The organism is Limisphaerales bacterium (genome assembly GCA_014382585.1).
Lineage (GTDB): Bacteria > Verrucomicrobiota > Verrucomicrobiia > Limisphaerales > UBA1100 > JACNJL01.
In genome coordinates, this window is the sequence record JACNJL010000015.1 from 1 (window position 1) to 57,671 (window position 57,671).

General features: G+C 58.2%; 43 protein-coding genes and 2 tRNA genes (1 of these 45 running past the window's edge). 24 read left to right on the forward strand and 21 right to left on the reverse strand.

Annotated features, from left to right (window positions below; all coding sequences use genetic code 11):
- Nucleotides 1–81 precede the first annotated feature (81 nt).
- Entirely contained in the window at nucleotides 82–987 is a 906-nt protein-coding gene (locus tag H8E27_00470) for a hypothetical protein (GenBank protein ID MBC8324095.1), read from the reverse strand.
- Nucleotides 988–1,085: 98 nt separating this feature from the next.
- Between H8E27_00470 and H8E27_00475 the strand changes: the two genes are divergently transcribed.
- Nucleotides 1,086–1,175, forward strand: a tRNA-Ser gene (locus H8E27_00475).
- Between the two features lie 398 nt (nucleotides 1,176–1,573).
- Here H8E27_00475 and H8E27_00480 read toward each other — a convergent pair.
- The gene (locus tag H8E27_00480; GenBank protein MBC8324096.1) at nucleotides 1,574–1,903 is read right to left on the reverse strand and encodes a hypothetical protein; all 330 of its coding nucleotides are present in this window, start codon (nucleotides 1,901–1,903) and stop codon (nucleotides 1,574–1,576) included.
- Nucleotides 1,904–2,066: 163 nt separating this feature from the next.
- Between H8E27_00480 and H8E27_00485 the strand changes: the two genes are divergently transcribed.
- From H8E27_00485 to H8E27_00495, 3 genes are all read left to right on the forward strand, one after another.
- On the forward strand, nucleotides 2,067–3,284 hold the full coding sequence (locus H8E27_00485; protein MBC8324097.1) for a hypothetical protein: 1,218 nt from the start codon (nucleotides 2,067–2,069) through the stop codon (nucleotides 3,282–3,284).
- A 52-nt stretch (nucleotides 3,285–3,336) separates the two neighbouring features.
- Entirely contained in the window at nucleotides 3,337–4,857 is a 1,521-nt protein-coding gene (locus tag H8E27_00490) for a YifB family Mg chelatase-like AAA ATPase (GenBank protein ID MBC8324098.1), read from the forward strand.
- A gap of 104 nt (nucleotides 4,858–4,961) precedes the next feature.
- On the forward strand, nucleotides 4,962–5,594 hold the full coding sequence (locus tag H8E27_00495; GenBank protein MBC8324099.1) for a hypothetical protein: 633 nt from the start codon (nucleotides 4,962–4,964) through the stop codon (nucleotides 5,592–5,594).
- A 74-nt stretch (nucleotides 5,595–5,668) separates the two neighbouring features.
- Here H8E27_00495 and ald read toward each other — a convergent pair whose 3' ends face one another.
- From ald to H8E27_00515, 4 genes are all read right to left on the reverse strand, one after another.
- Nucleotides 5,669–6,769, reverse strand: a complete 1,101-nt coding sequence (ald, locus tag H8E27_00500) for an alanine dehydrogenase (protein ID MBC8324100.1) — start codon at nucleotides 6,767–6,769, stop codon at nucleotides 5,669–5,671.
- Nucleotides 6,770–6,817: 48 nt separating this feature from the next.
- A complete protein-coding gene (locus H8E27_00505; protein ID MBC8324101.1) occupies nucleotides 6,818–7,822 on the reverse strand; it encodes a phosphatase PAP2 family protein in 1,005 nt (334 codons plus the stop codon).
- 102 nt (nucleotides 7,823–7,924) lie between these two features.
- Nucleotides 7,925–8,638, reverse strand: coding sequence for a ribonuclease H-like domain-containing protein (locus H8E27_00510; GenBank protein MBC8324102.1), 714 nt, complete (start codon nucleotides 8,636–8,638; stop codon nucleotides 7,925–7,927).
- A 100-nt stretch (nucleotides 8,639–8,738) separates the two neighbouring features.
- Nucleotides 8,739–9,089, reverse strand: a complete 351-nt coding sequence (locus H8E27_00515; protein ID MBC8324103.1) for a hypothetical protein — start codon at nucleotides 9,087–9,089, stop codon at nucleotides 8,739–8,741.
- 216 nt (nucleotides 9,090–9,305) lie between these two features.
- Between H8E27_00515 and mutS the strand changes: the two genes are divergently transcribed.
- On the forward strand, nucleotides 9,306–11,828 hold the full coding sequence (gene mutS, locus H8E27_00520) for a DNA mismatch repair protein MutS (protein MBC8324104.1): 2,523 nt from the start codon (nucleotides 9,306–9,308) through the stop codon (nucleotides 11,826–11,828).
- Nucleotides 11,829–11,864: 36 nt separating this feature from the next.
- Here the strand turns inward: mutS and H8E27_00525 are convergent, their stop codons facing one another.
- The 3 genes from H8E27_00525 to prmC all read right to left on the reverse strand — a co-directional run bounded on the left by H8E27_00525 (nucleotide 11,865) and on the right by prmC (nucleotide 14,686).
- A complete protein-coding gene (locus tag H8E27_00525; GenBank protein MBC8324105.1) occupies nucleotides 11,865–12,485 on the reverse strand; it encodes a hypothetical protein in 621 nt (206 codons plus the stop codon).
- Nucleotides 12,486–12,546: 61 nt separating this feature from the next.
- Nucleotides 12,547–13,803, reverse strand: coding sequence for a UDP-N-acetylglucosamine 1-carboxyvinyltransferase (murA, locus tag H8E27_00530; protein MBC8324106.1), 1,257 nt, complete (start codon nucleotides 13,801–13,803; stop codon nucleotides 12,547–12,549).
- A 28-nt stretch (nucleotides 13,804–13,831) separates the two neighbouring features.
- Complete coding sequence (prmC, locus tag H8E27_00535; GenBank protein ID MBC8324107.1) at nucleotides 13,832–14,686, reverse strand: peptide chain release factor N(5)-glutamine methyltransferase; 855 nt, start codon at nucleotides 14,684–14,686, stop codon at nucleotides 13,832–13,834.
- 99 nt (nucleotides 14,687–14,785) lie between these two features.
- On the opposite strand from prmC, the gene H8E27_00540 reads away from it, so the two are divergent.
- Together H8E27_00540 and H8E27_00545 are read left to right on the forward strand one after the other, a co-directional pair.
- Nucleotides 14,786–15,499 (forward strand): LysM peptidoglycan-binding domain-containing protein, encoded by a 714-nt coding sequence (locus H8E27_00540; protein ID MBC8324108.1) that lies wholly within the window; start codon nucleotides 14,786–14,788, stop codon nucleotides 15,497–15,499.
- Nucleotides 15,500–16,084 (forward strand): hypothetical protein, encoded by a 585-nt coding sequence (locus H8E27_00545; GenBank protein ID MBC8324109.1) that lies wholly within the window; start codon nucleotides 15,500–15,502, stop codon nucleotides 16,082–16,084.
- A 14-nt stretch (nucleotides 16,085–16,098) separates the two neighbouring features.
- Here H8E27_00545 and H8E27_00550 read toward each other — a convergent pair whose 3' ends face one another.
- Nucleotides 16,099–17,220, reverse strand: a complete 1,122-nt coding sequence (locus H8E27_00550; GenBank protein ID MBC8324110.1) for a cysteine desulfurase — start codon at nucleotides 17,218–17,220, stop codon at nucleotides 16,099–16,101.
- A gap of 89 nt (nucleotides 17,221–17,309) precedes the next feature.
- Between H8E27_00550 and H8E27_00555 the strand changes: the two genes are divergently transcribed.
- The 6 genes from H8E27_00555 to H8E27_00580 all read left to right on the forward strand — a co-directional run bounded on the left by H8E27_00555 (nucleotide 17,310) and on the right by H8E27_00580 (nucleotide 23,146).
- Nucleotides 17,310–17,774 (forward strand): glycine cleavage system protein H, encoded by a 465-nt coding sequence (locus tag H8E27_00555; GenBank protein MBC8324111.1) that lies wholly within the window; start codon nucleotides 17,310–17,312, stop codon nucleotides 17,772–17,774.
- 17 nt (nucleotides 17,775–17,791) lie between these two features.
- The gene (locus H8E27_00560; protein ID MBC8324112.1) at nucleotides 17,792–18,889 is read left to right on the forward strand and encodes a cobalamin biosynthesis protein P47K; all 1,098 of its coding nucleotides are present in this window, start codon (nucleotides 17,792–17,794) and stop codon (nucleotides 18,887–18,889) included.
- A 47-nt stretch (nucleotides 18,890–18,936) separates the two neighbouring features.
- The gene (locus tag H8E27_00565; protein ID MBC8324113.1) at nucleotides 18,937–19,332 is read left to right on the forward strand and encodes a hypothetical protein; all 396 of its coding nucleotides are present in this window, start codon (nucleotides 18,937–18,939) and stop codon (nucleotides 19,330–19,332) included.
- A 2-nt stretch (nucleotides 19,333–19,334) separates the two neighbouring features.
- On the forward strand, nucleotides 19,335–20,195 hold the full coding sequence (locus H8E27_00570; GenBank protein MBC8324114.1) for a ferredoxin family protein: 861 nt from the start codon (nucleotides 19,335–19,337) through the stop codon (nucleotides 20,193–20,195).
- Between the two features lie 90 nt (nucleotides 20,196–20,285).
- Entirely contained in the window at nucleotides 20,286–22,040 is a 1,755-nt protein-coding gene (locus H8E27_00575) for a polyprenyl synthetase family protein (GenBank protein ID MBC8324115.1), read from the forward strand.
- 212 nt (nucleotides 22,041–22,252) lie between these two features.
- A complete protein-coding gene (locus H8E27_00580) occupies nucleotides 22,253–23,146 on the forward strand; it encodes a hypothetical protein (GenBank protein MBC8324116.1) in 894 nt (297 codons plus the stop codon).
- An 81-nt stretch (nucleotides 23,147–23,227) separates the two neighbouring features.
- Here H8E27_00580 and H8E27_00585 read toward each other — a convergent pair whose 3' ends face one another.
- Nucleotides 23,228–24,694 (reverse strand): sodium/solute symporter, encoded by a 1,467-nt coding sequence (locus H8E27_00585; protein MBC8324117.1) that lies wholly within the window; start codon nucleotides 24,692–24,694, stop codon nucleotides 23,228–23,230.
- 142 nt (nucleotides 24,695–24,836) lie between these two features.
- Between H8E27_00585 and H8E27_00590 the strand changes: the two genes are divergently transcribed.
- Both H8E27_00590 and H8E27_00595 read left to right on the forward strand, forming a co-directional pair.
- Nucleotides 24,837–26,252 (forward strand): Gfo/Idh/MocA family oxidoreductase, encoded by a 1,416-nt coding sequence (locus H8E27_00590; GenBank protein MBC8324118.1) that lies wholly within the window; start codon nucleotides 24,837–24,839, stop codon nucleotides 26,250–26,252.
- A 104-nt stretch (nucleotides 26,253–26,356) separates the two neighbouring features.
- Complete coding sequence (locus H8E27_00595) at nucleotides 26,357–27,226, forward strand: FAD:protein FMN transferase (protein ID MBC8324119.1); 870 nt, start codon at nucleotides 26,357–26,359, stop codon at nucleotides 27,224–27,226.
- A gap of 61 nt (nucleotides 27,227–27,287) precedes the next feature.
- Here the strand turns inward: H8E27_00595 and H8E27_00600 are convergent, their stop codons facing one another.
- Complete coding sequence (locus H8E27_00600; GenBank protein MBC8324120.1) at nucleotides 27,288–29,309, reverse strand: ATP-dependent helicase; 2,022 nt, start codon at nucleotides 29,307–29,309, stop codon at nucleotides 27,288–27,290.
- A 270-nt stretch (nucleotides 29,310–29,579) separates the two neighbouring features.
- On the opposite strand from H8E27_00600, the gene H8E27_00605 reads away from it, so the two are divergent.
- Nucleotides 29,580–29,927: a hypothetical protein gene (locus tag H8E27_00605; GenBank protein MBC8324121.1), complete on the forward strand. Its 348-nt coding sequence runs from the start codon at nucleotides 29,580–29,582 to the stop codon at nucleotides 29,925–29,927.
- A gap of 134 nt (nucleotides 29,928–30,061) precedes the next feature.
- Nucleotides 30,062–31,819, forward strand: coding sequence for an ABC transporter ATP-binding protein (locus tag H8E27_00610; protein MBC8324122.1), 1,758 nt, complete (start codon nucleotides 30,062–30,064; stop codon nucleotides 31,817–31,819).
- A gap of 90 nt (nucleotides 31,820–31,909) precedes the next feature.
- On the opposite strand, the gene H8E27_00615 is transcribed toward H8E27_00610, so the two are convergent.
- Complete coding sequence (locus tag H8E27_00615) at nucleotides 31,910–34,021, reverse strand: AMP-binding protein (GenBank protein ID MBC8324123.1); 2,112 nt, start codon at nucleotides 34,019–34,021, stop codon at nucleotides 31,910–31,912.
- Between the two features lie 198 nt (nucleotides 34,022–34,219).
- Between H8E27_00615 and H8E27_00620 the strand changes: the two genes are divergently transcribed.
- Genes H8E27_00620 through nagA form a run of 6 tightly spaced genes read left to right on the forward strand, consistent with a single transcriptional unit; the run spans nucleotide 34,220 to nucleotide 43,013 of the window.
- Complete coding sequence (locus tag H8E27_00620) at nucleotides 34,220–35,386, forward strand: SPFH domain-containing protein (protein ID MBC8324124.1); 1,167 nt, start codon at nucleotides 34,220–34,222, stop codon at nucleotides 35,384–35,386.
- A 7-nt stretch (nucleotides 35,387–35,393) separates the two neighbouring features.
- Nucleotides 35,394–36,668 carry a DUF4339 domain-containing protein gene (locus H8E27_00625; protein ID MBC8324125.1) on the forward strand — a complete coding sequence of 425 codons (1,275 nt, stop codon included), beginning with the start codon at nucleotides 35,394–35,396 and terminating at the stop codon, nucleotides 36,666–36,668.
- Nucleotides 36,668–37,999, forward strand: coding sequence for an amino acid permease (locus H8E27_00630; GenBank protein ID MBC8324126.1), 1,332 nt, complete (start codon nucleotides 36,668–36,670; stop codon nucleotides 37,997–37,999). The genes H8E27_00625 and H8E27_00630 overlap by 1 nt, the downstream gene beginning before the upstream one ends.
- 31 nt (nucleotides 38,000–38,030) lie before the next feature.
- Entirely contained in the window at nucleotides 38,031–40,406 is a 2,376-nt protein-coding gene (locus tag H8E27_00635) for a DUF1549 domain-containing protein (GenBank protein MBC8324127.1), read from the forward strand.
- A gap of 6 nt (nucleotides 40,407–40,412) precedes the next feature.
- Nucleotides 40,413–41,807, forward strand: a complete 1,395-nt coding sequence (locus tag H8E27_00640) for a DUF1501 domain-containing protein (protein MBC8324128.1) — start codon at nucleotides 40,413–40,415, stop codon at nucleotides 41,805–41,807.
- Nucleotides 41,808–41,846: 39 nt separating this feature from the next.
- The gene (nagA, locus tag H8E27_00645) at nucleotides 41,847–43,013 is read left to right on the forward strand and encodes an N-acetylglucosamine-6-phosphate deacetylase (protein ID MBC8324129.1); all 1,167 of its coding nucleotides are present in this window, start codon (nucleotides 41,847–41,849) and stop codon (nucleotides 43,011–43,013) included.
- Nucleotides 43,014–43,030: 17 nt separating this feature from the next.
- On the opposite strand, the gene H8E27_00650 is transcribed toward nagA, so the two are convergent.
- From H8E27_00650 to H8E27_00680, 7 genes are all read right to left on the reverse strand, one after another.
- Nucleotides 43,031–43,107 (reverse strand) — tRNA-Arg (locus tag H8E27_00650).
- Between the two features lie 38 nt (nucleotides 43,108–43,145).
- Entirely contained in the window at nucleotides 43,146–44,345 is a 1,200-nt protein-coding gene (locus H8E27_00655; protein MBC8324130.1) for a PQQ-like beta-propeller repeat protein, read from the reverse strand.
- Between the two features lie 410 nt (nucleotides 44,346–44,755).
- On the reverse strand, nucleotides 44,756–45,025 hold the full coding sequence (locus tag H8E27_00660) for a hypothetical protein (protein ID MBC8324131.1): 270 nt from the start codon (nucleotides 45,023–45,025) through the stop codon (nucleotides 44,756–44,758).
- 275 nt (nucleotides 45,026–45,300) lie between these two features.
- Nucleotides 45,301–49,497, reverse strand: coding sequence for a hypothetical protein (locus tag H8E27_00665; protein ID MBC8324132.1), 4,197 nt, complete (start codon nucleotides 49,495–49,497; stop codon nucleotides 45,301–45,303).
- A gap of 38 nt (nucleotides 49,498–49,535) precedes the next feature.
- Nucleotides 49,536–52,604, reverse strand: coding sequence for a hypothetical protein (locus H8E27_00670; protein MBC8324133.1), 3,069 nt, complete (start codon nucleotides 52,602–52,604; stop codon nucleotides 49,536–49,538).
- A 34-nt stretch (nucleotides 52,605–52,638) separates the two neighbouring features.
- Complete coding sequence (locus tag H8E27_00675) at nucleotides 52,639–54,057, reverse strand: DUF1501 domain-containing protein (GenBank protein ID MBC8324134.1); 1,419 nt, start codon at nucleotides 54,055–54,057, stop codon at nucleotides 52,639–52,641.
- Nucleotides 54,058–54,069: 12 nt separating this feature from the next.
- A complete protein-coding gene (locus tag H8E27_00680; GenBank protein MBC8324135.1) occupies nucleotides 54,070–56,769 on the reverse strand; it encodes a DUF1549 domain-containing protein in 2,700 nt (899 codons plus the stop codon).
- A 360-nt stretch (nucleotides 56,770–57,129) separates the two neighbouring features.
- Between H8E27_00680 and H8E27_00685 the strand changes: the two genes are divergently transcribed.
- Nucleotides 57,130–57,321 (forward strand): hypothetical protein, encoded by a 192-nt coding sequence (locus H8E27_00685; protein MBC8324136.1) that lies wholly within the window; start codon nucleotides 57,130–57,132, stop codon nucleotides 57,319–57,321.
- Between the two features lie 77 nt (nucleotides 57,322–57,398).
- Here the strand turns inward: H8E27_00685 and H8E27_00690 are convergent, their stop codons facing one another.
- Nucleotides 57,399–57,671 carry the final stretch of a DUF1501 domain-containing protein gene (locus H8E27_00690; protein MBC8324137.1) on the reverse strand. The gene runs 1,086 nt beyond the window's last position, so 273 of the gene's 1,359 nt are visible here — the last part of the coding sequence; its start codon lies beyond the right edge, outside the window; its stop codon occupies nucleotides 57,399–57,401.

A 57,671-nucleotide genomic window follows, 5' to 3' on the forward strand; every position in this document is an offset into this window, starting at 1 on the left:
TTCGCAATGCGAAGGTCTGGAGTTCGACTCTCCATGGCTCCACCATTTTCATTTCCTAATTCTTGCCGATGGAAAGGCCGTTCACCTCACTCCTTCCACCGGGGGAAGGGGGCGATAGGTTTTGGCATCGGGATCAAGGAGGAGCACTTTGAATGCCCAGTCTTTGCCGGGCTCAAGGATTTGGGTGTAGGCAGAGACATTCGCATTGGGGATGACCTGGCCAGTGGCATCAAGCAGAGCGAAGTTAACTTTCACGGCGAGGTATCGGTATTGGGAAATATTTTTGATGGTTCCGGTGATGTATTGAGCTCCGTTATTTTTATCGGTTGTGAGGCGATGACTTTTAAGGAGGAGATCGGGGTCTTTCAGTTTGGCGGCAGCAGGCGCATTGGTGCCTGATTGCGCGGCGGCCGCTTCGGCAGGGGTCAGCTCTTTGCGCAGCCCGACTTTGACGAGGACTGCATGGCGGGTACGCTCGCGCAGCCCAAAAGGTTTGCCAGTGGTAGTCCATTGCAAAATGATGACGAGTAGTTCGCAGGCAATAATGATGCCGGCCACGAGTCGGAATATGGCGGAGCCGTCCCAGTTGCTGACGGTGGGTCGACGGTGGCCGCATTCAACGCAGACCTTCTCATCTTCGTTAAGCCGGGTGCCGCAATTGACGCAGGCATTGGGATCTTCCGGTTCGGCAGCGGGAATAGGGTCGATGGGTCCGGCGGATTGGGATGTGAGCTGTGTATCTACGGGTGCGGCGGCGGCAAAGGGATCGGGCTCCGCGCGGCCACGAACTGGCGGGGAAACGCTGCCACGGCCACCACTGGATTTCATAGGAGGCGGGGCTTGGGGGGAGGCAGGTTTGGGCTGGTGCAGCTCGGTGCCTTGGCCGCAATGAGGGCACGCCACGGTGGTCCCCTCATAATCGGTAGGGTATTCCAGATGCTCACCGCAGGATTGGCAGGAGCATTTATACATGCCGGGGGCACTCATTTGCCCGGCCATTGAAACGTGCTGCGGGGAGGCGAAGCAAGGCCGAATCGCCAGAAAATCTTGCCGTGCGCCCGCACCTCCGCCACAGTGCGCGTCCCGGAGGGGTGGCTGAGTGGTCGAAGGCACACGCTTGGAAAGCGTGCGTAGGTTTACCCCTACCGCGGGTTCGAATCCCGCCCCCTCCGCCACCATTTACAATTCCTTTTCAACCACACCGGTTTGGGCAATGTCAACAACCCGTGAAGAGCCGGTGCATACGAAATAATAACTCCAGCTTGGCTGAGGGAGAATTTGTGATAATTTCTTCTGCGTTGAGCGGCTCTTCGGAGCCCCTCGGTCAGCCAGTTGACCACTTCAGAAGAAAGCAGTCCTTCGGGGCAGTGGGAATCTGAAAACCTGAAAGTCAGGCCTTCGGGCCAGTCAGGAAGGGGTCAGCCGGCAGGTGCCCTACCAAGGGCATTGACCTTCGAGTGAAAGCCCGCAAGGGACGGATCGAAAAGGATTGGTAGCCGCCCGGCGATTGAACTTCGGTTGAATCCAAGGGCGGCTTTTTTGTGCCGTTTTTTTGTGCCGCTTTCTTGAAAAATTAATTCTGCCAAACCGCGTACCCTTCCGCCCGCAATTCCTCTGCCAGCGAAATCTCTTTTGCCGCTGCCGTCTCGTAGCTCATCGGGTTATAGCATTCATAAAGCTCCGGCAACAAATGCAGCCCGTATTTTTTCACGTACCCGCTGGCTTTGTAACCGCGTTTGTGATTTTCAAACCGCACCTCCGGATCCAACCCCGTCATCCCCACGTAAAAGCAGGACAGGTAAGGATCAAAATTCGGATTCGCAGCGCAAAATTTTTTCTCCTTCAAGACCGCCTCATCCAGCTCAACCACGTAAACGCTATGATGTTTCTTGGCCATTGGCATTTAGCAAAAAATTTTCAGCAATGTGTACAGGTTCACTGAAAAACTCATTCGCGCAACTATACCGCCGCAGACGATGGGCACGAAGATAATCCGTGATCGACAGCATCCCCGCCACCAATGACTTTTCTTTGACAGAGACCATGGGGTGGCGTTTGGTTTCTGCATGAAATGCATTCGGATTTTGTTGACCGGTTTTATTTTTTCAACCGCCGCAATAGCGCAGCCGTTTGAGCGGACGTTTTCATTTGATTCGGGTTATTTTCGGAAACTCAATTCGGATCGCGCGTGGGAGCATTTCGGGCGGGAGTGGGTGGACTTGAATGCGTACGCGCTTGAACAGCTGGATATGACCGGGCGTTGGGGAGTTTCACGTGAAGGCGAGTTTTTGATCGGCAGCACGCTGGGCCTTTACACGATGAATGTGTACAAGGTCAGCCATCACGAGTTCGGCCACGGCTCGCGCTTGGAGGCGTTGGGGTATCGCACCAAATATCGCAGCGGCGCGACCGGCAGCACCACGCGATCGCCGTGGCAATTTTTTGGGCGGCGTTTTCTCGATCCCTTCAACGATGCGTACGCGGTGTACAGCACGAGTGATCGCGAGTTCACCTCGCCCGTGCGGCGCTTTGTGAATGCCGATGGCACGCTGACCAATGACGGCAAAATCCTCATCACCACCGGCGGCCTCAATAACTCGATGGCGTTTGCCGGCAGCCTTGGCGAGCGCCTGCGCGAACGCGGCGCGGCGCATTACAGCGAGTGGCTGCCGTACACAATGGCGCGATTGGACGCCACATTTTACGGACGCGGCAGTGGCGACCTCAGCGATCTCGAAACGTATTACTCCAACAAAGGCGTCAGCATTTCAAAAACCGATATGCGCGCGGCCAATCTCGTGGGCTTCGCGCTTAGCGCATCCACGTGGAGCTATTTGATCGGCGCGGGCGAATACGCCGAGGGCGGCGATGCGTGGGTGAAAAGTTACTCGTACAACGGCTTCGCGCTGCCGGACGTTGAAAATTATCTCACCACGCGCGGCATGTCGTGGAAGCTCAGCAGCGGGTATCGATGGGATGCCAACACGTATTTCCCATTCGCCGCCGAAGCCGTCCTCACCGGCGCGGGCCAGCAGGAATACACGATGGGCGTGCGACATCGCAACGGGTTGTCGGATGATTCATCGGTAGACGCCAGCTTGCGGCTCGGGCGCGGCGTGGGGCTTGGGCTGGGCTTCACTCAACGCATTTCCGAGCAGTGGTCGCTCTCCCTCGGCTGGGATCATTTCAACGGACGCAATCTGCACGGCGAACGCAATGCGGTGAGTTTTGAGGACGGCGAAACTTCAGATGAAATCTGGGCACGCTTGTCGTTTATTTTTTGAAGTCCTTTATATTTTAATTCACAAATACCAGAGCAAGGCGTATCCTGCGCCGATGCTCTCCAAGGTTTATGCGGCTGCGTTGCGTGGTGTGGAAGCGGTGCCGGTAGAGGTGGAAGTGAGCGTGGGGCCGGGCGAACAAAAAGTCGTGGTCGTCGGTTTGCCGGATGCGGCGGTGCGGGAATCGGTGGAGCGCGTTTCTGCGGCGCTCACCAGCTCGGGCTTTCATTTGCCGCCGGGCAAAACGACCATCAATCTCGCCCCCGCTGATCTGCGCAAGGAAGGGCCGAGTTTTGATTTGGCAATCGGGATCGCATGGCTGATGGCGAGCGAGCAATCGAGCATCGGCGACGCGGCAGACTACGCGATCATCGGCGAGCTGGCGCTCACCGGAAAAGTGCGGCGCGTGAAAGGCGTGTTGCCCGTGGCACTCAGCGCGCGGGCGGAAGGCCGGCGCGGTTTGTTGGTGCCGCCGGATAACGCGGCCGAGGCGGCGGTCGTTGAAGGGCTCGAAGTCATCCCCGTGAATAATCTGCGCGAGGCGGCGAGCTTCATCGCCGGCACCGCGCCCATCACGCCAACGCACGTGGACACGCAGGCATTGTTCGAACATCAAGCCAATGGCGAGTACGACCTCAGTGAAGTGAAGGGGCAGGAAACCGTGAAGCGCGCGCTGGAAATCGCTGCCGCGGGCGGGCACAATTTGATTCTCATCGGCCCGCCGGGCACGGGCAAAAGCATGATCGCCAAGCGGCTCGGCACCATCCTGCCGCCGCTCACTTTGGACGAAGCGCTCGAGACCACGCGCATCCACAGCGTCGCCGGATTGCTGGAGGCCAAGCAGGCGCTCGTCACGCAGCGGCCTTTCCGCGCGCCGCATCACACCGCGAGCGATGCGGGATTGCTCGGCGGCAACATCAACCCATCGCCCGGCGAAATTTCGTTGGCCCATCACGGCGTTTTGTTTTTGGACGAACTGCCGGAATTCCGCCGCAGCGTTTTGGAGACGATGCGGCAGCCATTGGAGGACGGCCACGTCACCATCAGCCGCGCCGCGGGCACGATGACGTTTCCCTCCGAATTTATGCTCGTCGCCGCGATGAACCCCACACCCGACGGCAAGATGCCCGCCGAAAGCCGCAGCAGCCCGCGCGAGATACAAAATTATCTCGGCCGCATTTCAGGCCCGCTGCTCGATCGCATTGATTTGCACGTGGAAGTGCCACCGGTGAAGTTTCGCGAAATGGATTCGCAATCCGGTGGCGAATCCAGCGCGACCATCCGCGAGCGCGTGCTCGAAGCCCGCCGCGCCCAATACCGCCGCTGGCGCGGCAAACCCAACTGCAACGCCCGGATGCAACCGCGCGACCTCCAAACACACTGCGCGCTCGACGATCCCACCCGCGATCTCCTCCGCGCCGCAATGGAAGAGCTCGACCTCAGCGCCCGCGCCTACGACCGCATCCTAAAAGTCGCACGCACGCTCGCCGACCTCGCCGGCACGAAGACGATCGGCGCTGAGCACGTTTCCGAAGCGATCCAATATCGCAGCCTCGACCGCCAAATTTGGACGTGAAATGGAGCCGGGGCCGGTGGCCCGGGCTACATTGACTCAGTCGATGGTCGGCCTCTTCGTTTCAATTAACGCTTTTGGTGGCGCGGTGTTACCTTTTCCACACAATGAATCTCGCAAACGTCCTCGGAACCATCGCGTTGGCCGCCGGCCTTTCGGGCTGTACGGGTCTTCAGCAATCGCAAACTTATTCGCCGCGCGAGGGCGATTTGGTTTTTCAGGCGCTGTCGTTGGAGGTGGATTTGGTGGTGGCCATCGAAGGGGTCACGGAATCGAATTACTCGCACGTGGGTGTGCTGCACAAACGCGCCGGGGCATGGACGGTGATCGAGGCCACGGGCGCGGGGGTGATTTATTCGCCGTTTGAAAAATGGAAATCGGTGAGCCGCGAGGGGCGGTGGGCGGTGTATCGCCTGAAGGCGACACATCAAAAGCATTTGCCAAATTTTTTGGCGAACCTCCATCCGCACGCGGGGAAGCCGTACGATTTTAAATACGAATTGGGGCAGGGAAATCTTTATTGCTCGGAACTGGTTTTTCACGCGTGGGAAAAAACGACCGGGCAAAAAATAGGCAAGCTGATCGCGCTGGGAGATTTGAATTGGAAACCTTATTTGGCGACCATTGAAAAATACAACGGCGGGCCAATGCCGCCGAATCAGAAAATAATCAGCCCAATCGAGCTTTCACGGGCAACGCAACTGGAGCGTGTTTACAATCACGGGCTCGACGATGAATGACTCCTCTGAAAACCGACCGGACGGGCGATCCTTGGTTGGTGGCCGTTCAGTAGCACCCGGCCCGTTGGCCCGAGCTACAACACCACTTCGGCGCACTCCATCCCGTGCGCTTCGGCGACGGCGGGGCAGGTGACTCGGCCGTTCATCACGTTGATGCCGCCGGGCAATTCGGGACGGGCGACGGCGGCTTCGGCAAGGCCTCGAGTAGCGATGAGATCCACATAGGGAAAGGTGACGTTGGTGAGCGCTTGCGTGGCGGTGCGGGCGTATGCGCCGGGCATATTCGCAACGCAATAATGGATGACACCTTCTTCGGTGTACACGGGGTCGTTGTGGGTGGTGGGCCGGCTGCTCTCGGCGCAGCCGCCCTGATCAATGGCGATATCGACCACCACACTGCCCGGCCGCATTGCGCGGAGCATTTCGCGCGTGATGAGCTTGGGCGCCTTGGCGCCGGGCACGAGCACGGCGCCGATAAGCAGATCCACGTGGGGAAGCAGTTCCATCAAATGCGCGTGGTCGGAATAAAGCGTATGGGCGGTATGCAACGTGATGTCCAGAAAACGCATCCGCTCGACGTCCACCTCGAGGATCGTGACATCCGCGCCAAGGCCGGTGGCCATTCGGGCGGCGTTGACGCCGCTGACGCCACCACCGAGCACCACTACTTTGCCCGGCAACACGCCCGGCACACCGCCGAGCAATGTGCCGCTGCCGGTAAAATGTTTGGCAAGATAATAGCCGCCGACGATGACGGACATGCGCCCGGCGATTTCGCTCATCGGCTCGAGCAACGGCAGGCGGCCATTGACTTCGATGGTTTCGTAGGCGATGGCGGTGCACTTGCTCGCGACAAGCGCCTGAGTCAGTTCCGGCACAGGGGCGAGGTGGAGATAGGTGAACAGGATTTGATCTTCGCGCAGCAGCCGGGTTTCCTCGGGCTGCGGTTCTTTGACTTTTACAATCAAATCCGCTTCGGCGTAGACGGCTTCGTGCGTGTCGCAAATTTCCGCGCCGGCCTGCGCGTAGTCGGAATCGGGATATCCGCTGCCCGCTCCCGCGCCGGATTCGACTACCACGCGATGGCCGCGTTGGGTGAGTTGGTACGCAGCAGAAGGCAGCAACCCGACACGGTGCTCTTCAGCCTTCACTTCACGGGGGACGCCGATAATCATTGGCGTAAGCTAACGGCAAAACGCACGGTGTCCAATGACGAATGTGTCCTAAAGTGATTCCTGTGAATCGTGCGAATCTGATGATGCGGTCGCGATCACAGTCCGTTTGCCGTGCGCGGCGCATTCGGCTTCCACATCGGCGCAGAGTTGGCTTTGGGAATACCACCGCGTCAGCCACAGACAACCGAGCGCCAGCGCGATGCCAGCCACCAAATCGATGCCGTAATGGTAGCGCAGAAACACCGTGGAAATCCACAACCCAACCACCGGCGCGAGCACCCACCAAAAATGGTTGCGCCGATGTTCCCAATCAAAGAGCAGCAAATACAGCGAAGCCGCCATATGAATGCTCGGAAAAACATCCACTCCATTCGTCCGCTGCGCGATGACGCTGCCGCCCACGTTGGTGAGCCAGCCGCCGGTGCGCGCGCCCATTTCCGCCACCGGCCCCGCCGCCGGCAGCAGCATATAGCCCACATAACCCAGCGCGTACAACGTGCAAAAGCCCACGAGACACACGCGGAATTTGTTCAGATTGGTGATAAAATAAAACAGCAACCCGCCCACGAGGTAGTAAAAGAAAAACAGGTAACATCCCATAAACAAATCCGTCACCCACGCCGCCGGCTGGGACGCCATCAGCGCACGCGGCAAGTCACCGAACAGCGCCACATCCCATTGACTCAACACGGCATCTTGATGCCAGGCAAGGTCGAGCCCGTGCGGGTTGTGCATCAACGGCACGGCGGTGGTCAGAGAAAAATATGAAAACGCGCTGACCGTCAAGGTGAACAGCATCCGCACGCGCCATCGATAAGGCGAAGGCCGCGCTTGGGTCCACGCCACAACCATCACCAACGAGAGAAGGTAGAACCCGTAGATGAATGTGCTGGAATGGGTGAAGCCAACTACTGCGCCGAGGCGCAACCACGCCGCACCAAGGAACAGTGCGAACACCACCTCGTGCGGCAGCACGTGCCAACGGTTTGGCAGTTTGACCGACCATTGCTGCGAGCCCACCCACTCGTTTTGTTTGTCGTGTGACGTAGCCATAGCACCACCGAAATTGGAACGGCTGGTTCGCCATCAATAGACCACAACTACACTCGAACCTCAAGCGAAACTTTCGCAAGCCAAACTTTATTCAAACGGGGGTTATCGGATTCCAGCCAGTCGTTCGGTCCAAATTTCATACAGCCGCGTGGTGGCCACCACGTCGCGCACGCAATATTCGGCAATGTCGCGGTAGCGGCCTTCGGCCATCAGATCGTTGACGTCCATCCCCGTGACGCCTTCGGCTTTGGGTGAATCGATACCGAATGCTTTGCAGTAAAAATCGAGGTTGAAGCGCCGCGCCGCACCCGTCCAGCCGCTCACATTGTAAAAGGTAAATTGCTCGGCGAGATCGCAATGCGGTTCCACTTGGAAACGGTAGCCCAGCCAATCCTTGCGCGAGATGGGCACGTTGAGCACGGCGGAGCGGAGGTAAAGAAAAGGCACATCAAAGGAGCGGCCGTTGAAGGTGCAAATCTTGTCATACTTGGCGGCGAGTTTCCAAAATTGATCGAGCAACTCTGATTCATCCATACACGCCACGTACTCCACCGGTCCTTCGCTCGGCTCCTCGAAGTCATCGGAAAGGTAAAGCACCTTGCCCCGGCCACTGTCCGCGTTCATCAGGCAAATGCAAACGCACTGAGCAGTGAAAGGCCAAAGATTGAATTGCTGGCCGATTTCCTCACGTTTTAGGGCTTTTTCGGCCTCATCACGCAGGCGTTCGGCGGGGCGAAAGAGATATTCAAGGCGGCCCTCATCCAATTCTTCGCGAGGCAGGGCAGAGGTTTCGATATCAAAAACAAGGCAGGACATACGGACAAGGTGAGACAGCCCCGCTGATTTGGCAATGCACAAAAAAAGATGGCGGACTCGCGTCCGCCATCGTGTGGAAATAGTTCTCGGTCGAAGGAGACTACTTCTTTTTAGCTTTTTTCTTAGCCGCCTTTTTCTTCGCTGGCTTTTTCTTAGCCGCCTTCTTCTTGGCCGGTTTTTTCTTAGCGGCCTTCTTCGCTGGCTTTTTCTTAGCCGCCTTCTTCTTGGCCGGTTTTTTCTTAGCGGCCTTCTTCGCTGGCTTTTTCTTAGCCGCCTTCTTCTTGGCCGGTTTTTTCTTAGCGGCCTTCTTCGCTGGCTTTTTCTTAGCCGCTTTTTTCTTAGCTGGCTTTTTCTTTTTGGCAGCTTTCTTCTTCGCCGGCTTCTTCTTTGCTGCCTTGTTCTTGGCAACTGTTTTCTTCACTGCTTTTTTCTTAGCTTTTTTCTTGGCCATGAAGTTTACCTCCTTCAGTGGTTATTGTAGGGAACCGCAAGCGATTCGGCTTTTCGTATACAATAGTTTCACCCTATTTGCATAGCATTTTTTTCAACAGATTGGAAAAAGTATTCACACGTTACGCACTGCACGCGCGCTAAAAAATTTCCCTTCGCCTATTTTTTTTTTTCAGTTAGCGTCAACGCGATGGCCGCGAAAACAAAACAGACGCCAATGATGGCGCAATACCATCGCTTGAAAAGCGATCTGCCTGAAGGCGCGGTGTTGTTGTTTCGGCTTGGAGATTTTTATGAAATGTTTTTCGACGACGCGAAAGTGTGCGCGGAAATTTTAAATATCACGCTCACCCAACGCGGCGCCACGCCGATGTGCGGCATCCCTCATCACGCGGCAGATAATTACATCGGCAAACTCCTCGCCGCCGGTCGCAAAGTGGCGATGTGCGAACAGACGGAAGAGGCGGTTCCCGGCAAGTTGGTGAACCGCGAGGTGACACAAATTCTTAGCCCCGGAACGCACTTCGACGAGAAGATGCTCACGGCCGGGCGAAACAACTTTCTTGCCGCGCTCAGTCGTGAAGGCAAAGCCTTCGGGTTAGCGGTCATCGACCTGACCACCGGCGATTTTAAGGCCACGGAAATGGCCGGCACCGCCGCAGTTCAAGCAGAGCTGGAACGCCTGAAACCCTCGGAAATCGTGCATCCAGCGGGCGATTCGAGCCTCGCTGCCGCCATCGCCGTCAGCCGCGCGGTGGTGAATGAACACGAGGGTTGGGTCTTCGCCAGCGACTCGGCGGAGTACACGTTGCGCGATCATTTTGGCGTGCAATCGCTCGACGGATTTGGCCTCAAAAATCGCCCCGCCGCCACGGGTGCGGCCGGGGGCGCGTTGCATTATTTAGTGAACACGCTGCGCCGCGATGTGGCGCATTTGCGGCAGTTGAATTTTTATGAGGACCACGACTTTCTCACGCTCGATGCCACCACGCTTCGCAACCTGGAAATTCTCGAACCGCTCACACGCGATGCGCCAAGTGTCGCGTGTCTTTATCACGCCATCAACCAAACCGTAACGCCGATGGGTGCGCGGCGTTTGCGCGATTGGCTGACACAACCGCTCGCCAATGCAGACGCCATCCACGCGCGACAGCTCGCGGTGCAAACGTGGGTGGAAGACGGCCCGCGCTTGGAGCAACTCCGCAACCGACTGCGCGAAGTGCGCGACTTGGAACGCACGCTCACTCGGTTGTCGGTCGGCACCGGCAATGGCCGCGATTTATTGAACCTGCGTTTTGCGATCGAACAATTTCCCGGCTTACGTTCGCTCATTGATGAAGCGCACGGCGAAGCGGCCGAACTGGAATTGCACGATGCGGAGGATGTCCCGTTGCTCACGCAACTGGCCGCGCAGTTGACGGAGCTGCCGGAAGTGGTGGCGCTGATCGCAGGCGCGATTGTGGATGAGCCGCCGCTGGCTTTACGCGAAGGCGGCATCATTCGGGAAAAGTTCAGTGCGGAGTTGGACGAACTGCGCGGCGGCGCCAGCGAAGGCAAGGCATGGATCGCACAGTTGCAACAACGCGAATTGGAAAGCACCCGCATCCCTTCGTTGAAGGTGCGGTTCAATAATGTGTTTGGCTACTTCATTGAAGTCACCAAAACGCATCTCGACAAAGTGCCTGCGCATTACGTCCGCAAACAAACCGTCGCCAACGCCGAGCGGTACATCACCGATGAGCTCAAGCAGATGGAGGATAAAGTGCTCGGCGCGCAGGAACGCAGCGAGAAGCTGGAGTACGAGCTGTACCTCCAAGTGCGCGAGGCGGTGCTGGAGCATTTGCGCGCCATCCAAACCGCCGCTGCCGCGCTGGCGCAGCTCGATGTGCTGGCGGGTTTTGCCGAAACCGCCCGTTTACACGGCTATTGCCGGCCGCACGTCGGCAGCGAGGGCACGCTGGAAATCCGCGAAGGGCGGCATCCGGTGCTGGAGCAAACGCTGCTGGACGAGCGGTTTGTGCCGAATCGAACGGAATTGGGCGGGCATAGTGGGGAAAAACAGGTTGCGCTCATCACCGGCCCCAATATGGCGGGCAAGAGTACTTATATAAGGCAGGTAGCGTTGATCGCGTTGATCGCGCATACGGGCAGCTTCGTGCCGGCGGCGGAAGCGCGAGTGGATTTGCTGGACCGCATCTTTACACGCATCGGCGCCAGCGACAATCTCGCGCGCGGGCAATCGACATTTATGGTGGAAATGAGCGAGACGGCCAACATTCTGCATCACGCCACCGATCGCAGCCTTGTGATCCTCGACGAAATTGGGCGCGGAACAAGCACCTTCGATGGGCTTAGCCTAGCGTGGTCCATCGTCGAGCACCTCCATCAACAACTCGGCGCGAAGACGCTTTTTGCCACGCACTATCACGAACTCACCGAACTATCGCAACGCCTGCCGCGCGTGTTCAACCTCAACGTGGCGGTGAAAGAGTACAACGAACAAGTCGTTTTCCTGCGGCAGATTATCGACGGCGCGGCGGATCAAAGCTACGGCATTCAAGTCGCGCGCCTCGCCGGCGTGCCGCAACCGGTGCTTACGCGCGCCAAAGAAATCCTCGCCAACCTTGAAGAAACCGACCTCACCGCCGCGGGCGGCACCCAGGGAACGACCAATCCCAAAGCCGAACGCAAAAAACTCCGCGACCTCACGCCATCACCGCAATTGGATTTGTTTGAATAGCGTGATGGGAGAACAAAGCTCCCGGGCTCTTGCTATTTATTCCTCCGGCGTGGTTCGGTACACCACCAACACGCCAAAATCCGAGCCCTTCTTTTCATCGGCCACAGCCACATACTGCACGGGATGCACGCCGATGAGGTTGTCTTCCTCGAGGGAACTGAGAAATTTTGAAACCGTTTCGTCGAAGTTATCTTTTTTACCCTTCACACAATCACCGTGCAAAATGGTTTTCACGCACAACCGATGGGCGGACATCGCCTCGCGTTCGAGCGATGCCATTTTGCTGCCGTGAAACCCCATCACAATTTCCTGCGGCGCAACCTTTGGCGACGGTGGCGCAGCGGGAGATGCAGCAGCTCCGGAGGGCGGCGCGGCAGTTGGCGTAGCAGCGGGGTTGCCTTGCGGCGGCGGCGCGGGTGCGGCACCTCCCACAGGCGGCGCGGCGAGCGCGGCAGCGGTGGCCTGCAAAGCCTCGGCTTCTTCAGCCGTGGGAAATAAAATGACCTGACCACAATTCTCAAGTGGGCAAGGGTATTCGCCTGCGTAACCGGTGTTCACCTGTGAAAGTTGTTCGGCGTCGATTTCAATCTCGCCCTTGCAGTGGGGGCAGTTGAACTTGAACATCCCGTTGGCGAAGCTGGGGTTTTCGTGTTTCATAGTCGGCCAATCACTTCGCCCACGCTAAATCACGCATCCGCTGGAGGCCAGCTTTTATGTCCTACTTCACGCGCCGGACTTTGGCGCCGAGTTTTTTCAGCTTGGCGTCCATGCGCTCGTAGCCGCGGTCGAGATGGTAAATGCGGTTGATGCGTGTGGTGCCTTTGGCCACCATCCCGGCAATGACGAGCGCGGCGCTCGCACGCAAATCGCTGGCCATTAGTTCCGCGCCGGAAAGCTTTTGCACGCCGTGCACAATGGCGCTCGGGCCTTCGATGGAAATCTCCGCGCCAAGCCGTTCCAATTCCTGCACGTGCGTGAAGCGGCTTTCGAAAATGCGTTCGGTGATAATGCTGATGCCGGGGGTTTGCGTCATAAACGCCATCATCTGCGCCTGCACATCGGTCGGAAAACCGGGGTGGGGCAGGGTGGTAATGTGAACACTGTGCAGGCCGCGCCCGCGTTTGAAGGTGAGTTTTCCTTTGGATTGCTCAACCTTCACTCCGCTCTCGCGGAGTTTTTCAATGACGGCTTTCATATGCTCGGGCCGCGCGCCTTTGAGAGTCACTTCGCCTTTCGTCGCCACGCCGGCGATGGCGTACGTGGCGGCCTCGATACGGTCGGGGATGACTTCGTGCTCCGCACCACCCAGTTCTTTAACGCCTGTGATGGTAAGTGTGGGCGAACCGAGCCCCTGGATTTGCGCGCCGATGCTGTTGAGAAACTTGCCGAGGTCGACCACCTCCGGCTCGCACGCGGCGTGTTCGATGACCGTGATGCCTTCAGCCAAAGTGGCGGCCATCATTGCGTTGGCCGTGCCAAGCACCGTGGGCCCCGCGCGACCGCCGAGGAACATTTCGCCGCCAACAAGCTTGCGTGCTTTGGCGATGATGTAGCCGTTTTCGATTTCCACTTTGGCGCCGAGCGCTTCCATCGCCTTGCGGTGAAGATCCACGGGGCGCGTGCCGATGAGGCAACCGCCCGGCAACGACACGGTGGCTTTTTTCAAACGCGCCAGCAACGGCCCGAGCACGCAAAGCGAACCGCGCATTTTACGCACCAAATCGTAATCGACGAAGTCGCGCACTTTTTCGGCGCGCACGGTGACGGTGTCTCCATCGATTTTAGTTTTTGCGCCGAGGCTTTCCAAAATCTGGCACATCGTTTTCACGTCGGCCAAATCCGGCACGCGGCGAAGAACGCACGTCTCGCGCGTCAGCAGCGTGGCGGCAAGGATCGGCAACACGGCGTTTTTTGCGCCACTGATTTCCACCTCGCCGTGCAGCGGGGCGCCTCCTTTGATTTCTAAACTATCCATTCAGGGGGAAACTCCTCGCCCGCATTGTTCACGGATTAGCGGGAGAGGCAATCACCATCCGCAAAACGTTATTCAGGTCGGGCAACAAATCGCATTCGCCCCAGCCGGCTTCGGCGAGCAACGCGGCCACCGGCTCGGCCTGGCCATCGCCCACCTCAAGCATCAATCGGCCGGCCGGCTTCAGGCGCGGCAGGACTAGCTTTGCCAGCACACGGTAAAATTCCAGCCCATCCGCGCCGCCATCCAGCGCCAGCGCGGGGTCGTGCTCTCGCACTTCCGTTTGCAACGAGGGTAAATCGCCGGTGGGAATGTACGGCGGATTAGACAGCACCAAATCAAACGCCTCATCGCCGGGTAATCCCTCGCGGCCATCGCCTTCGTGAAACTCAATGTGCCCTGCCACGCCGTGGCGCTCCGCATTCGCGCGAGCCACCGCCAGCGCTGATGGGGAAACATCCAGCGCCATCACCCGCGCATCCGGGCAATGCGCGGCCACCACAATGGCGAGGCAACCGCTGCCCGTGCCGAAATCCAAAACCACGGGAGCAGGCAATCCGCTGGCAAATCCCCACGCTTGTTCGGCCAGTAATTCCGTTTCCGGACGCGGCACGAGCACTCGCCCGTTCACCTCCATTTCCAATCCACAAAAAACCGCCGTGCCCAACAGATGCTGCAACGGAATGCGCTCGCCGCGTTGGACGATCAACAAATCCCATTCGACCTGCTGAGCATCGGTCAATAATTTCGAATGACCTAATGCCAGCTCCGCCCGCGGGCAGTCCAAAATATGCGCCAGCAGCCACTCGGCATCCACGCGCGGCGAGTCCACACCTGCGGCGGCCAGTGTAACAGTAGCGGTTTGCAATGCCTCAGCGACGGTCATGGCGTATGCTTGAAAAATCACTGAAGCGGCGCAAGCCCAAAACCGTCCAATCCTTGCTTGGGGCTTGAATAATCGGCCTTGAGCGGTTACCTTGCCGCCATGAGGAGTGATACACGTTTTTCCATTTTGATGCTGAGCGCCGTAACCGTTATTGCGTTTGCCCAAGATCCGCCCAAGCCAACGCCGGTCCCCGTTCCGGTGGAGCCCGCCAAATCGCCGGCACCAGCGGTCAACCCTACCCCTGCGGCCACCCCCGCTGCGCCCACCGGTGCGCAATCGCGATATTATGCCGAACAATTTCGGCGGTTGCGCGGCGAGATTGAAGAGCTGAAGGGTGCCCACGCGTTGCAACAGCAACAGACCGATAAATTAAAAATTCAAATCAGGAATCTGAAGAACGAAAATCAAATGCTCACCCGCAAACTCGCCGGTAATTTTGCCACAGCTGACGAGGTGAAGGCGCTTCAGTCTGCGTTAAAAGAATTGGATGCCAATCGGCTTCAGGATCGCGCCATCGTTCAAAAAGCCCTCGCCGACCTTGGTAAACTCATTGCGAAAGTCGCCGAGCAAAAAGTCGCGCCCGTGGAGCCGAATCCGCGCGTCGTGGCAAAGAATTTTAAGTTCAACACGCACAAGGTGGAGACGGGTGAATTTCTCAGCAACATCATTGTCGCTTACAATACGGCATACAAAGAAGAGGGCCTCGGCACTGTGACTCAAAGCCAAGTGCTCAAGGCCAACCCCGGCCTCGATCCCAACCGATTGCTGGTCGGCCAAAAAATCAAGATCCCGCTTCCCGGGGAAATTAAATAGGTGAAGCTCATCCGCCGCATTCACCTGTTTCTCGGCTGTTTTTTCACGCCGCTGTTGTTGCTGTATTTGCTGTCGGGTTTTTATTTTATACTGAAGCCCGCGCGACAAAAAGATGACGGTGAGGCGCAGACGTTTCTGCAAAAAATCTGGTGGGTGCACACCGCGCAGGAATACCCGCGCACCACCGCACCGCTGGATCTCGAAGCTGAAAACCAGCCGCGCACGATCACCGATTGGGAAGCGGACACGCGGGCGTTCAAAATTCTGGTTTACATTATGGTCATCGGTGCCGTGGCCACGATGGCGCTGGGCATCGTGCTGGCCATCCGCAGCAGCAAAGACAAACGACCCATTTACATTTCGCTGGCGTTGGGGGTGCTATTGCCCGTTGTCATTTTGTGGGTCAGCCAGAAAATGGTCTCCAAGCCTAATCCGTTTCATCCGGACACCCCGCTGGATTCGCCCGTGCCGGGTATCCCAAGCGAGAGCGAAACCAACTCAATGTTCCCGCCCAACGGGATTGAGGGAGAAGGTGGTGGTGGCATCGGCGGCTCCATTGCGCCGCCTGCAAAAAAAGAAGATTAGCCGAAAGCCGCGGATCAATGGTCGCGTGAAAAATTGGCCGCCACTTCGGCAACGCCTTTGGCCAAATCTTGCCAATCATCCGCCGTCGTTTCCCAGCCGCTACTGAAACGCACCACGCGATCGGTGTCCGCTGCCGCCAATCCCATCGCCGTGAGCACGTGGCTCGGGGCTTCCTTGCCGCTGGCGCAGGCGCTGCCGGTGGACACTGCAAAGCCCGCCTTGTCCAGCTTCACCACCCAGCGCGCCCGGCAATCGCCCGGCAATAGCGCGGATACCGTGTTCCAAAGACGCCCTTCACCCGCGCCTAAAACCCGAGCATCGCCAAGGCTCGCCACAAATGCATTCCGCCAAGCTTCCCTCTCAATAATCGTGTCCTCCGCCAAAGCAGTTTCGCGCTCGGTCAGCGCCGCCATCATCGAGAGCACGCCGGCGACATTCTCCGTGCCCGCACGCCGCCCTTCCTCCTGCGGCCCGCCGACCAATTGCGGCCGCACCGCACCCGCCGACGGGCACTTCAAAAAACCCACACCCATCGGGCCGCCGAACTTGTGCGCGCACCCACTCACAAAATCGCATTCACCCAAACCCGCCGATGGCAATTTGCCAATCCATTGCGCCGCATCGCAAAAAAACGGAATGCCGTATTCCGCGCAAAGCTCCCGCGCTTCACGCCATGGCTGCAGCACGCCGGTTTCATTATTCGCCGCCATCATCGCGATGAGCCCGGGCCGCTGCTTCACCAATCGTTCGCGCAACGCTTCCAAATCCAAAACGCCGGATTCTGTCACCGACAGCGTTTTCAACCGGCCGTCAAATTGTAATTTCGCGGCCTCCAACACACACGGATGCTCAATTGCTGAAACCCAAACCTCAGCCTCCACCCCCAGCGTTTCCGCAAAATGATGCATCACCAAATTGGCGGATTCCGTTGCGCCCGAAGTCCAAACAAGATCCATCGCCCTACACCCCAAAAAATTCGCCAACGCCTCCCGCGCATCCGCCAACGCTTTCTCCGCCCGCGCCCCCAACCGATGCGGGCTGGAAGGGTTCCCGATAAACCGCCTACTCGCCTCCAGCCACGCCTCACGCGCGGCCGCGCTCAGTGGCGTAGTAGCATTATGGTCGAAGATAATCATACGGACGGACAGGATACGTACCGACTGTTGGCATTCGAGCCTTTTGTGGCTTGCCTCGACCGTTGGTTTCGGAAACCTTCACGGCACCGATGGCTCCGGAAAACAAAACTCTGCTGTTCAAGCGCGTCCATTTTGCAACGCGTTTGCCGGTGGACTGTGTTTACAGCCCATCGCATTTCTGGGCGCGGGAAACGGGTGAGGGCGTGTGGCGCGTGGGATTTACAAAATTTGCCACGCGGATGCTCGGTGAAATGGTGGACCACGGTTTCGAGGTGAAGGCCGGTGCGCCGATTGAGCCGGGGCAAATTCTTGGATGGGTCGAGGGCTTCAAGGCGATCTCGGATGTGTATGGATTTTGCGCGGGGGAATTGATTGGCACCAACCCCGCGCTGCAAACCAACATCGCGCTCATTAACAAAAAGCCTTACGCCAACGGCTGGCTTTATGAGGCACGCGGCACGCTCGATAACAAATGCGTGGACGCCGAGGGCTACGCCGCTATCCTCAACCAAACCATCGACAAAATGCTCGAGCAACAAAAGGCAGGCGAATGAGCCGCGCGCGCTACATTATGATTGGCGGATTCCTCGGTGCGGGGAAAACCACCAGCGTGGCTGCGCTGGCGCAGCATTTAACTGACGCCAGCCGCACCGTCGGCCTCATCACCAATGACCAAGGCCGCGAGCTGGTCGATACCGCGATGCTGCGTGCGAAGGGGTTTGCGACAGAGGAAATTCCCGGCGGCTGTTTTTGTTGCCGGTTCAATTCACTCGTCGATGCCGCCGCCAAACTCACCGAAAGCACCCGGCCGGATGTATTCATCGCCGAACCCGTCGGCAGTTGCACCGATTTAGTGGCCACGGTCACTTATCCGTTGAGCCGAATTTATGGTGATGAATTCAGCATCGCGCCGTTGAGCGTTTTGGTGGACCCCATCCGCGCCTCGCGTATTTTCGGCCTCAATCGTTTCAAAGAAGGTGGCCAGTTTTCTGAAAAGGTCATTTACATTTACCGCAAACAACTCGAGGAAGCCGACCTCATCGTCATCAACAAAACCGATCTGCTCGAGCCGGACACACTCGTTGCGCTCACCAAAAAACTCACCGAAGAATTCCCCAACGCCGAAGTCCTTCACATCTCCGCCCGCACTGGCGAGGGCTTGGAGGAATGGTTCGCCCGCATCACCGACGCCGAGCAAATTGCCCGCGCCGTGATGGAAGTGGACTACGAACGCTACGCCGAAGGCGAAGCTCTGCTCGGCTGGCTCAACGCCACCGTGCAGCTCCGCGCGACCGACTCCTTCGAAGCCCAGTCCGTGCTGCAACAATTCGCGGCGGACATCCAAAGGCAACTCAGCAAAGCCTCAGCCGAAATCGCCCACCTCAAAATGACCCTCAGCCCCGATGCGAGCCTCGATGGCCAAGTCGCCATCATCAACCTCGTCCGCAATGATTTCGTCCCCGAACTCTCCGCTGACCTCGATGCCCCCATCGACAGCGCCCAACTCATCATCAACCTCCGCGCCGAAGCCGACCCCAACACACTAAAAGCCGCTGTCGAAACCGCCCTCACCAACGCCCCAAAAACCCTCACCGCCACCCTCGACCATCTCGAACACTTCCGCCCCGGCAAACCCGAACCCACGCATCGCATCACCGACCTCACCTGACTTCCGCATTGGCAAAACCGCGACACCCCCGTACCCTCCCCGCATTCATGGCTGACAAACCGCGTATTCTTTTCTGCCATTGCAACTACGCTCAAGTGGTGCCGGATGAGGTGAAAACCGGAGTACTGCAGTCGCTTTGCAAATCGGGGCAAGCCTTCGAGGCGGTGGCGGATTTGTGCGAGATGGCGGCGCGGCGTGATCCCGCGCTAAAGCGATTGGCGGCCGGGGATGAGCCGGTGAAAATTGCAGCGTGTTATCCGCGCGCCGTGAAATGGCTTTTCGGCGGTTGCCAGGCACCCCTGAATGCCGGACGCACGGAGGTGGTAAATATGCGCGAACTGTCCGTCGAAGACGCAGCGGCCGCGATGCTCGATGAAACGGTGACGCCGAATTTGCCTGAAGATGGCTCGGTGGCGGCGGTGGAAGGTGAGAAAAAAATTTAACGATGGCGATTGCTGACGAAACCACTTTGCGCATCGTCCTTTATGAGGGCGAGGGTGCGGCGACTTTGGATGCGGCGGAACGTGGCTCGACATTGACGGCGTTGTTAGGGAAGGGCTATGCGGTCACTTGCGCGGGCGAGGGCGCGGTGGCGCCGGCGGATGACAGCGCGCTGTTGGTGCTCGGGCGTTTTGAAAATGGCCAGGCACCGGAGGCGGAGGATGCCAACGGTAATGTTGCGATCCGGTTTCGCGATATTGATGGGCTCGACTCGGAAGGCATCACGGCGTTGGTGGAGACGGAACGCGCGTCCTCCAATGCCGCGCAGCACGGCGAGTGGAAGCCTTGGTTTCCGGTCATCGATTACGACCGCTGCACCAACTGCATGCAGTGTCTTTCGTTTTGTTTGTTCGATGTGTACGGCGTGGATGATGAGCAGGAAATCCAGGTACAGAACAACGACAACTGCAAAACCAACTGCCCCGCCTGCAGCCGCGTGTGCCCCGAGGCGGCCATCATGTTTCCGAAATACAAAAGCGGCCCCATCAATGGCGATGTGGTGAGCGATGGCGAACTCAATCGCGAGAAGATGAAAATCGACATCTCGGCGCTGCTTGGCGGGGATGTGTATCAAATGCTCCGCGACCGAAGCCAACGCTCGCGCAGTCGCTTCTCAAAGGAACGCAGCTCGGACAAAGCGCTCGGTGAACGCACCAAATGCCTCACCAAACTCGCCGCCGAAGCCGACATCGACATCCCGCTCGAAGTTTTGCAAAGCCTCCCCAGTGCCGATGAGATCGCCCAGAAATCCGCCGCCGCCAATGCTAAGGCGCAAGCGGTGCTTGATGCGCGGGAGTCTGGTTAACTTCCTTGAAACATTCCGCTCGCATTGGCGTCTCACATTCGCGAAACTGCAGCACGCACAACGCCGCCGGTTTCGCCGGCATTTATTTGCATGACCACCGCCAGCGCGCCATTGAAAATTCCTCGAGTCGTTCCGCAGCGAAAGCCGCGGACGCCGCGCGAGAATATCCCCCAAACCCGCGAGGAACGCGAAACCATCCTGCGCGAGGTGCGGCATTATGTGGCCGAGCAAACCCTCGTGCCACCGGTGCCGATGAACGACCTCAAAGTGCACGCGGACGAATTGGTCGCCGCGCTCGGCACCAAGGAAATTTACCGCGACTACATCGGCATCCTCATCAACAACGAACTCTGGCGCGAAACGCTCGCCGCCGTGCCCTTCGAACGCCGCCTGTTGATGGTTCCCAAATGCCTCCGCGTGGAAGCCAAGTGCCCCGCGCCTTTTGATGAGTTTGGGTTGCTTTGCAAAAGCTGCGGACTGTGCAGCATTCAGGATTTGGAATACGAGGCGGAGAAGCTCGGCTACGCGGCGCTCGTCGCCGAGGGCAGCGCAATCGTGATGAGCCTCATTCAAACCGGCAAGATTGACGCCATCGTCGGCGTGGCGTGCATCCCCGTGCTCGAGCGCGCGTTCCCGTACATGGAAGCGGCGGCCGTGCCGGGCGTGGCCATTCCGTTGCTGCAGGATGATTGCATCGACACCGCAGTCGATGAGGATTGGATTTGGGATTACATTTACCTCACCAGCGACGACCAAACGCGCCGGTTGGATTTGAGCGGGCTGCACGACGAAGTGGAAACGTGGTTCACACCCGAATCGCTCGCCGCCATTATGGGCGAGAGCGAAGGCGAAACCGAAGCCATCGGCCGCGCTTGGCTCGCGCGCGCCGGCAAACGCTGGCGGCCTTTCCTCAGCGTGGCGGCGTATCAAGCACTGCGCGATGATGCCACGGAATCCGTTTCCGATGACCTCAAAAAAATCGCCATTGCCGTCGAGTGTTTCCACAAAGCCTCGCTCATCCACGACGACATCGAGGATGAAGACGCCGAACGTTACGGCGAAAAAACATTGCACGAAGAATACGGCCTCGCCGTGGCGCTCAACGTCGGCGATTTACTCATCGGCGAAGGCTACCGCCTCATCGGTGAAACGAAACTTTCCGCCGAACAACGCGCCGCGATGCTGCAAGTAGCCGCCAACGGCCAGCGCCATCTCTGCCGCGGCCAAGGCGCCGAACTGGTTTGGCAGCGCAATCCCGAGCCGCTCAAGTCCGTGCAGGTGCTCGAAATTTTCCGCCAAAAAACTGCGCCCGCATTTGAGGTTGCCCTCCGGCTCGGCTCCATTGCCGCCGACCTCGGCAAGTACGGGGAAGTTTCCGAAGTGCTCGGCGAGTACAGCAAAAACCTCGGCATCGCCTATCAAATCCGTGACGACCTCTCCGACCTCGGCGAGTCCGGCGACACCAACGACCTCGCCAGCCTGCGCCCCACACTGCTGCTCGCCGTCGCGCACGAAAAAGCCAAGGGCGAGCAAAAGGCGCAGCTCGCTGAAGTGTGGCGGCGGCAGTTGCCCGAGGGCGTCACCTTCGCGCAAATCGAGCAATGGTACCTCGACCTCAAAGCCGTGAAACGCGCCGAGGATTTGCAGCTCACTTACAAAGAACTGGCCATCCGTTCACTGACCGATCTGGAAAACGCCAACCTCAAAGGCCTTCTCCGCCGAGTGATCGGCAAAATTTTCAACGACACCGTCGTCAAAGGCTGGTGCAGCGAAGTCCAGGAAATCAGCGAACTGGAAAAAGTCCGCGCCCAAAACAGCAATGGCACGGCGACTGTGAGTCCCTGAGGGGCTTGCCAAAATCCCCGGATTGCTTTACATTTTCAATATGAAGGCAGACCCCGTTGAAACCCCTTCCAAACCGGGGCCAGCAAAAATCGATAAAGCCAATGTGTGTACGGCGAAGAAGAAGGTCTTCGGCGAGCACGCCGACCTCATAAAGAAGCTCGCCAAGTAATGGACGAAGCTGAATCGGCGGAGACCTTGCGTAAACTTTTTGCATGAGCCTCCGCCTCGAAATGCTGCAAGTGGCGCGTGTGGCGCCCAAGGTGCTCGGCGACGCCGCCGAACTCGTCCGCACCTTTCTCGCTTCCCAACAAAATCCGGATGGCGGGTTTCGTGATCGCGATGGCGAAAGCGATCTCTACTACACCGTGTTCGGCCTGGACGCTCTGGCGGTGTTTCAGGCCGAGCCGAACATGGCCGCTGTCGAACAATTCCTCCTCACCCACGGCGAAGGCGATGGCCTTGATCTGGTGCACCTCAGTTGCCTCACGCGCTGTTGGGGCTCACTTGGAAAAGACCGCATGCCGAAAGGCTTGCGCGCGGCACTACTCAAACGACTCGAAGCCTTCCGCAAACCGTGTGGCGGTTGGGACAATAATCTGAAACGCGAATACGGCACCGCGTACGGTTCCTTTCTTGCCCTCGGGGCGTATCAGGACATGGGCAAGCTGCCGCCCAAGCCGCTGCGCATTTTGCAGAGCCTCAAAAAACTGGAGACGCCCGATCAAGCCTGGAACAATCATCCCAACCTCCCGGTCGGCTCCACCAACCCCACCGCCGGCGCCGTCGTACTGCTGAACAATTTGCACCTGCCCATCAACGCCGAGGTCGGCCAATGGCTGCGCGCGCGACTGCATCCGCAAGGCGGCTTCGTTGCCGTGCCCGGTGCTCCCATGCCTGACCTCCTCTCCACCGCTACCGCCCTCCACGCGCTGGCCGCGTTAGACGTGCGCCTCACCGAAGACGAAACCGAACGCTGCTTGGATTTTGTGGACACCCTCTGGAATGCCACCGGCGGTTTCCACGGCCATTGGTCGGATGACTTTCTCGATTGCGAATATACCTTCTACGGATTGCTCGCGCTGGGGCATTTGAAAATGAACGGGTGAACTGGATTCGATGTTCATTTTCCCACGGAGACACAGAGGCCACAGGGATTGATTTGATCTGTGCTCCCCGTGTTTCTGGGTTTATTTATTTTGGACTGCTCGGGCCAACAGCGCCACTCCGATGGTGATCCCGCAGCCAATCACCGTGTACCACGGCCAATGGATGGCGTCTTTCAATCCGTACTTGATGGCGATCATCGCGATTAACGAAACGGCCATTCCGAGAATGACAGGCGTGCCGTTGCCTTTCTTAATAGTGAGTGCCAGCAGCACACCGCCGAGCAGACCGCCGCTGGCGAGGCCGACGAGGCTGAAGGCGGCGTCCATTACCGATTCCACTTCTCGGCTGGCGAAGGCCACCACAATGAGCATTGCCCCCCAAAACAGCGTGGTCCAACGGCTAAGTTTCAGTTTATGCCCGTCGCTGCTTTCTTTTTTGGCGAAGCCAAGATCCATCACGGTGACCGATGACAAGGCGCTCAGCGCCGAGCTCACTGACGACATTGCGGCGGCTAAGATGCCGACGAGCAGGAGTCCTTTCACGCCCACCGGCGCTTGGGCGAGCATAAAGATGGGAAACACAAAATCGGTTTGTTTTTTGCCAAATGAATTTTCCGGGATGTCAATGGGAATGGGCGTTTGCTGATAGAGCACCCAAAGCAACACGCCGACCATCAGGAAAAGCAGCATCATCGGCAGAATCACCACGGCACAAAACACCAGCGCCTTGCGGCCATCGGCGATGGAACGGCACGCGAGCACGCGCTGTGCCACAAGTTGATCCACGCCGTGCGTGAACAGCACAAACACGCCCGCGCCGAGAACCCCCATCCAAAGATTAAACGGCGCAGCGAGCGCGAATTGCGTGTTGAGCCACTCCAGTTTGCCTTCGGCACGCGCGGTTACAATCGCACTACCCCAACCACCGTCAATGAGCGTTGGAATATAAAACAGCGCGAACAATCCGCCGGCCACAAACAAAATAAACTGCGCCGCATCGGTCCACACCACGGCTTTTAATCCACCCACAAACGTGTACACGAGCGACAAGCCGACAAAGAGCAGGATGGCCGGCAGCACCGGCCAATCGAGCATCAGCTGCAAGGGGATGCACGTGACAAACACGCGCACGCCCGCGGCGAGCGTGCCGACAATGAGAAACATAACCGCCGCCGTCTTGTGCGCGCCGCTGCCGAAGGCGTTGCCGATGAGCGCGTAAGGCGAATAAATTTCTTTTTTGAAATACAACGGCACCATCACCACCGCCAACACGATGCGGCCGATCACGTAGCCGATCACGATTTGGATGAACATCAAATTGCCGCCATACGCCATCGCAGGCACACCGATGAATGTCAGTGCGCTCGTCTCGGTGGCCACAATGGAAAATGCCACGGCCCACCAAGGCAGCTCGCGTCCGCCGAGGAAATAGTCGCGCGTGGTTTTCTGCCCGCGCCCCAACCAAATGCCCAGCACAATGATGCCGATGAGATAAACAAAAATGACCGCCCAATCGATTGATGAAATCTGCGACGCGCCGGCTAACATCGGGGCATTGTCCGGAGGCAGCGGGCTAGGGCAACCAAATCCAATTCACAGGTTGCAAAACGATAAGATTCAGGGTTGACGCTTGGCCGCTTGGGGCTATCCTTCGAAACACCAATTGGGCAACACAAACAAAAGGTATTTTATGAGTAACAAAAATCTATCCCCCAAGGTCGGCGAAACCCGGCGCAAATTCCTCAAAACGACCGGCACAGTGGCCGCCGCGGCCGCCGCGTTAAAGGTGCCGGTGTACGCGGGCAACAAAGCGCCCTCAGCCAATGTCAAGGGCGCGAATGAAAAAATCGTGGTTGGCTATGTCGGCGTCGGCGGGCGCGGGTTCGGTGCACACGTGCGCCAAATGCGCCAACACGCCGAGGGCAACAATATCGCACAAGCGGCGATGTGCGACGTGTCCAAGCACCGCGCCAATGCGGCGAAGGATTTTGTCACCAAAAGTTCCAAAGACACTGTGGAAGCATACACCGATTACCGCAAAGTGATCGAGCGCAAGGACATCGACGCGGTAGTGTGCGCCACGGTGGATCACTGGCACACGCGCATTTGCATCGAGGCGATGGAGAGCGGCAAAGATATTTATGTTGAGAAACCAATGACGCGTTATCTCGGCGAAGCGTTTAAATTGTACGACGCCGTGAAGCGCACCAAACGCAAGGTGCAAGTCGGCTCGCAGATCACCAGTTGCGGCAACTTCGCCAAAGCCGCCGAGCTCATTGCCCAGGGTAAGATGGGCCCGCTCGTGCTCGCGCAAGGGTCGTACATGCGCAACAACCCCAAGGGCGAATGGAACTACCGCCTGCAACCGTGGGCCACCAAGGGCGACATCCAATGGACCACCGAGAAAGGCAAGATCGGCTGGCTGCGTGAAGACATGAAACAAATCGGGTTCAACGCCGACCATTATTTCCGCTGGCGCAAATACCTTCCGTACTGCGCCGGATTATTGGGTGATCTCATTCCGCATCGCCTCTTCCCGCTGATGCGCGCCACCGGCAAACCGGAATTCCCGAGCCGCGTCGTCTGCCTCGGCACCCGCAAGATCACGCCGGACCGCGACGTGAGCGACAACACGCAAGTGCTCGCCGAGTTCCCGAACGGAATGACGCTGATCGTCACCAGCTCGTCGGTCAATGAACAGGGCCTCAATGAAACCATCCGCGGCCAATACGGCACGATGTATCTCAGCACCAACGGCAGCAGCCTCGAGTACAAACCCGAGCGCCCCTTTGCTGAGGAGTTTGATCCCGAAAGCTTCACCAACCTCGCCCCCAGCGGCAACACCACCCCGCAGCACCACAAAAACTGGCTCGACTGCATCCGCAACGGCGGCGAACCGGTGGCTGGAATCGACCTCGCCATCAAAGTGCAAACCGTGATTTCCCTCGCGGAAATCGCCGATCGACGCGGCACGATGGCGCATTTCGATCCCAAAACCCGCAAGATCACCGACGGCACCGGCCGCGAGATCAAAGCCTACGATTACGCCGAGGAAGCCAAGCTCGACCAAGGTCCGTACGGCCCCATCAAAGAAATCGGCGGCTGAGGCCATTGAAAATTCACGGGCTCCGCGGGCGACCGCGGAGCCTTTTTTTATGAACCGCCAAAACACAAAGACGCCAAGTTTTTGAGAGGGGCGCCGACAGTGCGATGACTCCAAACGAAACCATCACCGTTGCCGCCGAGGCGATGGCCACTCGCTTTGAGGTCGCCTTGCACGGTGCGCCCGAAGCCACATTGCGCGCGGCGGCAGAAGAAGCTCTGGCGGAAATCACACGGCTCGAGGCGATGCTCAGCCTCTACCGGCCCACCAGCGAAATCGCCCACCTCAATCAACGTGCCGCGTACGAGCCGGTGCGTGTGTCCGCCGAAGTCTTCGCATTGCTCGAACGCTGCGTGGAATTAAACCAACAAACCCAAGGCGCATTCGACATCACCCTCGCGCCATTGATGCGGTGCTGGCGGTTTATGAATGACACCGGCGCGGTGCCCACCGACGATGCGATCGCCGAGGCGCTCGCTTGCACTGGAATGCAACGCCTCCAACTCAACCCCGATGACACCACCGTGCAATTTACGTGCGAAGGCGTGATGCTCGACTTGGGCTCCATCGGCAAAGGCTACGCGCTCGAACAAGCCGCCGCGTGGTTGCGTGAAAATGAATTTGAAAATTTTCTCATTCACGGCGGCACCAGCACCGTATGCGCACGCGGTGCCCAAGCCGATGACAGCCCGTGGCGTGTGGCGGTGGAAAACCCCGACGATAATCAACCTCCGCTGCACATCGTTGATTTGAAAAATGAATCGCTGTCCGTTTCTGGTATCGGCGGCAAATCATTCATCGATGCCGAAGGCATCGAGCAAGGCCACGTCATCAATCCCCGCACCGGCCGCCCCTCCCAAGCCGCACGCGTGGCCGCGGTGGTGTGCGAACCCGCCACCGAAAGCGACGCGTGGGCAACTGCGTTTTTGGTGGACCCGAAGTTGGAAGTGCCGGAGGGGATGCGGGTTTTGAGGTAGAGCGGTTTCTCCAAAACCGCCTTGGCGCGCTCGGAGAGCACGCCCTGCCTGTGAACGATCTTTAAAACGCCCCCTGTTGATAGGGGTCGAACGATCCAATCTTCCATTCGTCGATTAATTCATCGGGCAATTCCTTGAGGAAACGTGATGGGAGCTGGATCATATCCTCGCTGCTGCCGGCGGCGACGGTGCGGATGAGTGGATGGCACAGGTACAGCTCATCCTTTGCGCGGGTGATGGCGACGTAAAAGAGGCGGCGCTCTTCCTCCTCGCCGTCCAGAGAATCGAGCGAGCGATTGCTCGGGAACATTCCGTCGCACAGCATAATGACAAACACCACTTTGAACTCCAGCCCTTTGGCTTGGTGGATGGTGGTGAGGCGGAGCTTTTCGTCGTCCTCATTTTCAGAACGCTCCTGTTCGGCCTCCACGTTGGTGAGCAGTGCCAGCTCAGCCAGAAAATTTTCCAGCGATTCGTATTGGCGCGCAAACACACTGAGTTGCTCGATATCATCTCTTCGTTGCGGCGCTTTATCGTAATTCGCCTCCAGATAATCCGAATAGCCCGCCTCCAAAATCAATGAAATCATTTCGCCCGCATCACCGGCCACCGGTGGAGCTTCCAGCTGGGCGACCGTTGCGGAAAATTGTGCCCACGGCACTTTGGCTTTTTTGGGCACACCGGCGCAGAGCTGCACCGCCTCCGCCAACGGTCGGCTGCCCGCGTGTGTGGCCAGAAATTGGCCCCACAACTTCAGCGCCGTTTTGCCGCCCACGCCGGGCAGCATCAGCACGAGCCGCTTGAAGGCCTGTTCGTCGCGCGGATTGGCCAGCCATTTGAGGTAGGACGTCACGTCCTTGATGTGCGCTTGTTCAAAAAACCGCACGCCGCTGGTGATCGAAAATGGAATGTTGCGCCGCGTTAATTCCAGTTGCAATTCCAGCGCGTGAAAATGCGAACGATACAGCACTGCCATTTCATCGAGCTCGATGCCCTCCTCGCGCAGCTCCAGCGCGCGTTGGGCGATGAAGGCCGCTTGTTCGTCGGCGGCGCTGCACACCACTTTCGCGGGCTTCTCGCCCGAGTCACGACACGCGGCCAGTTCCTTGGCAAACTGCCGGGTGTTGGCGGCGATGGCCGCATTGGCGAGGTTCAGGATTTCCGGGGTGCTGCGGTAGTTCGTTTCGATTTTGTAGACTGCAGCGCCGGGATAACGCTTGGGGAATTCCATTATATTTGCGTAATTCGCACCGCGCCACGAGTAGATGCTTTGCGAATCATCGCCCACCACCATCACGTTTTTGTAACGCGCGCCGAGCAAGTCGATCAGCTCCGCCTGCAGCAAATTCGTGTCCTGATACTCATCCACGAGCACAAACTGAAACCGTTGCTGATACATGGTGCGCACGTCCTCGTGTTCCTTCATCAAGCGCAGCCACAGCACCAGCAAATCATCAAAATCCATCAATCCATTGGCGAGCTTTCGCTCGGTGTAACGGCCGAGCACATCAGTGATTTGCTCCGTCAACGGCTCGAACCACGGGTAGCGGTCCTCAATAATTTCGCTCACCGGCACTTGCTTGTTAATCGCCAGCGAGCCGATGTCGCCCACCACATCCGGCTTGGGAAAGCGCGTGGCCTTCACGTCGATCTCCGCCTCCACGATGCACGCGGTGACGAGCCCCTTGGCGTCCTCGCGATCTTGGATGGTAAACGACCGCGTGAACCCCAGCGCCTCCGCGTGCCGCCGCAACACGCGATGGCCGATGGAATGGAAGGTGCCGCCCCACAGCTCGCTCATATCGCGCCCAATCAAATCCGTCACGCGCCCCATCATTTCTTTGGCGGCTTTATTGGTGAACGTCAGCAGCAAAATGCGATCCGCCGGCACGCCTTGTTCCAGCAAATACGCCACGCGATAAGTGAGCGTGCGCGTCTTGCCTGAGCCCGCGCCGGCAATCACCAACGCCGGCCCCGGCAGGGCGGTCACCGCCGCGCGCTGCGATTCGTTCAGCTCCGCCTCGTAGTCGATGTGTAAATCAACCGAGTCGCGATAAGGCTGCAAAGTGTACTCCCGTGGCACGCGGGCTACGGTAAGGGCGGAAAGGCACTAGGGCGAGGGAAGAAGTTTTTAGTGAGTGGGGAATTGGGAGTAGAGTGCGGTTGGCGAGAATCGCAGGCCGCGCAATCGTCCCAGCGGGACGAATGAAAATAGCCCTCCGGGTCACAACCCACTAATCCCTACTCCCAATTCCCTACACCCAATTCCCCACTCACCCCTAATTTCCCTCTCGCGAATAACTTATCATCGCGCCGCCCCGTTCACTCACTATTCTTCGTGCAGGAGGAGGTTATGCCGGATTCGGGACATCACACATTCACACCGCGCTGCGTGCGTTTGGTTCGCTTTGCGGATTTGGAACTGCGCGATGCCGGCGGTGCCGTACAGGATTTGCCCACATCACGGGACTTTTTCGACTGCCTTTCCTATTTCCAAAACGAACGCACCGCCTACACCGGCCGCGCGCAGGCGGTGGATTTGCGCGGGCGCGTGACGGCCGAAGGCTACTTTCACGAAGGCCGCCCTGAGGGCCATTGGACGCGTTGGTACAATAACGGCCAAAAGCGCGAAGAATTTTTCATCACCAACGGCGAGTGCGCCCAAGCCCAACATTGGGATAAAGACGGCGTGCCGATTTGATCTCCCTTCGTTTCAAATAAACCTTGGCGTCTTGGCGTCTTGGCGGTTCCATTCCCGCGATGTCCAGTCACAGCCACGCAGATCACTCCGCCCCGGCGGGCGATCCCACCTTCACCGCGCGCAAACGTTCCACGATGGAAGTCCTCGGGCGCGTGTGGAAATATCTGCTGCCCTACAAAGGCCTCGCGATGGCGACGGTCGGCTGCGCGGTGCTGTCGCTCCTTTGCGCGCTCACCTATCCGAAGCTCACCCAATACATCATCGACGGCATCATTGAAAATGACGGCGGCACCCAACGCCTCAAATGGGCGGTACTCGCAATGGGCGGCGCGTTTCTGCTGCGTGATTTGTTCAACAGCCTGCGCATTCGCATCAACAATCATTTTGAGCAAAACGTCATCTACGATATGCGGCGTGACGTGTTCGGCAAACTGCAGCGGTTACCGGTCAATTATTTCGACAAACGCGCCAGCGGCGACCTGATGACGCGGGTCGTCGAAGACATCAACAACGTCGAGCGCGTGCTCATCGATGGCACTGAACAAGGCACCGTTGCCGTCCTTTGCATCGGCGGCATCAGCGGCATTTTGTTTTATACCAATCCATTTCTGGCCGCCATCGCCCTCTCGCCCCTGCCGCTGCTGGCCGCGGGCGCGTTGTGGTACACGCTCACCGCGCACCGCCGTTACCGCCGCCAACGCGAAGCCGCCAGCGCAATGAACGCGCTCTTAATGGACGACCTGCAGGGCATCCGGCAAATCAAGGCGTACGGCCGGCAGGACCACGAGGACGCGCGCTTCGCCGATCGCTCCGACGCGCTCCGCCAAGGCAACCTCGGCATTATGCGCGCCTGGGCGAATTACAATCCGGCGATGAATTTTTTCGCGGCGCTGGGCACCGTGCTCGTGCTGTGGTTTGGTGGACAGGAAGTGATGGCCGGCGAAATGACCACCGGCGAATTAGTCGGGTTTCTTTTTTATCTGATGCTTTTTTATGAACCCGTCGCGCGGTTGCACGGGCTAAACCAAATGCTCCAAAGCGCCCGCGCCGCAGGCGAGCGCGTGTTCGATATTCTCGACCACGACACCGAACGCGACGAGACCAGCAAAACCCAATTGCCCGAACCCGTGCGTGGCGAGGTGGTTTATGAAGACGTCGGTTTTGAATACGAATCCGACCGGCCCATTTTGAAACACATTTCGCTGCACGCCAAGCCCGGCGAGATGATCGCACTCGTCGGCCCCACCGGCGCGGGCAAGAGCACGCTCGTGAATTTGTTGCCGGCGTTTTACGAAATCAGTTCCGGCCGCGTTACTATTGATGGCCAAAGCGTGGCCGACACCTCGCTCGCTTCGCTGCGCCAACACATCGCCATTGTCAGTCAGGAACCCTTTCTCTTCAACGGCACCATCCGCGAGAATATCCAATACGGCAAACTCGATGCCACCGAAGACGAACTCATCGCCGCCGCCAAAGCCGCCAACTGCCACGAATTTATCACCGCACTTCCCGAAAGTTACGACGCCCGCGTGGGCGAACGCGGCGTGAAACTCAGCGTCGGCGAAAAGCAACGCGTCAGCGTCGCGCGCGCATTGCTCGCCGACGCCCCGCTGCTCATCCTCGATGAAGCCACCGCCAGTGTAGACACCGCCACCGAGCGTTTAATTCAGGAAGCCCTCGAACACCTCATGGAAGGCCGCACCAGTTTTGTCATCGCCCATCGCCTCAGCACCATCCGCAAAGCCACCCAAATCTTAGTTCTAAAAAACGGCGAAATCATCGAACGCGGCACACACGAAACCCTCCTCGACCAAAACGGCCTCTACGCCAAGCTCGCCCGCATCCAAAACACCACCTTCATCGAAGAAAGCTTCGAGAAATTGGAAGGGTGATTTTCCCACCACAGAAGTACAGGGAACACAAAAGCGGGTAGGGCGTGCTCCCCGAGCGCGCCACGGCGGTTTCGGAGAAACCGCCCTACCTTAATCCACCACCAGTTTATTCAATTCAGGATAATTCGTTTTACCGGAACCGAGCACTGGGATTTCTTCGAGCACTTTGATTTCGCGCGGCGCGGCGAGGTTTGGCAATCCGGCGGCGGTGATGGCTTCACGGATTTCGGTTAGCTCGAGCGCGGCTTTGTTGGTGGCGGCGATGAGTTGCTCGCCTTTGTCGGCATCGGGACGGGCCACGACGGCAATGGCGCAATCTTCGCCGTGTTGGGGGAAGGCTCCGGCGAGGGCGTTTTCCACGGCGGTGAGGCTCACCATTTCGCCACTGATTTTCGCAAAGCGCTTGGCGCGGCCTTTGATGGTGATGTAGCGATCGGCATCCACGGTGACGATGTCGCCGGTGTCGTACCAGCCGCCGAGTTTTTGAAATTCCGCGTTGGGCTCAGGGTTGAGGTAGCCCTTCATGATGTTCGGGCCTTTGACCAATAACTTGCCGCCATCGTCCACGCCATCGATTTTCTCCAGCCGATAGTCCACGCCGGGGAACAAACGACCCACCGCGCCTTCGCGGCTTTCGAGGATGGTGCTGGTGCTGAGCACGGGGCCGGTTTCGGTGGCGCCGTAGCCTTCCATGAGGCTCACGCCAAACTTCCGCGCCCACGTGTCGCGCGTGGCTTCCTGAATTTTTTCCGCGCCACAAATCACGTAGCGCAGTTCGGCAAAATCCGATGGTTGGCCAAAGCGCGCGTAGCCATTGAGAAATGTATTGGTGGCCAGCATCACCGTGCAGTCGCGATCGTAAAACACCGCCGGGATTTGCCGGTACATCAACGGTGATGGAAATAGATAAACAAAATTGCCGCGCAACAGCGGCAGCAACAAACCCGCCGTGAGCCCGAAGCTGTGGAAGAGCGGCAGGCAAGTGAAGAAGCGATCGGATTCTTTGAGGTCAATCACCGAGGCGCATTGGCGCGCGTTGGCGAGCAGATTGCGATGCGTCAACTCCACGCCCTTGGGCACCCCCTCCGAGCCGCTGGTGAAGAGGACCACCGCCGTGTCGGTGAACGGCGTGTAATGTCCCGCGAGTGGGTTGAGCTTATGATTCAACAACGCGCCCAGTTTACTGAGTCCGGAAATATTTTCGCGCACGTCCTCCAGATAAATCAACTCCACGCCCGCTGCCTCGAAGGGTTCCGCTTCCAGCTTGGCTTTTTCGAGAAACGCCTTGGACGTAATGATTTGTTTGATGCCCGCCAGCTCCGTGCACTGCAGCATCGTGGCCGCGCCGGCGGTGTAATTCAAAACCGCCGGCACCTTACCCGCGGCCCACAGGCTGGTGAGCGTGGCCACCTTACTATTCACATTCGGCAGCAGCACTCCCACGCGCTCGGCTTGTTTGTCCAGCAACCGTTCCCACTGCGCCGCCAATAAATCAGTACCAACGAGCAGCCTCCGATAGGTCAGCGTTTGAAACGTCGTATCCTCCAGCGCGATTTTGTGTGGGATGTGTTTGGCCAATGCCGCCAGCGCGGTAATGATCGTTTGTGCGCCGTGCTCCATCTCCGTTTCGAACTGCTGCCGCACCATCCGATCTCGCAGCCATTGATTGAGCTTCGCCCGTTGCTCGGCCGGTTTGCCTTCATACTCCGGCGGCTCGATGGGATCGCTGAAATGCGCTGTCACTTTCGGGAACCACTTTGTCCAGCCGCCGTGCGGGCTGCCCAACACCCGGCTGGCCCCGCGCAGATAACAGGTGATCACCTTCGCCTGCGTTTTTTGGATGAGAAATCCCGTGCCATCAAAGAGCCGCTGCAAACTGCCCGTGCGGCTCATCCGTCCTTCGGCGAAAAGCAGCAACTTGCCCCCGCCCTCGAGATGCGTTGCCATTTTTTTTAACGCCGGCGCCGGATCCACGCCAATGGAAATGATGCGCGGATTATTGAGAATCCACGCGTGCAGCTTGCTCGTGCGCGCTGGCATCTCGGACGCCGCAAACTTCCAGTCCGGCTCCAAACACAGCCCCACGAACAACCAATCGATCCACGAAAGATGATTTGGGATCAGCAGCATCGGCCCTTTACCGCACGTGACCTCCTCATTGATCGCACGAAAACGAAACCACACCCGCAGCCCGCAACGCATTAGTTTCAAAAAAAATCGGTTCGCCCAAATATTCATCGGTCCGGCGGACTCTACCGGAAGAACCCCACGAGTGGAAATCGATAAAATCGATGACAATTCTGCCAGTCTCAATGGCAGGCACATCAAGGTTGCGCGTTCTCCTGGATTGGGCGATACTGCGCACACCAACGCAGCGATCCAAACTGAAAGGCATTTATCATGGGATGGTTATCCGGACAATTCATAGACATTATCGAGTGGCTCGATGACGGGCAGGACACGATGGTGTACCGCTTCGAGCGGCATAATAACGAAATCAAAAACGGCGCCAAGCTGGTGGTGCGGCCCGGGCAGGCGGCGGTATTTGTCAACGAAGGCAGCACGAGCGTGGCCGATGTGTTCGAGCCGGGCACGCACGAGTTGACGACGGCGAACTTGCCGATTCTTTCCACGTTGATGGGCTGGAAGCACGGCTTTGAAAGTCCGTTCAAGGCGGAGGTTTATTTTTTTAAGACCACCAAAATCACCGACCTCAAGTGGGGCACGCGCGCACCGGTGACGGTCGAGTGTGCGGGGTACGGGATGTTCGACCTGCGTGCCAATGGTAGTTATGTGATCCAAATTGCTAATCCGGCAAAATTTTTGACCGAGAAGGTGGGCACGGACGGCAACTTTGAGGTCGACGAAATCTCCAACGATCTGCGCGAGGAAATCCTGATGAACGTCAGCGATCGCCTCGGCGAGATGGAGCTGGATCCCGCGAAGCTCACGGGCAAAATGAAGGATATCTCCGAGGAACTGCAGGCGCCCTTGCAGGAATATTTCGGCACGCTCGGCCTTGAGATTACGCGCTTCCGCGTGGGCAGCATTTCCATGCCGGACGATGTCCGCAAAGAGCTGATGGAGATGAGCCGCCTCAGCGCGGGCAAGCTCGCCAATGCCGATCCGAATGCGATGCAAAATCTCACCGCCCTCCGCGCCAGCCGCGCGATGGGCGACCTCGCCAACAACCCCGGCGCCGGAGGCGTTGCCGGTGCAGGTATGGGAATGGGGATGGGGATGATGATGGGCAACCAAATGGGCGCCGCTGCAGTTGGAGCGGCACAACCGGCGGCCGCTCCCCAAGCAGCCCCGCCGCTCCCCGGCGCGGCCGCCGCTGCAGGCACGGAATATACCGTGGCGATCAATAACGAAAAGTACGGCCCGTACAATTTAGCTCATCTCCAAAAGATGGCCGATGACGGCAGCTTCAAAACCGATATGCTCGTTTGGGCCAAAGGGATGGGCGCTTGGACAAAGGCCGGCGAAGTGGCGGAATTGTCCGGCCTCTTTGGCCCGCCGCCATTGCCTGCCGCAGCGGATGATGGCCCGCCGCCACTGCCATAAAAGCACGATGCAAATCACCATCAACCGCGGCGGTGAAAATCACGGCCCTTATTCCATCGAGCAAACCCGCGAACTGCTCGCCAACGGCACGTTGCAGGAAAACGATCTGGCCCATTACGAGGGCGCGGCGGATTGGTTGCCGCTGAAGGATGTGCCCGGGCTCAATGAAAATGCCGCGCCCGATTCGACTGCGGCGGCGACTGAAAAGAAATCCGGCCCGTCCACGTTTCCTTGCACCGGTTGCGGCGGCGATTTGGTTTTCAAGCCCGGCGCAGCCAAAATGGAATGTCCGTACTGCGGCGCGGAGGTAGATTGCCCCGCCCCCACAGGCGAAGTGTTGGAGCACGATTTCGAAAGCCAACTCGCCGCGCTGGAATCCGGTGCCACCACCACCACTGTGGCTGAAGTTAACTGTGAAGCGTGCGGCGCACAAAACCAACTCGAGGCCAATCAAACTTCCGGCGAATGCGCCTTCTGCGGCACGCCGTTTGTGCAACAACCCCAAACCGCCAACGTGCTGCGACCACAGGCGGTGCTGCCCTTTGCCGTCACGCGCGACGAAGGCCTCGGCCATTTTCGCGAGTGGATCAATGGCCTGTGGTTTGCGCCCAACAAGCTGAAGCAATTCGCGCGCGACATCAGCAAACTCAAGGGCCTGTACATTCCGCACTGGACGTACGACAGCAGTACCACCACCGATTATATGGGCCAACGGGGTGAGGCCTACTACGTGACCGTGTCCTACACCGACAGCGAGGGAAGATCGCAGACCCGTCAAGAACGGCGCATCCGCTGGTACCCCGCCAGCGGTCGGGTGTGGGTGACCTTTGATGATATCCTTGTGCCCGCCAGCGACACGTTGCCGCGCGAATACGTGGATGAACTCGAGCCGTGGGATCTCCCGCAGCTCACGCCGTACGACGACGCGTACCTCAGCGGATTCCAAAGCGAAAGTTACACCACCGATCTGCGCGCTGGGTTCAACATTGCCAAGGAAAAAATGGTGCCGGAAATCGACGAAAAAATCCGTTGGGACATCGGCGGCGATGAACAACGCATCCTCAGCAAATCCACGTATTACTCCGACATCACCTTCAAGTACATCCTGCTGCCCGTGTGGATCAGCGCGTATCGATTCAAGGATCGTAATTTTCAATTCCTCGTCAACGCCCGCACCGGCGAAGTGCAGGGCGAGCGTCCGTACAGTTGGATCAAGATCACCCTCGCCGTGTTGTTGGGCATTGCCATCATCGGCACCATCGTCTATTTCGCCAACCCGTAGTGAGCGAAAAAAATCCTGACCGTCCGCTGGGCTTTTGGTCCGCCACCGGAGCCGTCATCGCCACGATGATCGGCGCGGGTATCTTTGGCGCCACCGGCGGCTTCGCCCATGAGCTGGGTACGGACACCAACGTGCTGCTCGTCTGGCTTTTCTGCGGCGGGCTCGCCTTGACCGGCGCACTGTCCCTCGGCGAACTCGGCGCGATGATGCCCCGCAGCGGCGGTTGCTACACTTACAATCGGCATTTGTACGGAGACACCGCCGGTTACCTGAGCGGCGTGCTCAGCTTCCTGCTCGCCTTCGTGGGTGCGGCGGCGTTCATCACGCTGTTGCTCGGCGTGTACGTGCAGGAAATTATTCCCGGCATCCCGCCCGCCGCCACGGCCACGGCGGTGATTTTGGTTTTCACGCTCATCCACTGCATCGGCTTGCGCGAAGGCAATTGCGTAAACAATTTTTTTACGATTTTCAAAGTGGGCGTCATCCTTGCCTTCATCGTGGCGGGGTTTCAGGCAAATGTGGAATCGCAAGTCAATCCCGCTGCCACAAACCCTGGCGTTTTTTCCGCGCCCTTCGCCAGCGCGATGTTGACGGCGAGCTTCGCGTATCTCGGCTGGGAAACGTCCTCGTGGATTGCCGGTGACATCCGCGATCCCAAACGTAACCTGCCGCGTTCGCTCATCGCCGGCACAGTGTTTGTCACGATCCTGTACCTTTTGCTCAACTCAGTTTTTTTGCGCGCGCAATCCGCCTCCACGATGACCGGTGAAATCGAAAGCATCGGCCTGCACGCCACCAAAATTTTATTCGGCGCCGGCGGCGGACAATGGTTCAACTGGATGGTGGTTGTTTTGCTCATCTCCACCACCAGCACGATTCTAATGGTAGGCTCCCGCATCATGGCCGCTATGGCAAAGGACGATCAATTGCCCGCGGCTCTGGGCGAACCCAGCCCCACGCGCGCCCCGCAAAACGCACTTATCCTGCAAGCCGCACTCACCCTTATTTTCATTTTCGCCGCCAACTCTGTGGGCAGCGTGGGCACAGTTCTCAATTACATCGGCCTGCCGCTCACGCTCATCATGGGTGCGACGGTGGCCGGCGTATTTGTGCTGCGCCACCGCGAACCGAAAACCGAGCGGCCATTTCGCGTGCCGCTTTATCCAATCACACCACTGATTTTCATTAGCCTTTCCATTTGGATGGCCCTCTCCGCGATCACGCAAAATTGGAAAACCGCCGCCGCTTCTGCCGCAACCGTTCTCATCGTGTGGGCACTAAAACCGATTTTAGCTGGGCGAACACGCCGTCAGCACACGGAAAAAAACTGACAAACAGCCCTCCGCATTGCACATTTCCTACATGCGCGTATGGATTGCCATTTTGTTTTCAGGCCTTTTGTTTTCTGCTGATGCCGACGATTTCAAAAAAGACATCCAGCCGTTGCTTAAAAACAAATGTTCACGCTGCCACTCAGGGCATCAGGCGAAAGGTGGGTTTTCCATCAACACACGCAAGACGCTGCTCGAGGGGGCGAAGGCGGGGGACAGTGCGGCGAGCGAGATTTTCAAGCGCATCACTTCAGCCGATCCCGATGAGCGGATGCCCTCGAAGGGCAAACCATTGGCGGCGAAGGAAATCGCGCTCATCAAGGCGTGGATCGACGACGGCATCGCGTGGCCCGAGGGCTACAACTTCGCCGAATGGCACCGAGCCCCGCTCGGGCCCCGGGAGGTGAAGCTGGCTCCGGGGAAGGGGAATCCGGTGGATCAGTTGTTGGCGCCGTACTTGGCGGCGAACAAGGTGGATGGGTCCAAGCTCATTGATGATCGCGTGTTTGCGCGGCGGGTTTGGCTGGACCTCGTGGGGTTGCTGCCGCCGGTGGATGAGCTGAAAAAGTTTGTGCGCGACAAGGCGCCGGACAAGCGGGCGAAATTGGTGGGCCGATTGCTCGCGGACAATCGAAAGTATGCCGACCACTGGATGACGTTTTGGAACGACCACTTGCGCAATGCGTACTTTGGGCCGGGCTTCATCGATGGCGGGCGCAAGCAAATCACCGGCTGGCTGTTCGAGTCGCTGTTCACGAACAAGCCGTATGACCAGTTTGTGCACGAGCTGGTGGCGGGCGCCCCAGGCGCGGAGGGGTTTCTCTCGGGCATCAAGTGGCGCGGCGCGGTGAACGCCAGCCAGCGGCGCGAAATGCAGGCGGCGCAAAATCTCGCGCAGGTGTTCATGGGCACGAACCTCAAGTGCGCCTCGTGCCACAATAGTTTTGTGAATTACTGGACGCTCGAGGACAGCTATTCGCTCGCGGCGATTTTTGCCAACGGCAATCTCGAGCTGCATCGCTGCGACCTGCCGACCGGCAAGACCGCCACGCCGCGGTTTATTTTCCCCGAACTGGGCAGCATCAACGCCAAGGCGCCGCGCGCGGCTCGCCTCAATCAGCTGGCCGGCCTCGTGACCAGCCCCAAAAACGGGCGGCTGCGGCGCGTCATCGTCAATCGCCTCTGGTCGCGGCTGATGGGGCGCGGGCTCGTGGAACCGCTCGATGACCTCGACCAGCCGGCATGGCATCCGGACCTCCTCGATTGGCTCGCCAACGACCTCGCCGCGAACAAGCACGACCTGAAGCACACCCTCCGACTCATTTGCACCAGCCGCGCCTATCAGCTGCCATCCGTCGCGCCGACCAACGAAAAGCAATTCGTCTTTCGCGGTCCGTCAATCAAGCGGCTGCAGGCGGAGCAGTTCATTGATGCACTCTCCACGCTCGGCGGCGATTGGCAGCCGAACGGTTTCCAGCGACCGGATGGACGCAAGCAAGGCGGTCAAGTCGGCGCGGTCGGCAAAGTGCTCGCCGCCCAGCAGCCACCCGCCAAGCCGCTCAAGGTTCCGTTGCCGGCTTGGATTTGGGACCAAAAAAACGCCGCCCAATCCGCGCCGCTCGAGACGATTTATCTGCGCAAGACTTTCACGCTCACGAAACCGCCCAAGTCCGCACCCGCCGTCGCCACGTGCGACAATGAGTATGTGTTGTTCGTGAACGGTCAACGCGCCGACGCGAGCAAAAATTGGAGTGCGCCCGCGCGGTTCAACCTCGCCCAGCACCTGCGCCCCGGCGCCAACACCATCGCCGTCCAAGCCACCAACATCGCTCCCGGCCCCGCTGGATTCATTTTCCGCGTGCAACTGGGCGACACATTTCTGCTGACTGACAACACGTGGCTCGTCACGAAGCAAAAGCACAACGGCTGGGAAAAGCCCGGCTTCAAGACCCAAGGCTGGAAACACGCCGCCGTGCTCGGCAACGCCGGTCTTGGCCCGTGGAAACTCGCCGGCAGTTTCGGTGGCAATGCCCCCGTGGGAACGGTCGAAGACATTCGCGCCGTGCTCGCCCGGCTGGACCCGCTGCAACTCGCGCTCGGCAGACCCAATCGCGACCAAGTCGTGACCGCGCGCGACACCCTCCCCACACTCTTGCAGGCGCTGGAGATGACCAACGGCAACACGCTCGACGCCTGTCTAAAGCGGGCCGCCGCGCAGTGGCTGCGCGATGAGCCGCATCCCATCGCGATGGCCAACGTGATGTACGAGACCGCCCTCGGCAGGCTGCCCACTCGCGCCGAGCTCGCCATCGCCCGAGACATCCTAGGCGAAAAACCCTCGCTCGAGACCGCCGCCGATCTTTTGTGGATTGTCGTGATGTTACCTGAATTTCAACTCATCTATTAAAATCAAATGAACATGAATCGTCGTAAATTTTTAGGAGGAAGCGCCGCCGCACTGGGAGCCAGCGCGTTGCCCGCGTTAACCGCGCCGAACGCAAAACCGAAAGCGACGGCGGACACGGTGATTCTTTGCTGGATGGCCGGCGGGATGGCGTCGACGGAGACGTTTGACCCGAAGCGGTACACGCCGTTCAAGCGCGGACTGAAGAGCGACCAGGTGCTGAGCACGTTTCCCGCCATCGACACGATGGTGGATGACATCAAGGTTTGCCAGGGCTTCGAGCACGTGGCGCAGGTGATGAATCGCGGCACGCTCATCCGCACGCAGGTGGGCGCAGACCTCGGCCACATTTTGCACTCACGTCATCAGTATCATTGGCACACCGGCTACGAGCCGCCGCTCACGGTGGCGGCACCCCATCTTGGCGCATGGATTGCCCATGCGCGCGGACGCAATCATCCCGCGCTACCGGCGTTCATCGACATCGGCCAAACCCCCAACGGCGAGAGCGAGGAAATCAGAGCCTTCCAAACCGGCGGCTGTCTCGGCACCGAGCACGGCCCGTTTACCATCGATGACCCCGCCAACGCCATCAAAGCCGTGCGCCCGCCTGCGGGGATGAGCCCGGTGAGGTTTAAAGCGCGTTACCAAAATTACCTGCGCCTGCTCAAGGCCAGCCCGGATTTTCAAAAGGGCGATTCGCCCAAACGCGAAGCGTTGATGAAATCAATGGACGAAGCGTTCACACTGCTCAGCAGTCCCGCCGCAAAAGCATTCGACCTTTCGCTGGAACCGGAAAAAAATTCGGCTCCGTACGGCAACGGGAAATTCGGCCGGGGCTGCCTGCTCGCCCGCCGCTTGTGCGAAGTCGGCGCACGCTTCATCGAGGTCACCAGCGACTATGGGCCCTTCCTCCGATGGGACACCCACGAAAACGGCCACACGCGATTGCGGAAATTGAAAAAACAAATTGACCAACCGTTCGCCCAACTCGTGCGCGACCTCGAACAACGCGGTCTGCTCAAACGCACGCTCATTGTACTGGCCAGCGAGTTCAGTCGCGACATGCTGGTGGAAGGTAAGCCAGACAAAACCGTGCGCGGCCAAGTCGCCCAACCGAACGTTATTAACGAATTAAAATTTTACGGCATGCACCGCCACTTTACCGCGGCCGGCAGCGTGCTGATGTTTGGCGGCGGCGTACAACGCGGCCATCTTTTTGGCAAAACCGCCGATGAACGCCCCTGCACAACCATCGAAAACCCCGCCACCATCACCGACCTGCACGCCACCATTTTTCACGCTATGGGCATTCCGCCCACGCACCATGTCACCGTCGAGCAGCGGCCATTTTTCGCCACCAAGGATGGCAAGGGCAAACCGTTGCATGGTGTTTTGGCGTAAACGCTTGAACTGATAAGCCGCTGCCCCCATCATCTGCGCATGGAATTTATCAACGCACGGCTGATTTTGCCGGATGAAATTCAACGAGGCTCGTTGAGCGTGCGCGACGGGAAAATCCATAAAATTTCCAACGACGCCAAGCCCGCAAGTAAAGGCGGAGACAATGTTTTCGACCTGCGTGGCGGTTTTCTTGCGCCGGGGTTTATTGATCTCCACATCCACGGCGCGCTCGGGCGCGACACGATGGAGGCGCGGCTCGATGCCTTTAAGGAAATTACTGATTTCCATATCAAAGGCGGCACCACTTCGTTGACACTCACCACGCTATCCGCCGCGCAAAGTGAAATCGAAAAAGCCCTTGATGCCATCGCTCCCATTCATAACCGTTCCCTCGGCGGCTCGCGCATCGTTGGCGTTCACGTGGAAGGGCCGTTCATTAATCAAGTACGCGCGGGCGCGCAGAACCCCGAATACTGCCGCGCACCCACCGCCAAGGAATGGCAACCCATCCTTAAACACGGCAAGCTCATCACGCAAATGACCCTCGCGCCCGAGCTCCCCCGCGCCCTGAATCTCATCAAAGCCCTGCGCAAAAACGGCACCATCGCCAGCGCCGGCCACACCGATGCCACCGAAAAAGAACTATTTCCCGCGGTCAAAGCCGGCCTAAACCAGGTCACCCACACATTCAATGCCATGAGCGGCCTCACCAAAAAAGGCCCCTACCGCATTGCGGGTATGCTGGAGTTTGGGTTGGCGGTGGACGATTTGGTTTGCGAAATCATCAGCGACGGGCAACACGTGCCACCGGTGTTAATGCGCATGCTCTTCAATGCCAAACCACGTGAACAAGTGGTCATCATCACCGACGCGACCAAAGGCGCCGGCCTCAAGCCCGGCACAAAATTTGAGCTCTGCGGCATCAAAGCCAAAGTCACCCCCACCACCGCCGAGGTATTTGATGGCCGAGGCCTGGCTGGCAGCACGCTCACGATGATCCGCGCTGTGCAAACCGCCGTGGAACAAGCCAACGTCCCGCTGGTCGACGCCGTGCTCATGGCCACCCTCAACCCCGCCCGCCAACTCGGCCGCGACAACGAATTCGGTTCACTCGAAACCGGCAAACGCGCCGACCTCATCTGGTTCGACAACCGCTACCAAGTCAAAGGCGTCTGGCTAGACGGCGAAATGCGATTCTTGGCTTAGCCTCCCACCTAAAACATTGGCACTCCCGGAAGGATTCGAACCTTCGACCTAAGGTTTAGGAAACCCTCGCTCTATCCAGCTGAGCTACGGGAGCACGAAGGCATCCTGCCGCAGGGCGGGGCATTTTTCAATCTACTTGCGGACGTCGACACACACAAGTGTGCCGGCGGCGTTGCGGGCGTAAATGCGGCCATTGGCATAAACCGGCACGGTCCAGCAACGGCCCTGAAGAATTTGAGCTTCGGCGGTGGGGGTGAAGCCTTTGGGTGAGGCGGAGCCAATGGCGAGTTTTCCTTTTTCACCGAGGATGAGCAATCGGTTTTGCACCGCCATCAATGAGCCGCAGAGGTATCCCTGCTTACGCCATTGCACAGCGCCATCGGCGAGGCGCATGCAAACGATTTGCTTTGGGGTTCTGCCGTGTGTGTTGCCGTCAAAGCCATACACAAAATCACCGAGTACTACGGAGTTGTTCATGTGATTGCTGAGATTTTTGTTGGTGTAGATTTGTTTCAATCCGGTGCCGGTGAATTCAAATAGGGCGCAGCCGCGTTGGTAGCCGGTGGAGATAAAAATTTTATTGCCGAGAATGATGGGCGTGGTGGAGTTGGTACGGAAGGAAGTCCGCCAATCCTGAAAGGCGATGGTCTTGCCGGTTTGGGCATCGAGGATAACAAGACCGTCTGTCTTGAGCGTGGCGAGATATAATCGACCCTTGAATTGAAACGCGGCAGGCGTGCCATAAGCGGGTTTGTACTCTTTGCTGCGCCAGATTTCTTTGCCGGTAGTTTTGTCCAATGCGCAAGTGAAGGTGGCTTCGACGATGAGCCTATTGCCGAGCACCAACGGCGAAGCGGCGAAGCCCCATTCGGGCGGCTTGGGCAATCCGGCCTTGGCCATCAATTCAACGGTCCATTGTATTTTGCCATCTGCAACATCGTAGCAAGCTAGCCGACCGGATTTGCTAAGGCCAAATACACGTTTGCCATCCACCGTAGGCGAAGCACACGGACCGCCTTCATGCAAATAATCAACAAGCGCCGCAGGATACGAATCGCTCCAGATTTTTTTGCCGGTCACAGCATCGAGGCAGGTGAACGTTTCGAGATTACCGCGACGCTGGCCGGTGCAGCCCAGCGCAAACACGCGCCCATCGGCCACGGCCATACTGGAAAAACCCACGCCAATTTTCGCGCGCCACGCGATGTTGCTAAAGTCTCCTTTGGGCACCGCCTCACGCGAGATACCATCGTGCCTCGGCCCCCGCCAGTTCGGCCAATCTTCCCCTAAAATGCTGTTTGCCCAAATCAGGAGGATTAACAAATACCGCATAGGGGAAGCCTAATGGATGGAGGAAAACAGGGAAAGCTCCCATTTTTCTTTTTTATATGTGGATAATGTGCGGATAAATCGCAGGCAGAAATGCTGAGAAACATTTTAGGCCTGTTTTTGCGTGGTTATAGCTCAAACCTACCTGTTTTTTTATGGGAATAAAATCTGCACAATTGCTGAACAAATGGCGTTTTTGGCCGGTTTTGATGAACAGAGGCGGTTTCATTTTCCTGATAATCTGGTATATTGTAGTAAGAACAAACCCACACGGAAGGCTCTAAGATGACCTTGAAAAATCTCGAAAAAAACTTGGACCGGTGCAATCACCTGATGGAATTACTGCGGACGTGCCTGGCCTTGTGCACACTGATTTTGCAAATCATCATCCTGTTGAAGTTATTTAAAGTGGTTTAACCGCCAGACTTAGCTTGGGACTTGATCTCCTTTTTCGCACGCTTTACTTCTACCTTAAAGATTTTTTTTTGTTGCTTCATGTCAAAATCAGCGCCGAGTTCCGCTGGTTTCCCCGTCACGATAGCGGACATAACTTTTGGATCCGTATTATCTTTAGAAAATAGGCCGAGAAATTTCAGTGTCAACGACTTGCCGAACTGGCCAATTACGCCCGCCGCAAAAATCGCCGCCACCCACCAAACCCAATCTGGAATTTCATCAAACATTTTTTAATCTCGTGATAAAATCAAGCTACATCAAATTGATCTACGCGTCAATTCTTCACGCGCAAATACAGCCAAGCTGTGAATCCCTGCAGCCTCTTCCACCGCGCTTAACAACACGCGCCTCACCGCAAAACATTACAATTATTGATCCAAGCTTGCGGAAAATGCCCGCCAGGCAAATCTCTCTGCACCGCAGCTTCCAGCCCGCTGTGCTTTTATGTTCCGCACAAAAAAACCCGCCTTAAAGGCGGGCCTAGAAATGCTGTGTTATGGCATCATTTTTTCTCTTCCACTTCCGGTGGCTTAGGCGCCTCGAAGGTGGCTAAAGATTGGCCGTTGGTTAGATTCCAAATGCGGAGGGTACTGTCTTGGCCGCCGGCGAGGATGACTGTGCCGTCGGGAGTGGCGGCGCTGGCGTACATATAGTCAGTCCCTCCACTAAAGCTGCGGGCGTCGTTGAGATTGCTACTGTTGATGAGGCGCACCGTCTTGTCGCCGGAGGTGATAACCGCCTGTTCACTGAGGCCGACGTAGTGGATGGAGGTGACTTCTTTGCCAAAATTGGTGCGCTGACGAATGCGTTCGCCGGCTTCGAAATTCCAGTGGCGAATGCTCTTGTCGGCACCGACGCTGACGAGTTGGCGGCCGTGCGGCAGCCAGCTGACGCCGAGCGCGTGATGGGTATGGCCTTCAAAGCTGTGGACAATTTTGCCGGTGGCGAGGTCGGTGACTTTTACGAACTTGTCGGCGCTGGCGCTGGCAATGTATTTGCCGTCCTTGGAAAACTCGAGGCCGAGCACGCTGTCGCTGTGGACCTCGGCGAAGTTTTTCGCAAGTTTGCCATCGGCGATGTTCCAGAGTTGCACCTCGCCGCCGCGACTGGGTTCACCGCTGCCGGTGGCAATTTGTTTGCCGTCGGGGCTGAAGTCGATGGTGTTCACGCGGTCGGTGAGCGGTGAGTTGTTGTCGCCGGTGCCGAGAGTGCGCTCGAGTTTCCACTCGATACCGGGGCTCCAGACGCGCGCAGTTTTGTCGGCGCTGGCGGAGATGAATTTCTCGCCATTAAAAACCAGCGCCATCACCGCGCCTGTGTGGCCCGTGAAGGATTCGAGGGGCTGGCCGGTGATGGCGGACCACGTGTGGACTTTCATGTCGTCCCCGCCGGTGAACACCATTTGGCTGTCGGCAGAAAATGCAATCGCGCGGATAGGTTTTTCAGCTTGGGTGACAGTCCCTTTGCTGGTGGCGACGGCGGTTTCGAGTGCCTTGGAATTGGTGTCGGCAGCCTTTTTACCAACGTCAGCCTTGGCGACCTCGGTGTCGGATTTTGCCTTGGCCTTGGTGGCGAGGTTAAACTCGTTGACCGCTTGCACGCGTGGCTCCTCCAGTTTTTTGTACTCAGTCTCGGCGGTGGTGACCTTTTTGGTGGAATCGTCGAACGCCTTCTTGGCCGCGGCTTGATCCTTGTTTAACTGGTCGCGCTTGGTCTTGGAATCATTGGCAATCTTCCGCTTGTCGGTGGCTACCTTCTCGGCGGCGGCTTGGGCGGCCTTTACCTTGTCGGCGATGGGCTTGGCGGCGACGGCGGCCTGGGCGGCGTCGCTGCTGGCCTTCTCGGCGGTGGTGTGGGCCTTTTGCGCGTTGGCGACGTTGGTTTTGGCGGTGGCCAGTGCGGTCTCGGCGGTCTTTTGCGCCGCCTGCGCCTGCGTCAGCTTGGTGGCCGCAGTGGTCACGGCTGTTTGCGCGGTTTTCTCCTTGGCCTGTTCCTGCGTCAGTTTTGTTTTCGCAGTATTGGCGAGATTGCGTTTGCCCGTGGCGGCCTTGGCGGCGGCTTGTTTCTCTTCGGGCTTCTTGTTGGCGTCGCCGGCGATTTTCTTGGAATTGTCTTCGGCTGCCTTGGCCGCGGTGTCAGCGGCGGTGAATGCCTTTTGCGCGGCGGCGGCGGCTGCCTTGGTGGTGGTCAACGCCTTATCTGCGTTGGCCTTGGCCGTGGTGGCATCGGTAACGACCTTCTTCGCGGCGGTCAACTTGGTCTCGGCCGGTTTCTGCTGCTGGGCAATGGTGTCATCCGCCTTTTTCTTGGCGGCAGCCGCGGCCGTCTTCTTGGCGGTGGCGTCCTTTTCCTTGGCGGCGAGGTCGGCGATGGGCTTGGTTGCATCGGTCTTGGCCTTGGCGGCTGCGGCTTCGGCGGTCTTGGCGGCGGCATCGGCGTCTGTAAACGTTTTCACCTCCGTGTCGTAATCGGCCTTGAGCTTGTTGAACTTGTCCTCGTTGGTTTTCTTTTCCGCATTGGCGGTATCGAGAATCTTCTTCTTCTCGGCGATTGGCATGGCTTCAGCCTTTTTCTTGGCTTCATCGGCTTTCTTGAGACGGTCATCGGCCTTTTTCTGCTCGTCGGTCTTGGCCTTGAGATTATTGGTGTGGTAGGTGACCTCGCGCTTGGCGAAAGCAAGTTCGCGCTCTTTCTTGGCCTGATCGAGCTTGAGGTCGCGTTGGCCGCGCAGCTCGGCGATTTGCTGGCCGTTGGCGGCATTCCAAATCTTGGCGGTGTTGTTCTCGCTAGCGGAGGCAAACTTGGTGGCGTCCGGGCTGATTGACACGGCAAAGACCGGCCCGCCGTGGGACATGCTGCGGACGGCCTGCGCGGTGTTGGCGTCCCAATGGCGCACGGTGCCGTCGTGGCTGCCGGAGAGAATTTGAGTCGGATGATTCGGCAGTCGCGTGAGGGCGAGGATGGGCTGGCTGTGGCCCTTCAATTCCTTGTGCGGCTTGAGGCCGGCCTTGGCGGCGGCTTCCTCGGCGATCTTGGCCTTGTCGGATTCCACCTTGGCGGCGTCGGCGATTTTCTTGGTATCGACAATCGCCTTGGCGGCGGCGATGGCGTCGGCCTTGGCCTTGGTGTCGGCGGTCTGGGCGGTGGTGAGGGCCTTGGCCTTGTCGGCGGCGGTCTTCACGGCTGCGGCCTCGGTGGCTTGGGCCTTGGTTAAGGCTGCCTTGGCCGTTTCGGCGAGCTTGCGCTTGTCAGCGGCAGCCTTGGCGGCGGCGTCTTTCTCGGGCTTTTGCTTGTTGGCGTCACCAGCAATATTCTTGGCGTTGGCTTCAGCAGCCTTGGCGGCGTTGTCGGCAGCGGTGAAGGCGGCTTGCGCCTTGGTGGTGGCGGCCTTGGCGGTGGTGACAGCCGTGGCGGCATCGGTGTTGGCCTTGGTGGCGGCGGTCAACGCCGTGGCGGCCTTGGTGGCGTTGGCCTTGGCGGTGGCGTCCTTGGTGATGGCGTTCTTGGCGGCCTGATCGGCGTCGGTGAAGAGTTTCAATTTGTCGGCAGCGGCTTTCTTGGCATCGGCCAGCGCCTTGGCAATGGTGGCGTTGATGGCCTGCGCGGTGGCGAGATCCCAGGAGCGGATGACGTTGTCTTCATGGGCGGTGACGAGGAGCTTGCCGTCCGTGGTCCAGGTCACGGCGGTGATTTTGCTGGGCTTCTCCAGCTCGAGCTTGGGAGCGGTGAATTTGCCGTCGGCAAGGGTCCAAATGTGGTAGGTGCCATCGGCGGCGCCGGAGAGGAGTTGCTGGTTGTCCGGCGAGAAGGCGACGTAGCTGACGGGCATCTTGTGGCCGGTGAGGGTCTTGATGGCGGCGCCGGTGTTGGGGTTGATGAGACGGATGTTGTTGCCCTCGGCGACGGCGAGCGATTGGCCATCGGGGCTGAGCGCGATGATCGCGGCAGCGGTGTTGAGCGGAATATTGCGGAGAGCTTTGACGGGTTGACGGCGCCAAAATTTTACTTCGCGGTAACCGCCGCTGGCAAGGAGGTCGCCGGTTTGGTTGAAGGTAAGCGAGTGAACAAGGTCACGATGGCTGACCCCGTTTTTATATTTGTTGTCTTTTAACAACGTGGGGTCTGTGAGGCGCGTGATGAGTTTTTTGCTCGGAACGTGGTAAAGGAAAATCTGGTTAGCACGGCCGGCGGCGGCGTACTGGCCGTCGGGTGTGATGGCGACGGAATATATTGGATTGAGCCCCTCGGGTAACGGTTGCCAGTTGACGGTGCGAGCCGCCTTCACGACACCTTTCGCGCCCTGGGCTATCCATAGCTTAAGCAGGCCGAGTTGCTGAGGGGTGAGGTTTTTGGCGGAAGCTTTGTTCTCCGGCGGCGGCATGGGGGGGTCATCCAGGTGCGCGGCAAGTTGGAAGAGAATGCTTTCGTTTGGCTTCCCGGGGACGACGGCATCGGCCTCAAGGATGTCCTGCGGAGTTTCGAGGATAAGGTCTGCTTTGGCTTTGGTTTGGTTGTGGCAGGCGAGGCAATTGGCGCGGAGGAAGGGAAGAATCTCGTTTTGGAAATCGACGGGCTTGGCGCGACTGATTTCGGCGACGGGCAGGGGGCCCTGCTTGGCGGCATCAGCACTCTGGGCCAAGAGGGCCGTTGTGATGATCGCGAGCAGGGATTTGGTTTGTTGCATTTTGTGGTGCCTCATTTTTAAATTTGTCTGGTTAAATTGTGACCGCAGAATCGCTATTTTTTATTTGCTTCTTTTTTTACCTCAATGACTTTGAGCTTGAACGGTTGGGTGACCTTGATGGTTTGGTTTTGTAATTTCAGGGTGGCCTCTACATTCAGGGCAAGGTCGCCAACGGTTGCTTGGTCGGTGGCGGTGATGGTGAATTTGCCGGTGATTTGGTCTTTGGCAATGGTGAGTTTGCCGATGGTCAACCCTTTGGTGCCCTTGGGCAGCGCAACGCCGATGGTGACGGGGTCAGCGAAGGCATACTTACGCGTGAGGTTCACGGTGCACTCGAGCTTGGCACCCTGATTCAATTGACTGGCGGCTACGGGTTTGAGCTCGACGGGGGCCTCGGTGACGCGCACGGTGATCGGCTGGCTGAAAAACGTCGCGGTAATATCATTTGGCTTGGCGGCGGCGGTGAGGCTTTTCACCTTGGCAGCCGCGCCGGCCTTGGCGGTGTCGGTGGTTTTCTTTTTTGCGATCAGATCATCGTTTTTCTTTTGCGCAGCGTCCTGTTTCGTTTTGGTGTCAGCAGCGGCTTTGGTGGTGGCGGCGACTTTAGCCTCCGCGGCCTTGGTGGCGGCAACAGCCTTGTCGAGGGCGGCCTTGGCGGTAGTGGCCGCGTTGCGTTTATCGGTGGCAGCTTTGGCGGCAGCTTGTTTTTCGGCGGGCTTTTTATTGGTGTCATCCGCGATTTTTTTAGAATTTACCTCAGCAGCTTTGGCGGCCTTGTCGGCGTCGTCAAATGCCTTTTGTGCGTTGGTTTGGGTGGTCTTGGCGGTGGCCACTGCCTGATCGGCGGCGGTCTTGGCGGTGTTGGTTTGAGTCGCTGCGGCTTTGGCGGCGGTTAATTCGGTAGCAGCGGCCTTGGCGAGCTTGTCGGCAGCGGCGGCAGCCTCGTCTGCCTTTTTTTGGTCGGCTTTGGCAGCGTCAAGTTTGACTTTCGGGATTCGACTATATTTGCCTTTGACCTGCGACCGCAAATAGAGGACGTGATCCCCGACGGGGAGTTTGTAGGTGTTGAGGTTGAGGTCGAGCGTGCCATCGGTTTTATTTTTGGCGATGGTGAAATCCTTGAACTTGGACAGGGTGCTGTGTCCGAGGCATTTAACTTTTTTGTCGATGCCTTTGAAGCCATCGGAATGAACCACCGTCACTGGGATTTTCAACTGCCCGAAACGCGAGTGTTCATACACCTTGTTTTCCTTGAACGAAAGGGCGACGGGGATGGTATCCTCGGCGGTAACTTGGAGCTGCAAGGTGTTGGTCAAGCGCGCGCGGACTTTGCTGAGCTTGGTAGTGCTGTCATAAGCGATCGTGGATACGGCGGCGTTGCGCGCGGTCCGGATAACGGGTTTATCAGCGATCATGCTTTTGCCAGTGATGGTGATCTTGCCGACCCAGTTGGGAGCGTCAGCCTTTGCTTTGAGCATCAAATAAGCGTTGTTTTGGCCGGCGGGGATGACGGCTTTGCTGGCGGTAATGGTCGCAGGCAAACCGGCGATGGCGAGCTCGATCGGTTCGTTAAAATTATCGCGCTTGAATGCCATGACCTTGATGGGCAGTACCTGGCCGCGCCGTAGGAAGCCGGTGGGCATGGGCACGGGTTGGTTGGCGATGGCGAGCGCGCCCTCAGGCATCGCCACGATCCTAAAGTCGGGAGCCTCTTTGTGGATGGACAGCCGGTAAAGACTGTCGGCGCTGCCGCGGCTGTAAAGGTCGTAAAGGAGAATGCGGTAGGTGCCGTCGTCGGGCGCGACAAAACGGAAGGAGGGGTCGCTCGTTGTGGTATTGAAGGTCGCACCGCCGATGTTGACGGGGGTGTCCTGCACTTCCTTCACGGTGCTGACTTTCTCAACGCCCTTGTCATCCTTCGTCACGCGCTGAATGCGGAAGAACGGATTGGTCGGTGCGCCGAGGCGTTCACTGATGACTTCAACCCAATAGGTGTCGTCTTTCTTAGCGTCAAAGGTCACCCAGTCGCGGTCGCGCTGCGGGAAAAATTGGCCGACGTATTCGCACGGCACGGAAATCTTCTGCGCGGCCTCCGGTTTGTTGTTGTCCGTGGCGGCCTCAGCGATGACGGTGCTATCCGCGAAATGAATGCGGACGGGGTTCGACGCGCCAGCGGGACTAGGCAGGCGATAGTCGATGCCATCAAACCCCGCCGCCACGGGGCCGACAGGCATGCTGCTGGAAATGTTCAGGCGCGCCGCTGCATCACCGGGCAGGGCGATGGTCACGGTTGTTTTCTGCAACGGCTTGCCCCCCAACTCCATGCCGGCATCCTGACCCCCGGGGAGGTTACGGCCGTAAACGGTGTACTTGCCGTTGCTGCCGGGTTTGCCGACGGGCGGGATGATGAAATCAATGTGTGGACGCTGCGAGATGGTAAGGCGAAAAACGTGCTCTGCGCCGCCGCCGTAAGTGAAGTCGTGCATCGCGACGTAGAAATCGCCGTCGCTAGTCGGTGTGAAATCAAGCAACTCGCCGAAGCGATTGCGCTCCAATTCCAGTCCGCTGGCGTCCTTGAGGATGAGCACGGGGGCCATTTTTGAATCGAGCTCATTGGCTTGGCAATTGACCAACACCCGCTGGCCCTTTTTGAGCGCTACTTTAAAATAACTGTAATTACGCGCGCTGGCCTGACCATTGATGGTGGTGCCAAGTTTGATTTCCATCGCCTTCTCTACCGAGCTGCCGCCGGTGGATTGTTCCTCCGGCAAATCGCCGACGGCAAAGGCACGCACGTTTGAGATCCCAAACAGGCCGCCGCCGACTTGCACATCAAAAATTCCCACGGGCACATCCTTGGCGATGGTGATGGTGTATTGGTTGGCCACCACGTTGCCTTTATCATCTTTTTTTTGCGCGGCAGTGATGCCCTTGTGCGAAAACAACAGGGCGTTAGAATCGTCGAGGTCGCCCCCCGTAATGGTGACATCGATGCGAGAGCCCTGTTGGCCGCCAGCGGGGAAGATGCTGTTCATGCGCGCGCGCGGAAGCTGCTGCGCTGAGGTGTCGAACGCGGCCACAAGCGCCGCGAACATGCCAAGGAGGGGGAGTACCTTTTTCATGTCTGTGCTATGATTATATTTGATTGTGGAGTGGTTAAAATAATTCTTCTATCGGTTCGCCAAACGGTAACACGGGATGCGGACGACCGGCGAAATCTTTATATTGCTCAGCGGTGTCCACACCCAGATGACGGTACATCGTCGCAAGAACATCCTGCGGACGCACGGGCCGATCTTTCGGCAACGCGCCTTTGTCATCGGACGAACCGACCACGGTGCCGCCGCGAATACCACCGCCGGATATCGCCGCGCTGAACACGCCGGGATAATGGTCTCGACCGCCGGTGGCGTTAACCTTAGGCGAGCGGCCAAACTCGCCCCAAGCAACGACCATCACGCTGTCCATAAGACCGCGTTGCTCGAGATCGGCCAATAACGCGGTGTACGCCTGATCCCAGCGCGGCAGAAAACCGTCCCGCATACTCTCGTAGCCTTTCACATGCGTGTCCCACCAACGAAGGTCCACGGTGACCAACCGCACGCCCGCTTCCACCAAACGGCGGGCGAGCAAGATTCGCTGGCTCCATGCGGGCACGCCACAGCGATCGGGCGTGGGCGCGTTGTAACGCTCCATGAACCCATACCGCTCGCGGATAGCCATTGGTTCCGCATCAAGGTCGAAGGCGTCGCGCGCCTTCGGGCTGGTGACAATATCCAATGCCTGTTGTTGAAATTTATCGATGGCCTCTGCATTGCCGGAGTTGTCGATGTCACGACGAATCTTGTCAAACCCACTGAGCAGATTGCGGCGGGTGTCGAGCCGGTTGAAATCGAGGCCGTCGGTCAGTTCAAAATTCGGCACCTCAAATTTGCCGCCGTTCTTCGGCCACGTGCTGTCGTTGGCGGGGTCGGCCTGAGTGTAAAACGGTCCGTATTTTTTCCCAAGATACGCAGGCTCCACTCCCGGCAATGTGCGGGGAATCATCACGTAGGGCGGCAGCTCGGGACTCAAATGGCCAAGCTGCTTGGCGACGATCGAACCGCAGCTGGGATAAATGTTTTCGTTCGGATTTTTTCCAGGCGGATAGCCGGTAAATAGAATCTGATCGCCTGCAGAGTGGCCGGCGTTCTGGTGATGGAGACTGCGGATGATGGCGAATTTATCGGTCATCTTCGCGCACTTGGGCAGCAAATCGCAGATGTGCGTGCCCGGCACCCTGGTCGGCATCGCGCCAAACGCACCGCGGTATTCCTTGGGGGCGTCGGGCTTGGGGTCCCATGTTTCGTGCTGGCTCGGGCCACCCCGTTTCCAGAGAATGATAACCGATTTGTCGCGCGAAACTTTTTTGCGGTCTTGGGCTGCCGCCTCGAGCTTCATCAAACCGGCGAGCGACAATCCCCCGAGTCCCAGCGCGCCGGCCTTAACGAAGCCGCGACGATCCATCGCATCCTTTGCGAGGTTGCGCCGGAACTCCGCGCACCCGACGCGGTCTGCTCGTTTGCCTTCGCTCATCGAGCCTCGGGGCTAATGGTTGAAGAGAAACTCCTTCGTGTTAAAGAGCGCCCAAATGATGTCTTCGTAGGAATTTTTCCGGACGGCCGGCGTTTCCTTGCCATCTTTGTCCTTGATGATGCGGTCCAGATGTGCGCGGGCGAGCAGCACCTCGCTGCCGCTGGGTTCACGGGAAAAAGCCAGCAGGAACAAGCTGCGGATTTTCTTTTCCTCTTCGGCCGACATCGCCACTTGCGCCTTTTCGAACGCAGCTTTCGCGGAGACGGCCTTGTCTTGCGCGGGTTTTTGCATATTGGCAATGAGGTCGACCAGCGCTTTCTTGGCCGCTTCAGTCTTAGCGGCGGCAGTGGCTTTCTCGATTTGGGTGTTTGCTGTCGTCAGCGCTTTGTCAGCGGCGTTTTTTTCATTTTGCGCCTTGGTGAACGCCTCGCTGACGGGCGTCTTGGCGTTGGCTAATGTTGCCGCACGGCCGTTGCCACTTGCGAGTTTGCCTTGGATGTCTTTCGAGTTAAGCAGATGCAAACTCTGCGCAAGACTCGCATCGCTGGAACGCTCACACTCGCAGGAGCTGGAGCTATCCGGCCGACCGAATACTGTCAGAAAATACGACTGGCTGTTGAACGAGTTATCCGGCAATTGCACCGCACGGGTGCCCACCGGCAACCCGCTAAAGTTCGCCTCCGAATCCGTCATCTCGTTGATCGCATCGTAGAGCACCTCGGCGTTCAGGCGCTTAGGATAGTAGCGGCTGAAATAAGTTTTGTCCTTCGCGTTGAAGTCGTTGGGGATCGAGCTGAGCTGATAGGTCCGCGACTGGCAAATGGTCCGGATGAGCTGTTTCATGTCAAACCCGCTCTTAATGAAATGCTGCGCCAACGCCTCGAGCAATTCAGGGTTCACGGCAGGATTGGTTTCGCGCATATCATCTTCAGGCTCCACGAGGCCGCGGCTGAAGAAATGTTTCCAATAACGATTCACCAAAGTTTGTGCGAAGAAAGGATTCGTCGGCTTTGACAACCAATCCACCAGCGCGTGCCGGGGATCATCATCCGCCGTGAGATCCAGCGGCTCGTCGCCGAGTCCGGTGGCTTTCACGGTGCCGCCGTCTTTTTTATTGGCAGTCTGCGCTACCTTGCGGGTGTGATAAATGACCTCCTCGCCGGGGTTGCGGCCCGCTTTGCGGCCGACGGTTGAGAAGAATGCACTGAAGCTGTAATAATCCTTTTGGCTCCATTTCTCAAAGGGATGATGGTGGCACTGCGCACATTGCATTCGGGTGCCAAGGAAAAGTTGGGCGGTATCTTCCATTTGCGTTTGCATCGTTTTCACCTCGCGATACCAAAACGCGCCGGGGTTCCGCGCCATATCGCCCGAGGCGGCGAGAACGTTGCGGGTGAACTCGTCGTAGCGCATATTCTTGTGGAGACTGTCGCGAATCCACCCGTGGAAGGCGTAGTTGCCGCGCAGCGCCGCAGTGCTGGAACGCTTGTTCCGCAACAACGCGCCCCATTTGTTGGCGAAATAATCAGCGTAATCGCTACTCGCCAGCAGGCGGTCAATAAGCTTGTCGCGCTTGGCAGGGTCGGTGCTTTTCAAAAATGCCTCAGCCTCCGCGTCGGTCGGTAGACGCCCCGCGATGTCGATGCTCACGCGCCGGATAAACGTCGCGTCATCACAAACCGCTGAAGGCGGCATACCTACGCGCTTGAGCTTGTCGAACACGAGGTTGTCAATAAAGTTGCGAGGCTGCGGCACCTTCGCCACCGGCGCGCCCAACGGCACGCTCGCCTGATACACACTCACCTGCCCGAGATACCGAATCATCACCGACACATCACCCGGCTGCTCGAAAAACGTCACGCGGCCGGTCTGATCCACCTCGGCAATTTCTTTGTCGTTTGATTCATACGTCGCGATGTGCGAGGCGTCCTCCGTGTGACCGTCGCTGTAAATTGCCGTCACCGACAACTGCTGCGCGGCATTCGCACTGACCAATCGCTGTTTCGGGTACACCTCCAACCCAACCACCGTCGGATCTTCTTCGCTGCCGCGCGGCATGCCCTGTTTAATCCAGCGCACCATCAAATCCCAATCGTAACTCTTTGTATCCAGCCGCGCACCACCACCGTGCGGCAAAATCGCCGCACCTTTAAGCAGCAACAAACTGTTCTCCGGCGCCGCCGGGCTCAAACGCCGCCCTCGCGATTCTTTCACGAGATATTCGTAATCCTCCTGCGGCTCAAAGCCGAGCAGCGAAAGACGGAAGCCATTCTGGCCGCCGCTCTTGCCGTGGCAACCACCCGAGTTACAACCGGCCTTGGTGAAAATGGGCGAAATTTCGTTCGCAAAATTAATCGGCTGTGTGACACCAAACTCCGTGACCGTCACCGTCACCGTCGATTTCAACCCGCCCGCGAGCGTCGCCGTAATCGTTGCCACCCCGTCACCCAACGGCGTGACCATTCCATTGGCGTTGATCACTACCACATTGTTCGGCGTGGCGGAATATTTCACCACGCGGCTTACATCGCCCAGCTTGCCCGCGTCCGCCGCCGAAGCCACGAGCTGTTGTCGGCTATGCTTGCCCTTCAGTGAAAACGCTTTCGCTCCCTTGCCCACCTGCGCCGTTAAATCCAACGCGCTTGGCTTCGCGGCTACGGTTAGTGCACCAGCAATCAACGCCAACGCCATCAAAGTTCCAATTTTTTTCATAAGCTTGTGAGTTCTTCCGGTTTACACAAATTCACGCCTCCGTGCAATTCTGCATCGAATGCCAATCTTGCCTGCCTTTCTTCGACGCGCCAGTACGGTAAAACCTTCAGGAATATTTCAGCCCGGCAGACTTGCTGGCGCGCACCTCCACGCCTCGAATGAACCGGAGCATGATTGACTCAGCTTATCTTGACTTGACCTCGGCTGTGGTCGAAGCACCGAAGGTGCGGCCATATATATTTGCCCGGGGCAACGCCCCAGGAATAGACACACGAATACGGTAGAGCGCTGAATGCGCATAAGAATTTTAAATCACCTTTTCATGACTTTGAAAACGAATGGGAGCTTTGGTCTTACAATATGCCCATTCTGGCAATCAGCAGACTTGGCGCAATGGGGCCAAAAGCAATCAAGGCAATACCTCATATTAAAAAATTTACAACTATTCGTCATAGTACTTTAGTTTCTGGACGCGCGAAAATGGCGATTTTAAAAATCGAGAGTCAGGAAGGGGGCTCATCTGTGGGGCCATCCGGTAATGCGAAAGGGTAGAATCCGTGGGTTTTTTGCGTTTGTCGTCAGGCCGCGAGGTAGCTTACTAGTCCGTGGTTGGGCAAAAATAGCGCCCCCTAAATCAACTCCTTCATCGGCTGCCAGCCGTCGACGAGGTATTGCGGGCGGCCGGTGAGGTCAGGCAATGTCGTCGCGTTCGGGTCAAGGCCCATGGCTTGATACAGCGTGGCGTGGACTTCGCCCATGTGCACGGGGCGGTCGGCCGGTTCGGCGGCGTGTTTGTCGCTCGCGCCGATGACTTGCCCGTGGCGCAGGCCGCCGCCAGCCATGAACGCGCAGCTCACTTGCGGCCAATGATCGCGCCCGGCGTTCTTGTTGATGCGCGGCGT

Bases quoted from the DNA above. Each gene is read 5' to 3' on its own strand.
- H8E27_00470 (MBC8324095.1), bottom strand. From the start codon at position 987: ATGAGTGCCCCCGGCATGTATAAATGCTCCTGCCAATCCTGCGGTGAG.
- H8E27_00480 (MBC8324096.1), bottom strand. From the start codon at position 1,903: ATGCCAATGGCCAAGAAACATCATAGCGTTTACGTGGTTGAGCTGGAT.
- H8E27_00485 (MBC8324097.1), top strand. From the start codon at position 2,067: ATGAAATGCATTCGGATTTTGTTGACCGGTTTTATTTTTTCAACCGCC.
- H8E27_00490 (MBC8324098.1), top strand. From the start codon at position 3,337: ATGCTCTCCAAGGTTTATGCGGCTGCGTTGCGTGGTGTGGAAGCGGTG.
- H8E27_00495 (MBC8324099.1), top strand. From the start codon at position 4,962: ATGAATCTCGCAAACGTCCTCGGAACCATCGCGTTGGCCGCCGGCCTT.
- ald (MBC8324100.1), bottom strand. From the start codon at position 6,769: ATGATTATCGGCGTCCCCCGTGAAGTGAAGGCTGAAGAGCACCGTGTC.
- H8E27_00505 (MBC8324101.1), bottom strand. From the start codon at position 7,822: ATGGCTACGTCACACGACAAACAAAACGAGTGGGTGGGCTCGCAGCAA.
- H8E27_00510 (MBC8324102.1), bottom strand. From the start codon at position 8,638: ATGTCCTGCCTTGTTTTTGATATCGAAACCTCTGCCCTGCCTCGCGAA.
- H8E27_00515 (MBC8324103.1), bottom strand. From the start codon at position 9,089: ATGGCCAAGAAAAAAGCTAAGAAAAAAGCAGTGAAGAAAACAGTTGCC.
- mutS (MBC8324104.1), top strand. From the start codon at position 9,306: ATGATGGCGCAATACCATCGCTTGAAAAGCGATCTGCCTGAAGGCGCG.
- H8E27_00525 (MBC8324105.1), bottom strand. From the start codon at position 12,485: ATGAAACACGAAAACCCCAGCTTCGCCAACGGGATGTTCAAGTTCAAC.
- murA (MBC8324106.1), bottom strand. From the start codon at position 13,803: ATGGATAGTTTAGAAATCAAAGGAGGCGCCCCGCTGCACGGCGAGGTG.
- prmC (MBC8324107.1), bottom strand. From the start codon at position 14,686: ATGACCGTCGCTGAGGCATTGCAAACCGCTACTGTTACACTGGCCGCC.
- H8E27_00540 (MBC8324108.1), top strand. From the start codon at position 14,786: ATGAGGAGTGATACACGTTTTTCCATTTTGATGCTGAGCGCCGTAACC.
- H8E27_00550 (MBC8324110.1), bottom strand. From the start codon at position 17,220: ATGATTATCTTCGACCATAATGCTACTACGCCACTGAGCGCGGCCGCG.
- H8E27_00555 (MBC8324111.1), top strand. From the start codon at position 17,310: ATGGCTCCGGAAAACAAAACTCTGCTGTTCAAGCGCGTCCATTTTGCA.
- H8E27_00560 (MBC8324112.1), top strand. From the start codon at position 17,792: ATGATTGGCGGATTCCTCGGTGCGGGGAAAACCACCAGCGTGGCTGCG.
- H8E27_00565 (MBC8324113.1), top strand. From the start codon at position 18,937: ATGGCTGACAAACCGCGTATTCTTTTCTGCCATTGCAACTACGCTCAA.
- H8E27_00570 (MBC8324114.1), top strand. From the start codon at position 19,335: ATGGCGATTGCTGACGAAACCACTTTGCGCATCGTCCTTTATGAGGGC.
- H8E27_00575 (MBC8324115.1), top strand. From the start codon at position 20,286: ATGACCACCGCCAGCGCGCCATTGAAAATTCCTCGAGTCGTTCCGCAG.
- H8E27_00580 (MBC8324116.1), top strand. From the start codon at position 22,253: ATGAGCCTCCGCCTCGAAATGCTGCAAGTGGCGCGTGTGGCGCCCAAG.
- H8E27_00585 (MBC8324117.1), bottom strand. From the start codon at position 24,694: ATGTTAGCCGGCGCGTCGCAGATTTCATCAATCGATTGGGCGGTCATT.
- H8E27_00590 (MBC8324118.1), top strand. From the start codon at position 24,837: ATGAGTAACAAAAATCTATCCCCCAAGGTCGGCGAAACCCGGCGCAAA.
- H8E27_00595 (MBC8324119.1), top strand. From the start codon at position 26,357: ATGACTCCAAACGAAACCATCACCGTTGCCGCCGAGGCGATGGCCACT.
- H8E27_00605 (MBC8324121.1), top strand. From the start codon at position 29,580: ATGCCGGATTCGGGACATCACACATTCACACCGCGCTGCGTGCGTTTG.
- H8E27_00610 (MBC8324122.1), top strand. From the start codon at position 30,062: ATGGAAGTCCTCGGGCGCGTGTGGAAATATCTGCTGCCCTACAAAGGC.
- H8E27_00615 (MBC8324123.1), bottom strand. From the start codon at position 34,021: ATGCGTTGCGGGCTGCGGGTGTGGTTTCGTTTTCGTGCGATCAATGAG.
- H8E27_00620 (MBC8324124.1), top strand. From the start codon at position 34,220: ATGGGATGGTTATCCGGACAATTCATAGACATTATCGAGTGGCTCGAT.
- H8E27_00625 (MBC8324125.1), top strand. From the start codon at position 35,394: ATGCAAATCACCATCAACCGCGGCGGTGAAAATCACGGCCCTTATTCC.
- H8E27_00635 (MBC8324127.1), top strand. From the start codon at position 38,031: ATGCGCGTATGGATTGCCATTTTGTTTTCAGGCCTTTTGTTTTCTGCT.
- H8E27_00640 (MBC8324128.1), top strand. From the start codon at position 40,413: ATGAACATGAATCGTCGTAAATTTTTAGGAGGAAGCGCCGCCGCACTG.
- nagA (MBC8324129.1), top strand. From the start codon at position 41,847: ATGGAATTTATCAACGCACGGCTGATTTTGCCGGATGAAATTCAACGA.
- H8E27_00655 (MBC8324130.1), bottom strand. From the start codon at position 44,345: ATGCGGTATTTGTTAATCCTCCTGATTTGGGCAAACAGCATTTTAGGG.
- H8E27_00660 (MBC8324131.1), bottom strand. From the start codon at position 45,025: ATGTTTGATGAAATTCCAGATTGGGTTTGGTGGGTGGCGGCGATTTTT.
- H8E27_00665 (MBC8324132.1), bottom strand. From the start codon at position 49,497: ATGAGGCACCACAAAATGCAACAAACCAAATCCCTGCTCGCGATCATC.
- H8E27_00670 (MBC8324133.1), bottom strand. From the start codon at position 52,604: ATGAAAAAGGTACTCCCCCTCCTTGGCATGTTCGCGGCGCTTGTGGCC.
- H8E27_00675 (MBC8324134.1), bottom strand. From the start codon at position 54,057: ATGAGCGAAGGCAAACGAGCAGACCGCGTCGGGTGCGCGGAGTTCCGG.
- H8E27_00680 (MBC8324135.1), bottom strand. From the start codon at position 56,769: ATGAAAAAAATTGGAACTTTGATGGCGTTGGCGTTGATTGCTGGTGCA.
- H8E27_00685 (MBC8324136.1), top strand. From the start codon at position 57,130: ATGCCCATTCTGGCAATCAGCAGACTTGGCGCAATGGGGCCAAAAGCA.